Raw genomic sequence first — 57,069 nt, forward strand, 5'->3', positions numbered from 1 at the left:
GAAGGCGCCGGCAGCGCCTCATTATCAAATGGATCAGCTCAAACACAGCCTGGCTGCCCCAATACTTGCAAGCTGCTTAAGACAGTTGCTCCCACAGGTTCGCTGTAGGAGCGGGCTTGACCCGCGATCGAGCGCGCAGCGCTCGTAATCCCAGGTTAGTGCAGTATCTGCGCCAGAAAGCCCTTGGCCCGCGCACTCTGCGGGTTATTGAAGAACGCCTCGGGCGCTGCGTCTTCAATGATCTGCCCGCCATCGAGAAACAGCACCCGCTCGGCCACCTGGCGGGCGAAGCCCATTTCATGGGTAACGCAGAGCATGGTCATGCCGGTATCGGCCAGTTTCACCAGCACATCCAGCACTTCGGCGACCATCTCCGGGTCCAGCGCCGAGGTCGGTTCGTCGAACAGCATGATCTTCGGCTTCATGCACAGCGCCCGGGCGATCGCCACCCGTTGTTGCTGGCCGCCAGACAACTGGCTGGGGTATTTGCCGGCCTGGCTTTCGATCCCGACCTTGTTCAGGTAAAAGCGCGCGCGGTCTTCGGCCTCCTTGCGCGACAGGCCGCGCACGCTCATCGGCGCCAGGGTGCAGTTGTCGAGCACGCTCATGTGCGGGAACAGGTTGAAATGCTGGAACACCATGCCGATTTCGCTGCGAACCTCGGCGGCCTGGCGGGTGGTCAGGGCAAGATCGGTGTCGTTGACGCGGATGTTGCCCTGTTCGGCGATTTCCAGGCGGTTGATGCAGCGGATCAACGTCGATTTGCCCGAACCGGAAGGGCCGCACAAGACGATACGCTCGCCCTCGCGCACTTGCAGGTTGATGTCGCGCAGCACATGGAAGGCGCCGTAGTGCTTGTTCAGGCCCTCGATGGTCACCACGACCTTGCGCGGGTCGGCGGCAAGGGCAGGGGTTGGGGTAGCAAGGCTCAGTGAAGCGGTCATGTTGTTATTCTCCCGCGATCAGTTGAAGCGGTCCGCGCGGTACGGCGCAGGGTCGGTAAAGGGTGTTTCGCCGGTGATCATTTGCGCCAGCAGGCGGCCGGTCACCGGGCCCAGGGTCAGGCCGTGGTGGGCATGGCCGAAGTTGAACCACAGGCCCTTGTGGCGCGCGGCTGGGCCGATTACCGGGCGCATGTCCGGCAGGCACGGGCGGCGGCCCAGCCAGGGTTCGGCATCGATCCGCTCGCCCAGCGGGAAGACCTTGCGCGCCAACGCTTCGCAGCGCTGCAACTGGATCTGGTTGGCGGCATCGCTGCTGGCGGCGAACTCGATGCCGGTGGTCAGGCGGATGCCCATGGCCATCGGCGCCAGCACGTAACCGCCCTGGGCATCGCAGATCGAATGCTTGAGCTCGGCGCCGTCACGGGCACGATAGTGCATGTGGTAGCCGCGCTTGATTTCCATCGGAATGCGATAACCCAGCGGCTTGAACAGCTCGGCCGACTGCGGACCGAGGGCGATCACCACTTCCGGCGCGCTGATCGGCCCCTGGCGGCTGTCGACCTGCCAGTCGCTGCCGATCTGGCGCAGGGTGCGGGCATCGCCGTGGATGAACTGGCCGCCACGCTGGACGAACAGCGCCGCATAGCCGCGGGTCAGGCCGCCGGGGTTGCTGACGGTCTTGGGGTCGAGCCAGTGAATACCGCCGACCACCTTGTCGCTGAGGTCCACTTCGCGCGCGTGCAGTTGCTGGCGGTCGAGAATTTCGTACTTCAAGCCATAGGCTTTCAGGGCATGGGCGTCGGCCACGGCTTTGCGGTAGGCCTCTTCATTGCGGTACACCTCGATCCAGCCGCTGGCCTTGACCAGCTCGCCGAGGCCTGCGGCATCGATCAGCGCGTCGTGTTCTTCGACACAGCGCTGCACCAGCGGCAGCATGGCCTGGGTGGCCACGGCAAGGCCGGCGGGCGAGGAGTTCTGCCAGTACTTGAACAGCCATGGGGCGATCCTGGGCAGGTGGGTGAAGCTGTAGCGCACGTCGGGTTGGCGGTTCAGGCCGTAACGCAACAGGCTCGACAGCTCATGGGGGAAGGCATAGGGGATGACGCTGGAGCGCTCGATCAGCCCGGCGTTGCCATGGCTGGTGCCGCTGCCGGGCTCTTCACGGTCGATCAGGATCACCTTGCGCCCGCGTGCCTGCAGGTGCAGGGCCGTGGACACGCCGACGATGCCGGCGCCCAGAACGATGGTTTGACAATGCATTGGAGCGGTCCTCACAAACAGGCGATCAGCGCAGGTGGCGGCCCAGGCGGGCTTCGATGTGTTTCAGGCTGCGCCGCACGATCTCGACGATCAGCAGGTAGAGCACGGCAGCCCACAGGTAGATCTGGAAGTCGAAACTGCGCGAGAACGCAAGCTTGGTCACGCCCATCAGGTCGTAGATGGTCACCAGCGAGGCAATCGCGCTGGCCTTGATCATCAGGATCAGTTCGTTGCCCAGCGGGCCGATGGCAACGATCAATGACTGCGGCAGGATCACTTTGAAGAAGGTGGTCGAGCGCTTCAGGCTCAGGGCCTTGGCAGCCTCGTACTGGCCGGGGGCGACTGCCAGCAGGCTGCCCCGGAAAATCTCCGCCTGGTAGGCGGCGGTGTTGAGGGTGAAGGCCAGCACCGTGCAGTACCAGGCATCGCGGAAGAACCACCACAGGCCAACCTCTTGCCAGAAGCCCTTGAGCGACCCCAGGCCGTAGTACAGCAAGAACAGCTGGGCCAGCAGCGGCGAGCCACGGAAGAAGTAGATGTAGCCGGCGCTCAGGCGTTGCAGCACCAGCTTGTCCGACAGCCGGGCCAGGGCCAGGAGCATGCCGAGCAGGGCGCCGAGGGTAAACGACAGTGCCACCAGCTTGCCGGTGACCAGCAGGCCGTCGATAAAACGCGGGCCGTAGCGTTCCAGCAGGTCGGGGTCGAGTACCAGCGCCAGCAGTTGTTCGAAGCTCATGTCCGTGCCCCCCGCAAATGGCGGCTGAAATACTGTTCGATGAAGCTGAACACCCGTCCCGACAGCGCCGAGAACAACAGGTAGCCCAGGCAGGCGACGCCGTAGAAGAACATCGGCTCCTTGGTCACGCTGACCGCGAGGTTAGTCTGGCGCATCAGGTCGACCAGGGAGATGGTCGATACCAGCGAGGTGTCCTTGAGCAGCGACAGCCAGTTGTTCGACAGGCCCGGCAGGGCAATGCGCACCAGTTGCGGGAAGACCACCTTGCGAAAGGTCGTGGCCTTGCTCAGGCCCAGCGCCGCCGAGGCTTCGTACTGGCCCTTGGCGACGGTCTTGAACGCGGCCAGCCAGATCTCGCTGGAGAACGCGGCGAACACCAGGCTGAAGGCGATCATCGCCGCCAGGAAGGTGTTGATCAGCACTTCGCCTTCATAGCCCATGGCCAGGAGGATTTTCTGCGCGGCAATCTGGCAGCCGTAGTAGATGATCAGCAGCGTGAGCAGTTCCGGCAGGCCACGAAACACAGTAGAGAACACCGTCGCCGCAGCACGCGGGAAGCGCCTGGAGGAGCGGGCGGCGAGGGCCACGCCCAGGCCCAGCGGCAGGCCGATGGGCAGGCAGGCCAGGGCCAGGGAAATGGTCACCAGGGCGCCGGCCAGCAAAGCCTGGCCCCAGCCGCCGCTGGCGAAGGAAAGCAGTGACAGTTGTTCGAGCATGCTCAAACCCTCTCGCAAGACAGACACACAGCCCCGTGGGAGCCGGCCTTGCCGGCGATGGCATCGACACGCAGTCAGTCAGTGCGCGGCGTCTGCATCGCTGGCAAGGCCAGCTCCCACAGGTCCCTCACAGGACGTGAGATTTACTGATAGATATCGAAGTCGAAGTAGCGACTGGCGATCTTCTGGTAGGTGCCGTTGGCGACGATTTCGTCCAGGGCCTTGTTCAGGCGTTCGCGCAGCGCTTGGTCTTCCTTGCGCACGGCAATCGAGGCGTCGGCTTTGGTGCCGTTGACGTCGCCAAGGATCTTGCAGCAGTCCTTGCCGGCCTTGCCCAGCCATTCGGTCAGCGGGAACTTGTCGGCAATCACCCCGTCCAGGCGCCCGGCGGCGAGGTCGGCGTTGGCTTCATCAAGGGTCGGGTAGAGTTTGACGTCGGCACCGGCCTTGCCATAGACGTCTTCGGCGTAGATGGCCTGGGTCGAGGAGGATTGCGCGCCGACCGTGTAGCCTTTGAAGGTGGTCTGTGCGTCGGTGATGTCGCTGTCCTTGGCCACGGCCACCGACAACGGGGTCTTGTAGTAGTGGTTGGTGAAGGCGATCTTCTTGCGCCGCTCTTCGGTATCGATCATCGACGCCACCACGGCGTCGTACTTCTTGGCCATCAGGGCCGGGATGATGCCTTCCCAGTCCTGGGCCACCAGGGTGCATTCGACCTTCATCTGTTCGCACAGGGCGTGGCTGATGTCGACGTCGAAGCCATGAAGTTTGTTATCCGAATCAACGTAGTTGAACGGTGGGTAAGCGCCTTCGGTAGCGATCTTCAGGGTTTCGGCCTGGGCCAGGGTCGAGCCGGCGAGCAGCAGGGCGCAAGCCCCTGCGAAGCGGATAACAGGTTTCATGACACACCTCGATCTGTTGTTGTTTGCACTCTTGCTATTGTTTGCTCGTTGACGTGTAGCCAACGAATTCGTTGTGTAGAGCTGCAGTTGCTTCCAAGCGTTTTTCAACATCCGGTCCTAGCTTCTTGCAGACCTCGTTGACCATCAGGTGTACCCACGACAGCATCGTCGCGGTGGACTCCCAGAACAGATTGAATTCGGTGGGGATGCGAAACACCTCACTGGCGTTGGCATCGGCCCAGTCACAAAAAGTGTCGGTCACCAGGGTGACGGCAATGCCCGCGGCATGCGCCTTGCGGCACAGGTTCAGGGCATGGCGGGAATAGCGGCGGGCCTCGAACACCACGAGGGCGCAGTCGGCCGGGTCACTGAGCAGCACTTCGCCAAAATGCCCGGCACTGCCATCGACTACCTGCACGCCGTCGCGCAGGTATTGCAGCAGGTGCGCCATGCACTGGGCGATGCCGCGCTCGGTCTGAAAACCGGCGATAAACACCTTGCGCCGCTGCGCCAGCCGCTGGCTGACGGTATTCCAGGCCGGGGTGCGGCTGTATTCGTAAACCCGCACCAGGGCGCCGACCTCCTGCTCCAGGCTGCGTGCCAGGCCGGCGGCATCCTGGCCATGGCGTTGGCGAAATTCTTGCAGGCGATCACCGACCAGCCACGGGCCTTCGCCGAGGTCGTCCTTAAGATCGTGCTTGAGGGCCTTGAGGTGCTCGTAACCCAGCGAGCGGCAGAAGCGCCCGACACTCGACTCGCTGACGCCGATTTTCGCCGCCAGGCTTGCGGAGGTTTCGAACGGCAGGTCGGTGAGGTGGGCGAGCATGTAGCTGGCGATCTTGCGCCCCGACGCCGCTGCGTTGTGCAGGCTGTGTTCCAGGCGCTGTTTGATCGGTTGGCTCACAGGGCGATACTCGAAGGCGGTGGTCCGTGGAAACAGAAAATGAATGTTTTCTGTCATCAAGTCAACATTTGACAGTTTGCTGTCACTGGAGGAAAGTCTGGCCATTGCCCATCGCTGTCGCCCATTCCAAATCCAATAAGGGAGCTTCAGATGTCCGCACGTCCCGACACTGCTGTCGCGCAGATCGCCTTTGCCGACCTGCAGGCCTTGTTGCAGCGTATTTTCGTCCGTCATGGTTGCAGCGCAGCGGTCGCCCAGGCCCTGGCCTTCAACTGCGCCAGCGCCCAGCGCGATGGCGCCCACAGCCACGGTGTGTTCCGTATTCCCGGTTATGTCTCGACCCTGGAAAGTGGTTGGGTCGATGGCCAGGCCGTACCCGCTGTCGAAGACCTCGCCAGCGGTTATGTGCGCGTCGATGCCAAGGGCGGCTTTGCCCAGCCGGCGCTGGCCGCGGCTCGCGAGCTATTGGTGGCCAAGGCCCGCAGCGCCGGCATTGCCGTGCTGGCGATCCATAATTCGCACCATTTCGCCGCCCTCTGGCCGGATGTCGAACCTTTTGCCGATGAAGGCCTGGTGGCCCTGAGCGTGGTCAACAGCATGACCTGCGTGGTGCCCCATGGCGCCCGGCAACCGCTGTTTGGCACCAACCCGATTGCCTTTGCCGCGCCGTGCGCCGGCAGCGACCCGATCGTCTTCGACATGGCCACCAGCGCCATGGCCCATGGCGACGTGCAGATCGCCGCGCGCAAGGGCGAACGGCTGCCCGAAGGCATGGGCGTCGACAATAAAGGCGAACCGACCTGCGACCCGCAGGCGATTCTCGATGGCGGCGCGCTGCTGCCGTTTGGCGGGCACAAGGGCTCGGCGCTGTCGATGATGGTCGAACTGCTGGCGGCGGCGCTGACCGGCGGCAACTTCTCGTTCGAGTTCGACTGGTCGCAGCACCCGGGGGCGAAAACGCCCTGGACCGGGCAGTTGATCATCGTCATCGACCCGGCCCGCTCAGTGGGTAACCGCTTTGCTGAACGCAGCCGCGAGCTGGTGCGGCAGATGCAGGCGGTGGGCCTGCAGCGCCTGCCGGGTGAGCGGCGTTTTCGCGAGCGCGAGCAGTCGGCGAAGCAGGGCGTGACCCTGACAGTGGCGGAGCTTGAGCAGCTGCAGGGCTTGGCCCAATAGTGAACTTGAGCACGCTATCGCTGGCAAGCCAGCTCCTACAGGGTTTTAGCTGATCATTGGAGGAGCTGGCTTGCCAGCGATTACTGTGCACACATGCACTGATCAGTTGCACCAAGGGTAATGTTCCTCGGCCGCCAGTACAGGTATCCTCGACACAGCTTTTAGTCCGAACTGTCCTGACCCAAGGAGCTGTGCGCTGTGTTCAAACATGTCGATGCCTATGCCGGCGATCCGATTCTCTCCCTGATGGAGACCTTCAAGGCCGATCCGCGCGGCGCCAAGGTCAACCTGAGCATCGGCCTGTATTATGATGCCGCAGGCGTGGTGCCACAGCTGGCCGCGGTGCGCGAAGCCGAGCAGCGCTTTGCCGCCCAGCCTCACGAAGCCTCGATGTACCTGCCGATGGAAGGCCTGAACAGCTACCGCCAGGCGATCCAGGCGCTGTTGTTCGGTGCCGGCCACCCGGCGGTCGAGGCCGGTCGTGTGGCCACCGTACAGACCGTTGGCGGCTCCGGCGCGCTGAAAGTCGGTGCCGACTTCCTCAAGCGCTACTTCCCCGAGTCGCAGGTGTGGGTCAGTGATCCGACCTGGGACAACCACCGGGCGATCTTTGAAGGCGCAGGTTTCAAGGTCAACACCTACCCGTACTTCGACCCGGCCAGCCGCGGCGTCGACTTCGACGGCATGCTTGGCAGCCTCAGCGGCCTGCCGGCCAACAGCATCGTCCTGCTCCACCCGTGCTGCCACAACCCCACCGGCGTCGACCTGAGCCAGGCGCAGTGGCAGCAAGTGATCGAAGTGCTCAAGGCGCGCAACCTGATCCCGTTCCTCGACATCGCCTACCAGGGCTTTGGCGAAGGCCTGGACGCAGACGCCTACGCCATCCGTGAAGTGGCCCGCGCCGGCGTGCCGTGCCTGGTGAGCAACTCGTTCTCGAAAATCTTCTCGCTGTATGGCGAGCGGGTTGGCGGCCTGTCGGTGGTCTGTGACGACAGCGATACTGCACAAAGCGTGCTCGGCCAGCTCAAGGCCACCGTGCGCCGCAACTACTCCAGTCCGCCAAGCTTTGGTGCCCAGCTGGTGGCCGCGGTGCTCGGTGATGCCGAGCTCAATTCCCAGTGGGAGGCGGAAGTGGAGAAGATGCGCCTGCGTATCCTCGACATGCGCCAGGCCCTGGTCGATACCCTGGGTGACTTGCTGCCGGGCCAGGACTTCCAGTTCTTCCTGCGCCAGCGCGGCATGTTCAGCTACACCGGCTTTAGCGTCGAGCAGGTGCGTCGCCTGCGTGACGAGTTCGGTGTGTACCTGATCGACAGCGGCCGGGTGTGCATGGCCGGCTTGCGTCCGGACAACCTGCAACAGGTGGCCAAGGCGTTCGCTGCAGTTCAAAGGTAACTGGCACTTCCAGCTTCAAGCTGCGAGTGGGTACAACCTTTCTTGCAGCTTGAAGCTGATAGCTTGCAGCTTCGGTGCAACCACTCCTCGGCCAGGGCTTTGCAAGTGCAACCAATCGGCGCACAATCGCGCCCCTCTTTGTATGGTCAAGAGGGGCGAAGCGTCTGTTTAGCCACTCCTGGCCCTGTTGCAGTCTTGCGAGTGGAGTTGCACCCGGATGAATGAGCAGGCCCCAAGCGTTGAACAACGCTTCGAATCGACCCCCGCCGCCCTCGGCAGCTGGGCCCGTCAGGACACTACCTGGATGCTGGGCCTGTTTGGCACGGCGATCGGCGCCGGGACCCTGTTCCTGCCGATCAACGCCGGCCTCGGCGGCTTCTGGCCGCTGCTGATCCTGGCGCTGCTGGCGTTCCCGATGACCTTCTACGCCCACCGCGGGCTGACCCGCTTCGTGCTCTCCGGGCGCGACGGCGCCGACATCACCGACGTGGTCGAAGAGCATTTCGGCCTGAGTGCCGGTGCCCTGATCACCTTGCTGTACTTTTTCGCCATCTTCCCGATCCTGCTGATCTACAGCGTGGCCCTGACCAACACCGTCGGCAGCTTCATGGAGCACCAGCTGCACATCGAGCCGCCACCGCGCGCGCTGCTGTCGTTCGTGCTGATCCTCGGCCTGCTGGCCATCGTGCGCTGCGGCGAGCAGGCCACGGTCAAGGTCATGAGCTGGCTGGTCTATCCGTTCATCGTCGCCCTGGCGTTCCTCGCGGTGTTCCTGATTCCGCACTGGAGCGGCGGTATCCTCAGCACCGCCACTGAAATGCCTTCGGGCTCGGCGTTCCTGCATACCCTGTGGCTGGCGATTCCGGTGATGGTCTTCTCGTTCAACCATTCGCCGATCATCTCGGCCTTTGCCGTTGACCAGAAGCGCCGTTATGGCGCGCATGCCGATGAGCGCAGCGGGCAGATCCTGTGCCGCGCGCACCTGCTGATGGTGGCCATGGTGATGTTCTTCGTGTTCAGTTGCGTACTGACCCTGACCCCGGCGCAACTGGCCGAAGCCAAGGCGCAGAACCTGTCGATCCTGTCGTACCTGGCCAACCATTTCAGCAACCCGACCATCGCCTTCGCCGCGCCGCTGATTGCCTTCATCGCCATCGCCAAGTCGTTCCTGGGCCACTACATCGGTGCCAGCGAAGGCCTTAAAGGCCTGGTGCTGAAGACCGGCAAGCGCCCGGGCGCCAAGGCCCTGGACCGCATGACCGCAGCCTTCATGCTGATCATCTGCTGGATCGTCGCCACCCTCAACCCGAGCATCCTCGGCATGATCGAGACCCTCGGCGGCCCGGTGATCGCCGCGATCCTGTTCCTGATGCCGATGTACGCCATCCGCAAGGTGCCGGCGATGAGCAAGTACCGCGGGCAGATGTCCAACGTCTTCGTCGTCGCCGTGGGCCTGGTGGCCATCTCGGCACTGGTGTACTCGCTGCTGAGCTGAAATGCCTGATTCGGGAGCCGGCAATCGGCTCCCGGACAACTAAAGATTGTCCACAAAAGTTGTCTGGCAATTCAACAATTTAACATTCGCCCATAGGTAGACGGGCACTTTCATGGTTAACTCTGGTCCTTTAATCACCCCCGCATAAGGACTTCGTTCATGGCTCAAGTGACTCTTAAAGGCAACCCGGTTCAGGTCAAAGGCGAACTGCCGAAAGTCGGCGCCCAGGCACCTGCGTTTTCCCTGGTTGGTGCAGGCCTTGCCGACGTGACCCTGGCTTCCCTGGCCGGCAAGCGCAAAGTGCTGAACATCTTTCCAAGCGTCGACACCCCGACCTGCGCCACTTCGGTTCGCAAGTTCAACGCCCAGGCCAACGAGCTGAACAACACCGTCGTCCTGTGCATCTCCGCCGACCTGCCGTTCGCGCAAGCGCGCTTCTGCGGTGCTGAAGGCCTGGAGAACGTGCAGAACCTGTCGACCCTGCGTGGCGCTGAGTTCAAGGAAGCCTATGGTGTTGCCATCGCCGACGGCCCGCTGGCCGGCCTGACTGCCCGCGCCGTTGTTGTGCTGGACGAGAACGACAAGGTGCTGCACAGCGAGCTGGTTGGCGAAATCGCCGAAGAGCCGAATTATGAGGCTGCCCTGGCTGTTCTGAAGTAACAGTGACAGCCGATCGCGGGGCAAGCCCGCTCCTACACCATCCCTGTAGGAGCGGGCTTGCCCCGCGAAGAATTGCTAAGAGTTGTAACGGCCTGGCCCTCGTCCAGGCCGTTTTTATTTATAGTTCATTACGTTAGCTACGTAAGCTCAAGGTAAAGTGCCGGTAAAGGCGCTTTGCTTATCTGTCTGCAGTGCTTATCGTTCAGCCTCCTGAAAAGAATTCTTTCCCGCACAATGGTCGATCAACCGATGCTTTCTCGTTCCCGTTCCTCCCGTCGCTGGCTTGTCGGCCTGCTGATCCTGCTGCTGGTCGCCGGCCTGTGCTGGTGGCTGTGGCCGTCGCCGGCGGCGCACAAGGCCGGTGCCGCGCCGGGCGGCAAGGGCGGGCGGCCGGGTTTTGGCGCGTTCGGCGGGCCGGTACCGGTACGGGTCGAGCCGGCCACGGTTGGCGACTTCCCGGTATACCTCAAGGCCCTGGGCACGGTGACCGCGACCAACACGGTGAATGTGCGCAGCCGGGTCGGCGGCGAACTGGTCAAGGTCAACTTCCAGGAAGGCCAGAAGGTCAAGGCCGGCGACCTGCTGGCCGAGATCGACCCGCGCAGCTACCAGATCGCCCTGCAACAGGCCGAAGGCACCCTGGCGCAGAACCAGGCGCAACTGAAAAACGCCCAGATCGACCTGCAGCGTTATAAAGGCCTGTTCGCCGAAGACAGCATCGCCAAGCAGACCCTCGATACCCAGGAGGCACTGGTCGGCCAGTACCAGGGCACGATCAAGACCAACCAGGCGGCGGTAGGCGACGCCAAGCTCAACCTCGACTTCACCCGCATCCGCGCGCCGATCAGCGGCCGTCTGGGCCTGCGCCAGCTTGACGTCGGCAACCTGGTGGCGGCCAACGACACCACCGCGCTGGTGGTCATCACCCAGACCCAGCCAATCACCGTGGCCTTCACCTTGCCGGAAACAGAGCTGAACACGGTGCTGGCGCGCTATCGCAGCGGTGCGCAGTTGCCGGTCGAGGCCTGGGACCGCAGCGACAGCAAGCAACAGGCGGCCGGCGTGCTGCGCAGCCTCGACAACCAGATCGACACCACCACCGGCACCCTGAAGTTCAAGGCCTTCTTCGAAAACCAGGACGAAGCGCTGTTCCCCAACCAGTTCGTCAACGTGCGCCTGCTCGCCGATACCCTCAAGGATGTGGTGATGGCGCCGTCGGCGGCGATCCAGTTCGGCACCGACGGCTCGTTCGTCTATGTCATGGAAGGCGACAACAAGGTACGCATCCGCAAGCTCACGCTGGGCGCCAGCGATGGTGATCTCACCGTGGTCAACGAAGGCCTGGCCAAGGGCGAGCGGGTGGTGCTTGAAGGCACCGACCGCTTGCGTGATGGCAGCGAGGTCGAGGTGGTCAACGACAGCGCCGAAGTGCCGGTCACCCCTGGCCAGCACCTGCAGGGCCAGGACAAGAAAGAAGCCTCCGCCGCTGACGGCGCACAGGGCAAGGCCGGCGCATGAACCTCTCGCGGCTGTTCATCCTGCGCCCGGTGGCGACCACCCTGAGCATGCTGGCCATCGTCCTGGCCGGCCTGATCGCCTACAAGATGCTGCCGGTGGCGGCGCTGCCCCAGGTCGATTACCCGACCATCCGGGTGATGACCCTGTACCCCGGCGCCAGCCCCCAAGTGATGACCAGCGCGGTCACTGCGCCGCTTGAGCGCCAGTTCGGGCAGATGCCCGGGCTGACCCAGATGGCCTCGACCAGCTCCGGTGGCGCCTCGGTGCTGACCCTGCGCTTCAGCCTGGACATGAACATGGACGTTGCCGAGCAACAGGTGCAGGCGGCGATCAACGCAGCCAGCAACCTGCTGCCCAGCGACCTGCCGGCGCCACCGGTGTACAACAAGGTCAACCCGGCCGACACGCCGGTGCTGACTCTGGCGATTTCGTCGAAAACCATGCCGCTGCCCAAGCTCAACGACCTGGTCGACACCCGCGTGGCGCAAAAAATCGCCCAGATCGGCGGCGTCGGCATGGTCAGCATCGCCGGCGGCCAACGCCAGGCGGTGCGGATCAAGGTCAACCCCGACGCCCTGGCCTCGGCCGGGCTCAACCTGGCCGACGTGCGCACCCTGATCGGCGCCTCCAACGTCAACCAGCCCAAAGGCAACTTCGATGGCCCGACGCGCGTATCGATGCTCGACGCCAACGACCAGCTGCGTTCGCCCGAGGAATACGCCAACCTGATTCTCGCCTACAACAACGGCGCGCCGCTGCGCCTCAAGGATGTCGCCGAGATCGTCGACGGCGCCGAAAACGAGCGCCTGGCGGCCTGGGCCAACCAGAACCAGGCGGTGCTGCTAAACATCCAGCGCCAGCCCGGGGCCAACGTCATCGAGGTGGTCGACCGGATCAAGGCGATGCTGCCGTCGATCACCGACAACCTGCCGGCGGGCCTGGATGTCAGCGTGCTCACCGACCGCACCCAGACCATCCGCGCCTCGGTCAAGGACGTGCAGCACGAGCTGCTGATCGCCATCGCCCTGGTGGTCATGGTCACCTTCATCTTTTTGCGCCGCTTCAGCGCCACCATCATCCCCTCGGTGGCTGTGCCGCTGTCGCTGATCGGCACCTTTGCGGTCATGCACCTGGCCGGGTTCTCGATCAACAACCTGACCCTGATGGCCCTGACCATCGCCACCGGCTTTGTGGTCGACGATGCCATCGTCATGCTGGAGAACATCTCGCGGCATATCGAGGAGGGCGAAACGCCGATGCAGGCGGCGCTCAAAGGCGCGCGGCAGATCGGCTTCACCCTGGTTTCGCTGACCTTCTCGCTGATTGCGGTACTGATCCCGCTGCTGTTCATGGCCGATGTGGTCGGCCGGCTGTTTCGCGAATTCGCCATCACCCTGGCGGTGGCGATCCTGATTTCCCTGGTGGTGTCGCTGACCCTGACGCCGATGATGTGCGCGCGCTTGCTCAAGCGCGAACCGAAGGAGGAAGAGCAGGGGCGTTTCTACCGTGCCAGCGGCGCCTGGATCGACTGGATGATCGACTACTACGGCCGTGGCCTGCAGTGGGTGCTCCGCCACCAGCCGCTGACCCTGCTGGTGGCCGTGGCGACCCTGGGCCTGACCGTGCTGCTGTACCTGGTGGTGCCCAAGGGCTTCTTCCCGGTGCAGGACACCGGGGTGATCCAGGGTATTTCCGAGGCGCCGCAGTCGGTGTCGTTCAGCGCCATGAGCCAGCGCCAGCAGCAGCTCAGCGCGGTGATCCTCAAGGACCCGGCGGTGCAGAGCCTGTCGTCGTACATCGGCGTCGATGGCGACAACGCCACGCTGAACAGTGGTCGCTTGCTGATCAACCTCAAGCCCCATGGCGAGCGTGACCTCACCGCAGCCCAGGTGATTGCCCGCCTGCAACCGGAGGTCGACAAGCTGGTCGGCATCCGCCTGTTCATGCAGCCGGTGCAGGATTTGAGCATCGAAGACCGGGTCAGCCGCACTCAGTACCAGTTCAGCCTGTCCTCGCCGGATGCCGAGCTGCTGGCGCAGTGGAGCGCCAAGCTGGTCGATGCCCTGCAGCAACGCCCGGAACTCACCGATGTCGCCAGCGACCTGCAGGACAAGGGCCTGCAGGTATTCCTGGTGATCGACCGCGACGCCGCCAGCCGCCTGGGCATCAACGTCGCCGACATCACCAACGCCCTCTACGATGCCTTCGGCCAGCGGCAGATCTCGACCATCTACACCCAGGCCAGCCAGTACCGCGTGGTGCTGCAGGCCGAGGCGGCGTCGAGCATCGGCCCGCAGGTGCTCGAGCAGATTCACGTCAAGGCTGCCGACGGCGGCCAGGTGCGGCTGTCGAGCCTGGCGCGCATCGAGCAGCGCCAGGCGCAACTGGCGATTGCCCATATCGGCCAGTTCCCGGCGGTGATGATGTCGTTCAACCTTGGCGACGGCGTGGCCCTCGGCGAGGCGGTCAAGGTCATCGAGCAGGTGCAGCAGGACATCGGCATGCCGGTGGGCGTGCAAACCCGCTTCCAGGGCGCGGCCGAAGCCTTCCAGGCCTCGCTGTCGAGCACCTTGCTGCTGATCCTGGCGGCGGTGGTGACCATGTATATCGTGCTTGGCGTGCTCTACGAGAGCTACATCCACCCGGTGACCATCCTCTCGACCCTGCCGTCGGCGGCGGTGGGCGCCTTGCTGGCGTTGATCCTCTCCGGTAACGACCTGGGCATGATCGCCATCATCGGCATCATTTTGCTCATCGGTATCGTCAAGAAGAACGCGATCATGATGATCGACTTCGCCCTCGAGGCCGAGCGCAACCAGGGCATGGCCCCGGAAGCGGCCATCTACCAGGCCGCGCTGCTGCGCTTCCGGCCGATCCTGATGACCACGTTGGCGGCACTGTTCGGCGCCATCCCGCTGATGCTCGCCAGCGGCTCCGGCGCCGAGCTGCGCCAGCCCCTGGGCCTGGTGATGGTTGGCGGGCTGCTGGTCAGCCAGGTGCTGACGCTGTTCACTACGCCTGTCATCTATTTGTACTTTGATCGGTTGTCGAGGCGCCTTCGCTCCCGTGGCCTGACTGGAGACTTGGTGTGATCGGGGCCAGCTACAAGCTGCAAGCTACAAGCTGCAAGCGGTCCGGTGTTCGATCTGTGCATCGAAGGTCACCTCAAGTTGCTTGCAGCTTGCAGCTTGCAGCTTGGAGCTACCGCCCATGAACCTGTCTGCGCCTTTCATCGCCCGCCCAGTGGCGACCATGCTGCTGAGCCTGGCGATCATGCTGCTTGGCGGTGTCAGCTTCGGCCTGTTGCCGGTGGCGCCGCTGCCGCAGATCGAGTTCCCGGTGATCGTGGTCCAGGCCAACCTGCCGGGCGCCAGCCCCGAGGTCATGGCCTCGACCGTGGCCACGCCGCTGGAGCGCTCGATGGGCGCGATCTCCGGGGTGACCACCCTTACCAGCAGCTCGAGCCAGGGCTCGACGCGGGTGATCCTCGGTTTCGACCAGGGCCGCGACATCGACGCCGCCGCGCGCGAGGTGCAGGCGGCGATCAATGCCTCGCGCAACTTGCTGCCCAGCGGCATGCGCAGCATGCCCACCTACAAGAAATACAACCCGTCCCAGGCGCCGATCATGGTCCTGGCGCTGACCTCAAGCGTGCTGCAGAAGGGCCAGTTGTACGACCTGGCCTCGACCATCCTGTCCCAGAGCCTGTCGCAGGTGCCGGGGGTCGGCGAAGTGCAGATCGGCGGCAGTTCGCTGCCGGCGGTGCGGGTCGAGCTCGAGCCGCACTTGCTCAACCAGTACGGCGTGTCCCTGGACGACGTGCGCCAGACCATCGCCAACGCCAACCAGCGCCGGCCCAAGGGCTTTGTCGAAGACAGCCAGCGCAACTGGCAGGTGCAGGCCAACGACCAGCTGGAGAAAGCCAAGGACTACGAGCCGCTGGTGATTCGCTACCAGGATGGCGCGGTACTGCGCCTGAGCCATGTGGCCAGGGTCAGCGACGCGGTGGAGAACCGCTACAACAGTGGTTTCTTCAATGACCAGGACGCGGTGCTGCTGGTGATCAACCGCCAGACCGGCGCCAACATCATCGAGACCGTGAACAAGATCAAGGAGCAGTTGCCGGCCCTGGAGTCGCTGATGCCGGCCAGCGTCAAGCTGGACGTGGCCATGGACCGCTCGCCGGTGATCAAGGCGACCCTCAAGGAAGCCGAGCACACCCTGATCATCGCCGTGGTGCTGGTGGTACTGGTGGTGTTCCTGTTTCTCGGCAACCTGCGCGCCTCGCTGATCCCGACCCTGGCGGTGCCGGTGTCGCTGGTCGGCACCTTCGCGGCCATGTACCTGTGCGGCTTTTCGCTGAACAACCTGTCGCTGATGGCGCTGATTCTTGCCACCGGCCTGGTGGTGGATGACGCCATCGTGGTGCTGGAGAACATCTCCCGGCATATCGACGAAGGCGTACCGCCGATGCGTGCGGCGTACATGGGTTCCAAGGAGGTGGGCTTCACCTTGCTGTCGATGAACCTGTCGCTGGTGGTGGTGTTCGTCTCGATCCTGTTCATGGGCGGCATCGTCGGCTCGCTGTTTCGCGAGTTCTCGATCACCCTGGCAGTGGCGATCCTGGTCTCCCTGCTGGTGTCGCTGACGCTGACGCCGATGCTCTGCGCACGTTGGCTCAAGCCCCACGCCGAGGGGCAACAGACCCGCCTGCAACGCTGGAGTGAGCAGCTCAACCAGCGCATGATGGTCGGCTACGGGCGCAGCCTTGACTGGGTCATGCGCCACCGGCGCCTGACCCTGTTGAGCCTGCTGGTGACCATCGCGGTCAACATCGCCCTGTACGTGGTGGTGCCCAAGACCTTTTTGCCGCAGCAGGACACCGGCCAGCTGATGGGCTTTGTCCGCGGCGACGACGGTCTGTCGTTCCAGGTCATGCAGCCGAAGATGGAGATCTTCCGCCGCGCCTTGCTGGCCGACCCGGCAGTGGAAAGCGTTGCCGGTTTCATCGGTGGCAACAGCGGCACCAACAACGCCATGGTGCTGGTGCGCCTCAAACCGATCAGCGAGCGCAAGGTCTCGGCGCAGAAGATCATCGAGCGCCTGCGCAAAGAGATGCCCAAGGTGCCCGGCGGGCGGCTGTTCCTGATGGCCGACCAGGACTTGCAGTTCGGCGGCGGTCGCGACCAGAGCAGCTCGCAGTTCCTCTACACCCTGCAAAGCAGCGAGCTCTCGGCCCTGCGCGAGTGGTACCCGAAGGTGGTCGCGGCGCTCAAGAGCCTGCCGGAACTGACCGCCATCGACGCCCGCGAAGGCGGCGGTACCCAGCAGATCACCCTGGTGGTCGACCGCGAACAGGCCAAGCGCCTGGGCATCGACATGAGCATGGTCACCTCGGTGCTCAACAATGCCTACAGTCAGCGGCAGATCTCGACCATCTACGACAGCCTCAACCAGTACCAGGTGGTGATGGAGATCAACCCCAAATATGCCCAGGACCCGCGCACCCTCGAGCAGGTCCAGGTGATCACCGCCGACGGCGCGCGGGTCCCGCTGTCCACCTTCGCCCATTACCAGAACAGCCTGGCCGACGACCGCGTCAGCCACGAAGGCCAGTTTGCCTCCGAGAGCATCAACTTCGACATTGCCGAAGGCTACAGCCAGGACCAGGCCCTGGCCGCGGTGGAGCGGGCAGTGGCCAAGGTCGGCCTGCCCGAGGACGTGATCGCCAAGCTCGGCGGTACCGGCGATGCCTTCGCCGAAAGCCAGAAGGGCCAGCCGTTCATGATCCTCGGCGCCTTGCTGGCGGTGTACCTGGTGCTGGGCATTCTCTATGAAAGCTACATTCACCCGCTGACCATCCTCTCGACCCTGCCATCGGCCGGGGTAGGGGCCTTGCTGACCTTGTATGTGGTCGGCAGCGAGTTCAGCCTGATCTCCCTGCTGGGCCTGTTCCTGCTGATTGGCGTGGTGAAGAAGAACGCGATCATGATGATCGACCTGGCCCTGCAGCTGGAGCGCCACGAGCACCTGAGCCCGGAGGAGTCGATCCGCCGTGCCTGCCTGTTGCGCCTGCGGCCGATCCTGATGACCACCCTGGCGGCCATCCTCGGCGCCTTGCCGCTGCTGCTCAGCCACGCCGAAGGCGCCGAGATGCGCCAGCCCCTGGGCCTGACCATCATCGGCGGGCTGGTCTTCAGCCAGATCCTCACGCTTTACACCACCCCGGTGGTCTACCTCTATCTGGACCGCCTGCGCCATCGCTTCAACCGCTGGCGCGGCGTGCGTACCGACGCTGCTTTGGAAACCCCGCTATGACCCGACGTCCGCTTCTTTCCGACCGTTCGCTGCAGCCGTTGCTGGCTGCCCGCGGCTCGCGCCTGCTGGCCTCGGCCCTGTGCCTGGGGATGCTCAGCGCCTGTACCCTGAGCCCGGACTACCACCGGCCCGAAACCCCGGCGCCGGTGGCCTTCAAGCACGCCGAAGGCTGGACCCAGGCCAACCCCTCGGACGCCATCGCCCGCGGCGCCTGGTGGGAGCTGTACGGCGACGCCCAGCTCAACGGCCTGGTCGAGCAGCTCAACGCCGGCAACCAGACCGTCGCCCAGTACGAAGCCCAGTACCGCCAGGCCCAGGCCCTGGTGCGTAGCGCCCGCGGCGCCCTGTTCCCAAGCCTCGACCTGTCGGCCGGCAAGACCCGCTCAAGCCAGGGCACCGGCAGCTCGAGTTCGAGCCTGAGCAACAACAGCAGCGGCATCCGCAACACCTACAACACTCAGCTGGGGGTGAGCTGGGAGGCCGACCTGTGGGGCAAACTGCGTGACGGCCTGGCCGCCAACCAGGCCAGCGCCGAGGCCAGCCTCGCCGACATGGCGGCGATCCGCCTGAGCCTGCAGTCGGAGCTGGTGCAGAACTACCTGCAACTGCGGGTGATCGACGAGCAGAAGCGCTTGCTCGAGGCCACCGTCGAGGCCTATGAGCGTTCGCTGAAAATGACCGAGAACCAGTACCGTGCCGGGGTCTCGGGCAAGGACGCCGTGGCCCAGGCGCAGACCCAGCTGAAAAGCACCCAGGCCGACCTGATCGACCTGGTGTGGCAGCGCGCGCAGCTGGAAAACGCCATTGCCGTGCTGCTCGGCAAGGCCCCGGCCGAGTTCGCCCTGGCCGACAGCAAGGACATCCCGGCCCTGCCGCAAGTGCCGCTGGCCTTGCCTTCGCAACTGCTGGAGCGCCGCCCGGACATCGCCAAGGCCGAGCGTAACGTGATGTCGGCCAACGCCAGCATCGGCGTGGCCCGCGCCGCCTACTTCCCGGACCTGACCCTGAGCATGAGCGGCGGCTACAGCAGTAGCAGCTTCAGCGACTGGATCAGCCTGCCGAACCGCTTCTGGTCGGTCGGCCCGCAACTGGCCATGACCCTGTTCGACGCCGGCCAGCGCGCGGCAGAAGTCGACCGCAGCGAAGCGGTCTACGACCAGACCGTGGCCCAGTACCGGCAGACCGTGCTCGACGGCTTCAAGGAAGTGGAAAACTACCTGGTACAGCTCAAGGTCTATGAAGACGAAGCGCGGGTGCGCAGCGAAGCCCTGGCCTCGGCCCGCGAATCCCTGCGCCTGACCAACAACCAGTACAAGGCCGGGCTGATCGCCTACCTGGACGTGGTCAACGTGCAGACCACCGCCCTGAGCAACGAGCGCAGCGTGCTCAACCTGCTACAGGGGCGGCTGGTGGCCAGCGTGCAGTTGATCGCGGCGCTGGGCGGGGGCTGGGAGGCGCAGGCGGCGTTTGCCGAGCAGGATAGTATTAATTAATCAATATAAATCAAAGGTATAAGTTGACTTATTAATGTTGTTTATTCGGTGGGTTGGCTTGTGGTGCAAGCTGCACTGGGTTCTTGCTTTTCACATTAATAAAGTCATATATCTTATTGATTAATAAAGTATTTTTCTGCTAGAAATCACTTGAGATGGCAGTGATTCGTCATTGCCATCTTCCACCGAAAACTCCGTGCGTTTCGCCAAAGGTTGAGTACAATCATCGGCTTTTATCCGGGCCTCGCCAGTGCCCGGTCTACGGGTTGTGGAAGGCCTCATGCTGATCGGTAGTTACTCTTCGTCGCTGGTATTGATTTCGCTGTGTGTGGCCATCCTTGCTTCGTATACCGCCCTCGACCTGGCAGGCCGGATCAACACCGCCAAGGGCCGTGCGGTGTACCTGTGGATCGGTGGCGGGGCGCTGGCCATGGGCATCGGGATCTGGTCGATGCACTTTATCGGCATGCTCGCCCTGAACCTGCCGATCGAGCTCGGTTATGACATTACCCTGACCCTGCTGTCGCTGCTGATCGCCGGGCTGTCGTCGGGTTTCGCCCTGTGGCTGGTCAGCCAGCCGACCTTGCCGTGGCTGCAACTGGGCGCTGGCGCGTTGATCATGGGCACCGGCATCAGCAGCATGCACTACACCGGCATGGCCGCGCTGCGCATGACCCCGGGCATCGACTACGACCCCGCGCTGTTCAGCGCCTCGCTGCTGATCGCTGTCGGCGCTTCAGCAGCGGCGTTGTGGATCGCCTTCCGCCTGCGCCAGCAAACCCTGTACGTGCGCCACTTGCGTGGCGGCGCGGCGATCATCATGGGCGTGGCGATCGTCGGCATGCATTACACCGGCATGGCCGCGGCGAACTTCCCCGAAGGCAGTTACTGCGGCGCCCTGGGCGGCGGCCTGAGCGGCAACGGCCTGGATTACCTGGTGCTGATCACCACCCTGGCAGTGCTGGCCGCAGCTTTGCTGACCTCGGTGCTGGATGCGCGCCTGGAAGCGCGCACCGCCGAGCTTGCCCGCTCACTGACCCTGGCCAACCAGGAACTGACCCAACTGGCCCTGCACGACACCCTCACCAGCCTGCCCAACCGTACGCTGCTGGCCGACCGTATCGACCAGGCGATCAGCAAGGTGGCCGAGCAGGGCGGTTGTTTTGCGCTGATGTTCATCGACCTGGACGGCTTCAAGCCGGTCAACGATGCCTTCGGTCACCACATGGGCGACCAGTTGCTCAAGGAAGTCGCCCTGCGCCTGCGCGGCCACCTGCACAGCCAGGACACCCTGGCGCGGATCGGCGGCGATGAGTTCGTGCTGCTGGTCGAGCTGCAGGAAGCCGACGACGTCGTGGGCGTGGCGGCCAAGCAGGTCAACCTGATCTCGCGCAGCTTCCGCGTTGCTGAACAGAACCTGCAGATCTCGGCGAGTATCGGCATCGTCCTCTACCCGGGCAATGGTATCGACCAGCACGAACTGCTGCGCAACGCCGATGCGGCCATGTACCACGCCAAGAGCGCCGGCAAGAACGGCTACAGCTTCTTCGACGTGTCGATGAACAGCAACGCCCGCCTGCAACTGCAACTGCTGCAGGATTTGCGCGTGGCCCTGGAGCAGGGCCAGTTCCGCCTGTACTACCAACCCAAGTTCGACGCCCTCGAGTGCCAGCCGATCGGCGCCGAGGCCTTGCTGCGCTGGGAACACCCGCAACATGGCCTGTTGCTGCCTGACCGATTTATCATCCAGGCGGAGAAAACCGGCCTGATCATCCCCATCGGCGAGTGGGTGCTGGACGAGGCCTGCCGGCAGATGCGCATCTGGATCGACCGGGGCCACAGCAACTGGCGCATCGCCGTTAACCTGTCGGCCATCCAGTTCTGCCACACCGGGCTGGTCGAGAGCGTTGCCAGGGTGCTGGCGCGTCATCAGTTGCCGGCCAACAGCCTGACCCTGGAAATCACCGAAACCACCGCCATGCGCGATGCCGACGCCAGCATGCAGGTGCTGCAGCGGCTTTCGGACATGGGTGTGGACCTGTCTATCGATGACTTCGGTACCGGCTATTCGAGCCTGATGTACTTGAAGCGCCTGCCGGCCAACGAATTGAAGATTGACCGCGGCTTCGTGCGAGATCTGGAGCAGGACAGCGACGACGCTGCCATCGTTTCGGCCATCGTCGCCCTGGGCCAGGCCCTGGGCTTGCGGATTGTCGCCGAAGGGGTCGAGACCGACCGCCAGCAGAGCTTCCTGACCCGCCTGGGATGTGACTCGTTGCAAGGTTATCTGCTCGGCCAGCCGCAGCCGGCCGAGCGCTTCATTGCCGATATCGAGCGCGGGCGCGAACCCCGGGTTGTCAGCTGATCAGCCGACCGCACGCAGGTTGCAGGACGGTTCGAAGGCGTCGAGTTCGGCCTCAACCGCTTCGATGATGCGCTCGACGTCCGCCGCGTGCATCAGCGTGGCGCAGGGAATGCCGGCAATCGCCAGCAGGGTTTCGCCGGTGGCCCGGTCGAACAGGCGCGCCACCATGCTGCGCGGGGCGTCCATGCTGGCCTCGAAGCCCAGCGGATGGAAATGCCAGCGCATCATCTGGCAGGCGTTGGGGAACGTCAGCTTGTTCATGCCGGCCTCCTTGTACGGTGAACCTCACGCAAGAATGGGCGGGTCGGTGCGACCCGGCGGGAAACCTAAACATAGCATTGATGGCGCCAGTGTCGGCCCAGGATGATGACGGTTTGTCGAGAGTTTGACCCCGCTCACGTTCCCCGGCAGGCGCGGCGACCACTTTGGTGTTGGCGGCAAACGTTTGCTGGCAATATTTCCCCGCCTGCTATGGCGCCGCTCTGCTATTTTTACCGACAGTCGGCTGGGATGCTTGCCTGGGAGTTTCAGACCAATGGCGCGTCCAGGTTCAGTCAAGGAGACCGTCAATGCGTTATTCCGCGCTCACCCAACGTATCGCCGGTGACGGTGCTGCTGCCTGGAACATCCACTACCGCGCCGTCGAACTGCAAGGCCAGGGCCGGGATATCATCCTGTTGTCGATTGGCGACCCGGACTTCGACACCCCGCAACCAATAGTCGACGCCGCCATCGACAGCCTGCGCGGCGGCCACACCCACTATTCCGATGTGCGCGGCAGCGAGGCCCTGCGCCGCGCCATCGCCGCCCATCACACCCGCCACAGCGGCCAGCCGGTCGACCCGCTGGAAGTGGTGGTGCTGGCCGGGGCGCAATGCGCGTTGTATGGCGTGGCCCAGTGCCTGTTCGACCCGGGCGACGAGGTGATCGTCGCCGAGCCCATGTATGTCACCTACGAAGCGGTGTTCGGTGCCTGCGCCGCAAGGCTGGTGCCGGTGCCGGTACGCCCCGAGCAGGGCTTCAGGGTCGACCCTGACGACATCGCCCGGCGTATTACCCCGCGCACCCGCGCCTTGCTGCTCAACAGCCCGCACAACCCCTCTGGCGCCAGCCTGCCCAAGGCTACCTGGCAGCGCCTGGCGCAGCTGTGCATCGACCACGACCTGTGGCTGATTTCCGATGAGGTCTACAGCGAGTTGTTGTACGAGGGCGAGCATTTCAGCCCGGCCAGCCTGCCGGGCATGGCCGAACGCAGCGCGACCATCAATAGTCTGTCCAAGTCCCATGCCATGTCGGGCTGGCGGGTCGGCTGGGTGATCGGCCCGCAGCAGTTGACCGAGCACTTGAGCAACCTGGCGCTGTGCATGCTGTACGGCCTGCCGGATTTTATCCAGGACGCCGCCCAGGTGGCCCTGGAGCAAGACCTGCCCCAGGTGCGGCAGATGCGCGAGCGCTACCGCGAGCGGCGCGACCGGGTTTGCGCAAGCCTTGACGGCTGCCCGGGCATCCGCGTGCACAAGCCCGATGGCGGCATGTTCGTGATGATCGATATCCGCGAGACCGGCATTGGCGCCCAGGCCTTTGCCGAGCGTCTGCTGGAGGAGCATGGGGTGTCGGTGCTCGCTGGCGACGCCTTCGGCCCCAGCGCCGCCGGCCACCTGCGTTTTGGCCTGGTGCTCGACAGCGACCGTTTGCAGCAGGCCTGCCAGCGCATCGCCCGTTGCGCCATGCAGGTGCTTGAAGGCGTGCCGTCAGTTCAACAGGCCGGCGGCGATGTTGATGGTAAAGCCCAGAATCGCGGTGTTGAACACGAAACCCACCAATGAGTGGGCGAGGACGATACGGCGCATCTGCCGGTCGGCAACGCCCACGTCCGAGGTCTGCACGGCGACGTTGAGGGTGAACGAGAAGTAGTGGAAGTCCCAATAGTCGGGGTTCAGCTCGCCATCGGCAAAGCGCAGCAAAGGCTCCTTGCTGCCGGCGGTGTAGAACAGCCTGGCGTAGTGCAGGCTGAAGATGGTGCCGATCATCAGCCAGGAGCCGGCGATGGTAAAGCCGGTGTAGGCGTAATGCAGCAGTTGCGGGCCACCGGCAAGGCCGCGGCTGGCGGCCAGTTGCAGGGTCACTGCGGCAAGGCTGGCGATCGCTGCGATGCTGACGGTGAGCAGCACCAGGCCGGCGTTTTCATCTTCGACACAGGCCACTTCGCGTACCTTCTCGGGGCTGGCGCGCAGGGTCAGCCACAGTACCAGCAGCAGGTACAGCCAGACGCCGATGTTCCAGCCCGTGAGGATGTGCTGCACCAGATTCTCGGCGGGAATCAGCCAGCCGCCCAGGCAGCCGGCAACGGCAGAAAAACTCAGGCGCGGGTGGGTGCGGGTCAGTCGATGGAAAGCCATGGGGCCTCGGGGCAGGGGGTTCCTCGGCAACTGTAGCCCATCGTTGCCGCCTGCGGGCGCGGAAATGCTTGCTGGCGGGCGCGGCCTTGGGCATTCTTGCGCGCCTCGCTTGCTCATGGATGACGCCCCTTTGTTCGCCCCCTCTTTACGCCTCGCCGCGTGCGCCCTGGGCGCTGCGCTAGCGCTTGGCGGTTGCAGCCACGGTATCGAGTCGATGCCGCTGGAATTCACCTCGTTCACCTATCACGATGGTTCTTACTCCCTGCGCTTTCGCAGCGACGAAGAGATTATCAGCCTGTTCGAACGGCATACCGGCGACGGGCAGATCGGCGAGTGGTTTACCTGCGCCCTGGACGATGACCAGGATTTCACCGTTGGCCATGCGATGATCTACAGCCTGGTTGGCGGTGTCGATTTCGAGGGCATCTCCGAAATCAAGGGCTACAACTACGTGGTCAACGCGCATTTCTACAAGACCACCCCGGACCGCAGCACGCAGACCGAACTGCTCAAGCCGGCGATCCAGCGCCTGCTGGCGGACAAGGCGCATATCCCCTGCAAGCTGAGTATTACCGCGTTTCTTTACGATGCCTACTACTCGAAAACCCTGCAATTGCCGGTCGACCAGGTGCTCACCGAAGTGGCCCGGCACCGCGAGCGCCTGGTGCAGTGGCAGCCCGAGCCGATTGTCATCGGTCGTTCGCCGCTGGTGCCGCGGATCGAGCCGTTGCCGCTGTACAGTGACCGCTTGCAAATCATCGATAACGACACCGGCCGCCCACGCGGCCACGTGGCCTATGTGGTCAAGCGCAGTGACGGCTACCTGGAGCATGGCGAGACGGATTTCAACGGTTTGACCCATGAAGTCATGTCGCTGACCCGCGAAACCGTGAAGCTGTACCTGGATGACTCGGTGCCATGAAAATGCCCTCAATCGATTCCGGGGGCGTCGATGAGGTACTATCGGGATTCTTGCCGTGGCTAAAAAGACTTGCCAATCAATGACCTGATTGTGATGCAGGTCAGTGGCCACGGTGTTGTCACGAGTCAGACTGGCCCGTTGCAGGCCCCTGACCTCAGCTGCGCTCTACAGGATTCCCGGTTTGTCCGATTCACTGCAAAACCCCTTGCTGCAATACCTCGCCCGCCTGGCACCGTCCAGCCAGCTGACCATGAAGTACATCCTCCAGGATGCTGCCGACCGCCTGGGCTTCGAGGATTGCGACATCGCCGAGGTGCCCTGGCACCAGCTCGAGCCCGGGCATGTCACCGCGCTGGTGGCGGCCTTGCGCGCCGATGGCTATGCGCCGAACACCTCGTCGCTGTACGTCAACGCGGTGCGCGGGGTAATGAACGAGGCCTGGCGCCTGAGCCTGATCAGCCAGGAGCAGTTGCTCAAGATCCGCACGGTCAAGCCGACCCAGGGCACGCGCCTGCCGGCCGGGCGCAACCTCAAGCGCAGCCTGATTCGCGAGCTGATGGACGCCTGCGCTGCCGACTCGCGCCCGCAGGGGTTGCGCGATGCGGCGGTGATCGCCTTGCTGTACGGCACCGGCATGCGCAAGTCCGAGTCGGTCAACCTGACCCTCAGCCAGGTCGACTTCAGCGAGCGCAGCCTGCAGGTACTGGGCAAGGGCAACAAGCAACTGATCAAGTACGCGCCGCCCTGGGCGTTTGCAAAGCTCAACGCCTGGCTGGCGTTTCGCCGCGAGCAGTTGCCTGAAGGGCAGGCCGACGACGAGTTCCTGTTCAACCGTATCCGCCGTGGCAGCCACATCACCCGCGAGCGCATCACCAAGCACGCGATCTACTACATCGCCCGCCAGCGCGGCACTCAAGTAGGGGTAAAGATCATGCCCCACGATTTTCGCCGCTCGTTCATCACCCGGGTGATCGAAGAGCATGACCTGTCGATCGCGCAAAAGCTGGCCCACCACACCAACATCCAGACCACCGCCAACTACGACATGCGCGATGACAACGAGCGGCGGCGGGCGGTGGATCGCTACGATTACTGACCTGTGGGCCCTGCAGCCTACGCCCCCTGTGGGAGCTGGCTTGCCAGCGATTAGGCCGGTACAGTCAGTGCACCATGTACTGACTGGAATGCGAGCGCTTTGCACTCGATCGCTGGCAAGCCAGCTCCCACAGGAGCCGGTGCAGTATTACGGCCTCGCGGCCTCCAGCCCCATCTGCCAGAAGTCGGCTTCCAGCCGCGAGGCCTGGGCGAAGACCTTGACCAGTTCCTCGAAGCGGCGCTCGGTCATGGTTCGCGCGGCCAGGTCATCCAGGTGCGCGCGGGCAGCGGTGGCCACGCCCTGGTAGCCGGCGCCTGCATATTCGCCAATCCACTCGCGGTAAGGATGACCGCCCAGCGCCTGAACGCCGTCGGGGGTCAGGTTGCGGCCGATTTCAGCGTAGCCGATCACGCACGGCGCCAGGGCCACGTGCAGGTCCAACAGGTCGCCGGCGGCGCCGCAGTCCAGCACGAAGCGGGTGTAGGCGACAGTGGCCTGGTGCTCCGGTGTCGCCGCGAGGTCGTCGGCCGACAGCCCCCAACGCTCGCACAGGCGCACGTGCAGCTCGGTTTCGTCGAGAATCGCCGCCAGCCCCGCCTGGGCGGCGCGGATGTCGCTGAGGGTGCGGCTCTTGTAGGCGGCCAGGGCCCAGGAACGGGCGAACTGGATCAAGAACAGGTAGTCCTGCACCAGGTACTTGCGAAACGCCGGTTGCGCCAGGGTGCCGGCGCCCATCTGGCGAACGAAGTCGTGCTCGACGTAGCTGTGCCAGTCGGCGCTGGCGGCCTGTTTCAGGCGCTCGAAGATATCCATGGCTTAGCCCTCAATGTCGTAGGCGGCGTCGAAAAACGCCTGTTCCAGCGCCACGCTGCGCAGGAAGAAGTCGCGGCTGACCTGTGCCTGTGCAGGCCCGACGCGGTCCAGCTCGGCGCGCAGGAAGGCGACAAAATCCTGGAACGCCGGGTTGTCGTGCAGGGTGATCCACTCGGCGTGCTCGAAGCGCGGCGGCAGTTGCTTGTTGGCCCGCAGCGCCCAGTCCAGGTACAGGCCCTCGGCGACGTTGAGCACCGCCAGGGCGGCGGCGTAGGAGCGGGTGGCCGCGGCTTCGCGCATGATCGCCTTGAAGCCTGCGGTCGGCGCTGAGTCCGGTGCCTCAAGGCGCTGCGCCTCGCTGACGCCCAGGGCTTCGAAAGCGCGCAGGAAGTAGGTGTTCTCTTCACCGGCGATCACCCCGGTAAAGCGCCCCAGGCGAATCCGCGCCTCGAAGGTATCGGCGCTGGCGATGGCGGCGCCGAGCAGGGTCAGGAACGCATCGATGAAACGGTGATCCTGGATCAGGTAGTTGACCAGCACAGGGTCGGCCAGGCTGCCGTCGAGCAGTTCATTGACGAAGCGGTGTTCGATGCACTGGGTCCAGCTCGGCTCGCTTTGCTGGCGAAGGCTGTCGGTGAAGCGCGCGGTCATGCTGTTGTCCTTTTTATCGTGACGACAGCGGGGCCGGTGATGGCTGGCATGGTCGGCCCCGCAGTGAGGCCGGCAAAAAGGCAGGTGCACAATACCCATCCCTTCGCCGGCATGATCCGGATCAGGTTCGAAGGGTCACCGCGCTGCACATGCCAGCGGTTTCTCAGCCCGTTGCCGGGCTCCCCTTGGTGGCCGAATCTATACAGCAAGGGCCCTGGATTGTCACGCGTTGCGCTAGTGGATGCTCGAGGCCAGCTCGAAGATCGGCATGTACATGAGGATCACGATCAGGCCGATCAGCAGGCCGATGAAGGTCATCAGCAGCGGCTCGAACAGGCGCACGAACCACTCGATCCAGCGGCTGATCTCCTCGTCGTAGAAGTCGGCGCTGCGCTCCATCATCTGCCCGAGGTTGCCCGACTGCTCGCCAGCGCGCAGCAGGCGCAACGACACTGGCGTCACCAGGTGCCCGGCCTCCAGCGCCGCCGACAGCGACTGGCCTTCCTTGACCCGTTCACAGGCCTGCTCCAGCCGCAGGCCACTGGCCGCGCCGAGCAGGCCGCGGGCCATGGCCATGGCGGTGAGAATCGGGATGCCGCCCTGCAGGAGGATCCCCAGCGAGCGGTAGAACCGCGCCAGCTCATACATCACCAGGCGTTTGTGCAGGGCCGGCAGGCGTTCCAGCTGGCGGTTCAGCCAGCGCCGCACCCGCGGCTCGCGACGCAGCATGAACAGCAGCACCATGAGTAGCCCAAAGCTGCTGGCCATGGCCAGCTGATGCGCGTGCAGGAACATCCCGGCCTGCATCAGCCAGCGCGACATCCACGGCAGCTCGGTGCCCAGGCCTTCGAACACCAGACTGAAACGCGGTACCACATAGCCGAGCAGAAACAGCACCACGCCGCCGCCGACCAGCAACAGCAGCAGCGGGTAGATCGAGGCGCTGATGATCTTCTGGCGCACTTCGTCCATGCGCTGGCGGTAGGCAACATAGCGGCCGAGGGCATCGCCCAGGGCGCCGGTCTTCTCGCTCGATTGCACCAGCGCCACGTACAGCGGCGGGAACACGCTGGGCAACTGCGCCAGGGCCTGGGAGAACGACTTGCCTTCATACAGCAGGCGCACCAGTTCGCCGAGGGTCTTGCGTGCCTGGGGCGCGGTCTCTTTTTCGGCCAGGCTCTCGAGGGCGTCGATCAGCGGCAGGCCGGCATTGAGCAGGGTGGTCAGCTCCTGGCTGAACAGTACCAGGTTGAACACCTCGCCACGCCGCCAGCGCAGACCGGCCAGGCGCTGGCAACTGCGCACGCTGACCACCCGCAAGCCTTGTTGCTCGACCTGCTCGCGGGCCTGGCCCGGGTCCTGGGCGTCGACCTGGAGCAAGACCACCCCGGCCTTGCCCAGGGCCTTGAGTTCATAGCGCATGCGCAAGCCCTCCGGTTATTGCCAACTGGTGATCTCGGCATTCTCGCCATCGCCGCCGGGCTGGCCGTCCTTGCCCATCGACAGCAGGTCGTACTCACCGTTTTCACCGGGCTGGCGGTAGATGTAGTTACGCCCCCACGGGTCTTGCGGGACCTTTTTCTGCAGGTACGGGCCCGACCAGCGGGTTTCGTCGCTGGGTGCCGCCACCAGTGCCTGCAGGCCTTGCTCGGAATTGGGGTAATGCCCCACTTCCAGCCGGTACAGGTCCAGGGCCTTGCTCAGGCCTTCAATCTGCGCCCGGGCGACCTTGGCCTCCGAGCGCCCCAACTGGCTGAAGTACTTGGGGGCAACGATGCCGGCCAAGAGGCCCAGCACTACCAGGACTACCAGCAGTTCGAGCAGGGTGAAGCCGCGTTGCGCGCGATGGTTGTTGTTCATAGCCAGGCCCTCCACAGGTGCGCTGCAAGGCCTTATGCAATTGCCGTGCGCGTCTGCGCCGGGCCTTTGCCGCACGGGCCTGGCAAGGCGGCACAGTGCTTGCGTCAGAAGGGTAACGCCCTGGCAATCGGGGCATATGCCCCACTTTCTGGGGGACGCAACGGGGAGGGTGGCACGATGCGCTGGCTCACTGCGGCAATCCTGGCCTGGCTGGCCATAGTCAATCCGGCTCAGGCCGATGTGTACATCTCGATCAAGGCCGATGGTAGCTATGTATTGAGCAACGTCCACCGGCCGGGGCGAACCTACCAGCGGGTCATCAGCGAGGCCGTGAGCCTGGCCAGCAACGGCCCGCAACTGATCACCGGCATGCCCTACGCCGAAGTGGTGGCGGCAGCGGCGCAGGCCAACGACCTGCCGGCGGCCTTGCTGCACGCAGTGATCCAGGCCGAATCGCGCTACGACCCCAACGCCCGCTCGACCAGCGGCGCGGCCGGGCTGATGCAGCTGATGCCCGACACCGCCAAGGAAATGGGCGTGAAGAATGTCCTCGACCCGGCCGCGAACGTGCAGGGCGGGGCGCGCTACCTCAAGCGCATGCTGACCCTGTTCGACAACGACATCACCCTGGCCGTGGCCGCCTACAACGCCGGGCCAGATGCGGTGCTGCGTCGCGGTCGGGTAGTACCGCCGTTTGCCGAAACCCAGCGCTACGTGCCCAAGGTGCTGCGCCAGTACCGGCGGCTGCAGGGCCTGGCGGTGGATGATCCGTTGTAATCGGGGCTGACTGTCAGATGCGAAAACCTGCCCTGATTTGCTCGTGCAAGTGCAGCGCCAGGTAGTTGCTGCTGTCAGAAAGCAGGTAGAGGTAGTGGGCAGGAAGGGCGGGCATTGTCATTCCCGGAATACTCCGTGTGAGCCCGTCGGTCATTCTGCTTTCTTCGATAATGCCCACTGCCAATCCGCTTGACACGCACGCCTCCACTGCGGGTGAGCTAGCGCTTTCGAGTATGAGCCGGTAGTAGACTCCGTGCTCTTTCAATACGCGAATGGCGGACTCGCGAAATGGACAGCCGGCCAATTGTACGGCTAAGGGAAGTGGGGAATGGGCAGGGGGCTGGAACGGTTGCGCAACTACCCAGACCGGCTGGGTCTCGCATAGTCGTTCGCCTTGCTCCAAGGCGTGCGCACTTACCACGAGGGCTAGATCAACCTGCTTTCTGGTGAACATTGTGAAAAGTTCGCCACTGGACCTGGCGTCGACTTCCAGCTCCAGCAGTGGGTTGTCAGCGATCAGAAGCGGCAGAAGATCACGCATGAACGCCGCTGCGTAGGAGTCAGGCAAGCCAAGACGAATTTTTCCCTGCATGCGTTGCGGAGTCAGGGAAGCCATCAGGCGATCATGGCTCATCAAAAAAGCAGTCGTTTCTATAAGCAGTTTTTTGCCGTACATGGTCAACTCGACGCCTTGGTTGTTGCGGGCGAACAGTCGTTGCCCCACCAACTCCTCCAGCTTGTGAATCTGCGTCGTGACGGTTGATGCGCTGCGATGAACATGAGCGGCAGCCTCCTTGAAGCGTTTGAACCTGGCCACCGCATGGAAGGTGCGCAATAAATCAATGTTCAGTCGTGGGTTCATGGTTTTGTTTTACTGAATTATTTGTTCGCATTATTCAAATTTACAAAATCATGCGCTGCCGATAGCCTCAAGTCAATGAAGCGACCGTCTGTAAAAATAAGGGGCGATATGGAAATCAATGATCTGGTTGTTGAGTCCTTGAAGCGGGTGCATGGTTTATCCGAGCGCATTTGGACGATTGAGAATGCTGAAAAGTACTCGACTTTGCACTCGGGCGCGTCCGTCATAAACCACCGAATCAGCGAAGAAATATTTTCACTGATGACCTCGCTCAATAATGAGGGAATGACATGCGCGGATGTATGCGCTGCGCCCGATGGGCAGGGATCGTTGAGCCAAACGCTCCGAGCGGTAGCACGCGAGCTGGCGGTACTCGTGGGGCAAGACCGGCTGCACTATGTGGAACTGGGCCCTGAGCCAGTAAAAACGTCGGCCCTGTTAAGGTCTCTGCGCGACGGTGGGGCGCAACCCAGTGAGTACACAGCCATCGATATCAACGAGTCATCACACGCGATCATGCGCGACGCGGTCGTGCCGCTGCTCCCTGGGACACATGGTTTTAACTATCTGGCACAAGATTTCCGAGACGTACAGCGCCAGCACATTGAATGTGGGCAGGACGTGACGCTGATTACGATGCTCGGGTTTCAGGAAGGGAATGAATTGCCTGGCACCATCGGCGACCTCATTCAACGGGTCGGCGGGAAACGGACCTATGTGTTATCCGAAATGCAACTTACCACGCAACTGAGTGATGATCACATTCACCGCTTTTACGAGCATGAATGCATGAGGCGCTTTTCCGATCTGATCGGGTTGAAGCTGGGTTTTGAAAAAAGAGCCCCTCATCGAGTTATCGTTTCGGAAATTGAGTACAACGAAGTCCGGTATCGCGTTGCAGTAACACTTCTGCCGGTTTGTGATGGTCATGAGGAAGGTTATTTATTGACCAACGTGTGCCTCAAATACACGCAGGAACAGTTTCTGCGCGTCCGGCAGCAATACGCGGGCTATCAGGTGATTGGCGAATACTGCAGTGGTGATAAAAGTGTGATCTATCAATTGTCGGAATGCTGTGAGGCTTGACAGTGTTCGCATGAGAAGAGGTGTAAGCGCATGGACAGAGAAAATGATATTCCCGTGTTCGCGCAAGGTCTGGCGCGTATTAAACTCGCGCTTCGAACTTCCTGTTTTTCAGCATCAAAGCGTCAGCATTCGGGGGCACTTTCAGACACGCTTCAACATTGGGATGATCAGTATCTACGCAGTGACTCGCCGATGGCTGGCCATACCAGGAGTCTTGCCGAGTTCGGCTATACGACTTCGCCTGTTGAGGTTGCCGGCGCTGACCAGTTGACGGCAATCGCGCAGATCAAAGGGCTATTTTCCGAACAAGGCTTGATAGCGCTAAGGCGTGCCTGCTGTCAGCTGGAGGGCGCTTCAGCTACCAGTCACTGGATCATCTCCAAGCGCACACGGGCCGCGACGGAGTTATCGACGTTTATTCGGGAAATGATGAACAGCCGGGCGTTCTTGCTGGCGGTCTCGAAGATTGCTGGCGTGCCCTTGCTGCCGCACCCGCTCATCAATGCCCGCTCGCAGGTCAATTACTTCTACCCGCCAGAAACGCCTGACGAAAAGGCCCAGATCGGAATGTGGCACACCGACGGTACGAGTTTTGTGCTGAACATTCTATTGTCTGATCCGAGCGAGTATGAAGGTGGAGAATTCGTCTACTTTGAAGGGCCTATCGAACAGTTCGACACCCAGAATTTTGCTGGTCGGTTGCGCAAGAGTGCGGTCAAGGCGAGCGGCGACGCGGTGTACATCTATGGTAGCAGGGTGTACCACGGCGTTCGGGCGGTGACCGCGGGGCGGCGCATGTCGCTGGTGTTATCGTTCCATTGCCCTTACACCCAAGAGGATGTAAACAAGTTCTGGCATTTGGCTTCGGATGATGGCGTTCTTGCCACTCTCAGGCCCTGGTTGAGGTTGAAGCGCAACCTGCGTATGTCGCCAGGGGAACAGTACCGTGCGCTTGGAATCGAGACGATTACCTTTGCCGAGGCAACCGGCGGCCGAAATCGCCTTACCGGCATGGGACGTGAATGAACGCGCCTTCACGAGGTTGGGCCTCAAAGCCGATAAAGCTCTTATTGCTGCAGGGGGTGTTCGTCCTGTCTTGGAGTTCGGGCTTTATTGGTGCCAAATTGGGCGCAGAAACTGCCGGCGCGTTCAACCTGTTGTTCTGGCGCTTCCTGCTGGTGACGGTGTGCCTTGGGCTGTTCTTGAATGTCAGGCTGATGAAAATTACCTGGCCGCAGGTCAAACATCACATGGTGATTGGCTTTCTTTCGCAGTTTCTGTATCTGAGTTGCGTGTATGTCGCCATTCAAAACGGTTTGCCGCCAGGCATCGCCGCAATCATTGCGGCCTTGCAACCGTTGATGACAGCTGCTTTATCTTCTGCCAGCCTCTCGGAGAAAAGCAGTGGTTGGCAGTGGCTGGGATTGATGATCGGTTTTATTGGAGTGTCAATCGTCATTTCTGGACAGTATACAAATAGCCAGGTCGACGTCGGCTTGGTCATGTACCTGCTGCCCTTGGTGTCAGCGTTTGGGCTGACGATGGCCACGCTGTATGAACGCCGGTCCTTGCTGGCGAAGACCGAAAACAACGATCTGAGCGTGTCGTTGTTTATACAGTCTGCGTTCACGCTGCTGGGCTTCGGGGTGGCGGTGTTTTATACCGATTCGCTGCGGATACCAAGCGAGCAGAACGTCCTGCTTTCCGTATTGTGGTTGACGGTGTTCTCCACGTTCGCCGCCTACCTGAGTCTCTGGATGTTGTTACGTGAGATGACCGCTACCCAGGTTGCTGTGCTGGTCTACCTGGAACCCCCGGTGACCTTGATTTGGGCGGCGTTGGTATTTGGGGATGTTATTTACCTGTCCACTTATCTAGGCGTTGCCGTCGTGGTGGCCGGATTGATTTTGGTGCGGTTCAAGCTATCGACTGCACTTGCTCCTGTAAAACCGGACTCCAATGCCCCGCTAGACTGACGCTCCCCTCCTGCGCCATAAATCTTCCAGCTAGAAACCTTCCAGCCTTCACAGAGGCTTGCCCCGAATTGTGGGGAATAGCGGGGAATCCCCCCCAATCAAGATTCATTCAGCTTTATAAGCTACTGAAAAACAACAATAAAAAATTTGGCATGGGCCTTGCTCCAGCCCCTCCAGAGTCCCCTTGCACCACCGAGGCACGCCATGATGACTCCAATCAAAGGCTCAGTCCTGACTTCCCTGCTGCTTGCGGCCGCCAGCCTTGCCTGGCAACCGCTCAGCGAAGCTGCCGTGCGCTGCGAGCGCAACCTGGTGGCCAATGTGGTGGCGCTCGATCAGCCACTGATGTTCAACCGCCTCGGTGCGCAGAACGCCAACGGCATGATGTTCGCCCTGCGCCGCGACGTGGTCGACGAGCACCAGGTGTCGCTGGCCACTGGCGGCGCCGCGGTACCGGGTAAAGTCAGCCTGCGCCCGGACAAACGCCCGCGGCCGATCGTGCTGCGGGTGTCGGCGGGCGACTGCCTGACCATCAACCTGCAAAACCTGCTGGCCTACCAGGCCAACCCGAACAAGCACGGCATCGACCACGAGCAAGAGAACGAGGTCGAAGGCGAGGAAAACGAAGGCGCTGAGAACGAAGCCGGCGAGGGCAACGAGCAGGGCGGCGAGCATTTTGTCGCCGACGAGCAGGTCAGCGACCGTCATGTCGGTTTTCAGGTCAACGGCATGCAGGCGGTCAACAGTATCGGTGACATCGCCGCCAATACCGGGCGCAACGGCAACTTCCTGATCGCCCCCGGCGCCAGCCGTTCCTACACCCTTTACGCCGAGCGTGAAGGCGCGTTTGCCGCCACCAGCCAGGGCGCGACCTTTGGCGGCGAGGGCGGTGCCGGCAACGTCGCCAATGGCCTGTTCGGCCAGGTGGTGGTGGTGCCCAAAGGTGGGCGCACCTTCCGTAATACCCTGACCGAAGAAGAGATGCGCCTGAGCAGCAGCGGCCGCACCCCCACCGGCCAGCCGATCGTTGACTACCAGGCGCGCTACCCGCAGCAGGAGCCGTGGATCCGTGAAGGCAAGGCCGGTTCGCCGATCATTGCCATGACCGATGGCAACGAGATCATCTCCAGCGAATCCGACGCAATTGTCATGGGCCCCAACGCCGATGGCAGTTTCCCGGCCTCGACCTACCCGCTGGAAAGCATCGGCAAACGCAACCCGGCGATCCCCAACCGTCTGGAGCCGTTCCGTGATTTCGCCGCGCAGTTCACCGACGAAGCCGCCTCGACCCAGGCCTTCCCCGGTTACTGGGCAGACCCGGTAATGGGCCATGTGCTGGAGCCGACCCGCGACTCGTTCATGATCAACTATGGCTCCGGCGGCATGGGCGCCGAGGTTGTGGCCAACCGCCTGGGCGTGGGGCCGATGCATGACTGCCTGTCATGCGCCTATGAAGAGTTCTTCTTGAGTTCGCACACCGTCGGCGACGTCGCGATGCTGGTGGACGTACCGGCCAACGTCGGCCTGGAGAACATCCGCCCGGGCCAGACCCCGAGCGCCGAGCAGGTCGGGGTCAAAGCGACCATGGCCCTGTACCCGGCGGAACCGGCCAACGTCAACCACAGCTACATCGGTGACATGGTCAAGTTCCGCAACACCCACAACGGCCACGAGCAGCACATCTTTCACCTGCACGGCCACCAGTGGCTGTTCAACCCCAATGACGACAACTCCGACTATGTCGACGCCCAGGGCATCGGCCCGGGTGTCGGCTACACCTACGAAATCGCCAACGGCGGCTCGGGCAACCGTAACCGCGTGGCCGGCGATGCGATCTATCACTGCCACTTCTACCCGCACTTTGCCCAGGGTATGTGGAGCATGTGGCGGGTCCACGATGTGTTCGAAGAAGGCACCCGCCTGGAAGTCTCCGGGCAGAGCGAAAACGGCTATCACAGCGTGCCGTTCGCCTTGCGCAGCGGCAAGCCGGCCGCGGGCGCCCGGGCCTTGCCGGACGGCGAGATCGTCGCCGGTACGCCAATCCCGGCCATCGTGCCGTTGCCCGGCAAGGCCATGGCGCCGATGCCCGGCAAGGTCGCGGTGATTCCCAAGCTGGCGCAAACCCTGGTTGCCGCAAACCATGACGACGATGAGCAAGAAGAGGGCGATGATGACGCTGGCCATGACGACGCCGCGCCGCGCGCAGTCGGCTCGCTGGCCCTGGTCGATCGCAGCGAGGCCAACCGCAACGCCGACGGCAGCCTGAAGAACCCGGGCTTCCCGTTCTGGATCGGCGGCATGGAAAACACCGTCGGCCAGCGCCCGCCAACCCCGCCGCTGGACATGCTCGACCCGGCCAAGGCGCAACAGTTGAAAAACTCCGGCAACGCCCTGTGGGCCAACCTCGACCCGGCCCAGGTCGGTGGCTGGGACGGCGGCCTGCCACGCCATGCCCTGGACGGCCTGTCGGCCGGCGGCGAGGCGCTGGTGACCACCACTGCGCTGGACTTCACCAAGGCGATCACCAAGGCCAAGGCGGTGTTTTTGCCCGAGGAGGGTACCGACGTCGAACAGGCGGCGATGAGCTTCCATTCCAAATTGGAGCACCCAAGCTATGCCGTGCTGCCTGGCAAGCAGACCGTGGCGCGCAACTTTCGCACCAACGGCGCCGCACCCACCGCCGGTGCGCCGTACTACGAGCCGTGCATGGACGATCGCGCCAAGCGCCTGACCCAACTGTCCGGCGCCGGTGAGTTCAACAGCGGCGAGCGCCTGGACGGCATGAGCTTTACCGGCAGCTCGACTTTCACCGCCGACCGCCCGCGCATCTACAAGGGCGCCAACATCCAGTTCGACGCGGTGTACAACAAGGTCGGCTACCACTTTCCGCAGGCGCGGATCATCAGCCTCTGGGAAGACGCCTGGGCGGTGATCAACAAGCAGCGCCCACCGGAGCCGCTGGTGATGCGCATGAACACCTTCGACTGCGTGATGTACCAGCACACCAACCTGATCCCCTCGTACTATGAAATGGACGACTACCAGGTGCGTACGCCAACCGACGTTATCGGCCAGCACATCCACCTGCCAAAATGGGACCTGACCGCCGCCGATGGCTCGGCCAACGGCTGGAACTACGAGGACGGTATCCTTTCCCCTGGCACCGTGGTCGAGCGTATCCACGCGATTCGCGAGTTCAACGAGTGCCGCGCCGGCGACCCGCGCGAAGGCACGGCCGAGTGCCCGGTGGCCAAGGCGCACCCGTTCTTCGGCCGCTACGGGCGCGCCGACTGGCTGGGCGCGCGCACGGCCATGCAGCGCTGGTTCGTCGACCCGGTGGTCAACGTGCATAACGTCGACCGTGGCCTGGGCACCATCTTTACCCACGACCACCTCGGCCCATCGACCCACCAGCAATTGGGCCTGTACGCCACCGTGCTGGCCGAGCCTGCCGGCTCTACCTGGTACCACGCCGAAACCGGAGAGCTGCTGTACAACAGTGCCCTGCGCGAAGACGGCGGGCCGACCTCGTGGCAGGCGGTGGTGAAAACCGGCGACCTTGACGGTGACGGGCGCAACGACAGCTACCGCGAGTTTTTCCTCGAGTACAGCGACTTCCAGCACGCCTATGAGGCCGGTGTTTACGTGGGTGCCGGCCCGGACGGCATCCCCAATGCCCAGGCTTACCCGGCCAGTGCCGACAGCTTTCGCTACGCGATCAACCCGCCGGTGCGGCAGAAGGCTTCGAACCTGCTGGAATCGGTGGTCGAGTCGCGCGGCGGGCTCAATCCGGGCTGCCCGAGCCGGCCGTGCCCGCAGGCGATCTCGGTGGATGACCCGGGGATGTTCGTCGTCAACTACCGCAACGAGCCGCTGGCCCTGCGTGTCTACGACCCCAACAAGGTCGCCCCCGACGGCAAGCGCGGCATGCAGGCCGACGGCCTGGCCGGCGATCTCGCCTATGCCATGCAGAGCCGCACCGACCGCGCCATCCCGGCGATGAACCTGTCGCCGGCGGCTGTTACCTCAGCCGTGGGGCCAACCGGTGGCACCACCTTGTTCCCGCCGCACATCAACGCCGCCGGGGCCGAGCCGGGCGACCCGTTCACGCCGATGCTACGCACCTACTCCGGCGACAACGTGCGCCTGCGCATGCATGCCGGTGGCCATGAAGAGGAGCACAACGTGACCCTGCATGGCGTCAAATGGCTGCAGAACGGCTCGGGCTTCGGCAACAGCTCGAACTCCGGCTGGAAGGCCTCGCAGATGGTCGGGATCTCCGAGCAACTGGGCTTCATGGCACCGGTGTCGATGATCTCCAGCGCGTCGGCGCCCAACGGTGACTACCTGTATTCGCTGGACGCCGCCCACGAAGGCTACTGGAATGGCATCTGGGGCGTTATGCGCAACTACAGCAACAGCCGCAACGACCTGTTTGCCCTGCCCAACAACCCGTTGCCGATGGCGGCGCGCAATACCGTGGCATTCGACGGCATCTGCCCGCGCTTTACCGCCAACACCAATGGCATCGGCACCCGGCCAACGGTGCAGCGCAGCTATGAAGTCGTCGCCGCCCTGGCCAACGATATCCTCGGCAACTCGCTGGGTGTGAGCATCACCGACCCGGCCGGCGCCGGCCAGCACGTCGGCGGCCCGCTCAAGGCCAACGGCGGCACTCTGGTGTACAACAGCCGGCGCACCAGCATCCCGCAGGTGACGGTGACCGACCCCGAAGATGGCGAGACCTTCACCATCGGCGGCCACAGCGGCCCGCTGCACGACCCGACGGCAATCCTCTATGTGCGCAAGGCCGACCTCGATCCGGGCACCGGCAAGCTCAAGCCCGGTGTGCCGATCGAGCCGCTGGTGCTGCGCGCCGCTGCCGGTGAGTGCCTGAAGGTCACCCTGGAGAACCGCCTGCCGCAGGTAATGCCCGACCTGCCGAGTACCGCCGTGATGCAGAACGTGGTCAAGCGCGACCGCAATGGCAGTGAAGGCTCCACCGCCTTCAACAACAACCTCATGCGGCCCTCCAGCCATGTCGGCCTGCATGCCCAGTTGCTGGCCTACGACATCACCAAGTCGGACGGCGCCAACGTCGGCCAGAACCCGGTGCAGACCGTGCCGCCACGGGCCGGCAACAGCGGCGCCTACCCGAGCAAGGTCTACCAGTACTACGCCGGGCACCTGGAGCGCGAAGGCAAGCCGGTGCTGCAGATGGGCCGTGCGGTGGACAACATCAACACCACCGCCATCGAGTTCGGCGGCCTGAACATCACCCCGGCCGATGTCATCAAGCAGGGGCAAAAGGGCCTGATCGGCGCCATGAGCATCCTGCCGCTGGGTGCCACCTGGAGCGAAGACACGGCCAGCCGCGCCTCGGCCACTGTGCAGGTGCCGGGGCAAACCGCCTACCGCGACTTCGCCACCCTCTGGCAGCGCTCGCTGAACATGCGCTGGGCCGATGGCCGGCCGGTGGAGGGCATTGCCACTGAAGGCAACGGCGTGCCGGGCGATCCGAAGGACAACTCGAACATGGCCATCAACTACAAGACCGAGCCGTTGTGGTTCCGCTTCGGCCTGGCCCCGGATGCGCCGTTCGGCCATGCCGATGGCAATGGCTGGGCCGATGTAGCCAATGCCCACATGGCCTACAGCAACGCCCTGGTCGGCGGCGATCCGCAAACCCCGGTGCTCTGGGCCAAGCCTGGCCAGCCACTGCGCAACCACGTGCTGATGCCCACCGGCGGCAGCCGCGGCATTACCTACCAGCTCGACGGGCACCTGTGGCCGTTGCACGCCTACCAGCCGGAGAAGGCCGACCCCGGTGGCTACCCGATGTACCAGCCCGGTATCGGTTCGGTGCGCTTTGGCTACAACCCGCAGGCCATGTACATCGGCGCCCAGGAGAGCGTGCTGCCGGCCGCGCACTTCAGTTTCATGCTGCCTAGCGCCGGCGGCAGCAACGCGGTACCGGGTGACTACCTGTTCCGCGACTACGCCGCCTACGGCAACGCCTCCGGGTTGTGGGGGATCCTGCGGGTGACCAACGAAACACCACCGGCCACGCCGCCAGCACAGTGAGTGAGGGGAAGGTCATGAACAACAAGAATCGACCGCTGTACCTGGGTCTGCTGGTGGGCCTGACCCTGATCGGCCTGGGGGTGAGTTACGAAAGCCTGTGGTGCGACCCGCGCAGCGAGCAGGCCGAAGGTGACCCCCAGGGCCTGCATAGCTTCAGCCGCGACGGCGTCAGCGTCGAGTTCGAGGCGCGGCCGCTGGGCAGCGGCGGGACCTTGACCGAAGGCAGCTTCGCCAATGTGCGCTTCAAGATCACTGACCAGAACAGCGGCCAGCCATTGTCGGGGGTATCCCCCGGCGCCTGGCTGGACCCGGCGCTGACCGGCGAAGCGGCCAAGGACCGCAGCACCAGTTGCAAGGCACGGGTGGCGCTGTTTCTCAAAAGCAGCATCGGCGCACGGCCCTTGCTCGATTTGAACAGCTACTTCCTGCTGGTGCTGAACAAGGACGCCAGCCTCACGGTGATTGATCCGTCGGTGTCGGTGGGCGGGGTCACCAGCACCCTGGCGCGCATCGAACTGCCGGGCACACCGATGGACTGGGTGGCGAGCAAGGATGACAAGCAGGTCTACGTGTCGATGCCGGAGCGCGGCGAAGTGGCGCTTATCGACACCGAGACCTTCCAGCGCGTCGCCAACCTGCCGGCCGGCAAGCAGCCGCTGCGCCTGGCGATGCAGCCCGACCAGCGCCTGCTGTGGGTCGGCAACAATGCCCGCGACGCCCAGAGCAGCGGGGTGACAGTGATCGACGTGCCCAGCCGCAAGACTCTGAAGTTTTTCGCCACCGGCGCCGGTCACCACGAAATCGCCTTTAGCAGCGATTCGCGCTACGCCTTTGTCAGCAACCGCGACAGCGGCACCCTGAGCGTGATCGACGCCAGTGAGATGCGCCTGGTGAAAACCCTCAAGGTCGGCTCGCACCCTTTGTCGGTGGCTTATTCGCCGCTGTCCCAGGCGGTGTACGTGGCCGATGGCCGCGACGGCAGCATCAGCGTCATCGATGCCCGCAGCCACACTCAGCGCCACCTGATCGAAGGCAAGCAGGGCCTGGGGCCGATGCGCTTCAGCAATGACGGGCGCTTCGGCATCGTCCTCAACACCCTGCAAAGCCAGGCCATGGTCATCGATGCCAGCAGCGACCGGCTGATCCACAGCCTGCCGGTGGCCGCCGAACCCTACCAGCTGACCTTCACCCAGGCCTATGCCTATGTCCGCGGCCTGGCCTCGCCCAAGGTCAGCATGATCAACCTCAGCAGCCTCGGCGAAGGCCGCCAGCCGATCGTCCAGGGCTTCGAAGCCGGGCCCGCGGCGCCGCGCCAGGCCGGTGACCTGCCGCTGGCCCAGGGCCTGACTGTGGCCCGCGACGAGAACTCGGTGTTTGTGGTCAACCCGGTGGACAACACCACCTACTTCTACGCCGAAGGCATGAACGCGCCGATGTCCGGCTACGCCAACCGTGGCCACAGCGCCCGCGCCGCGCTGGTCATCGACCGCAGCCTGCGCGAGGTGGCGCCGGGGGTGTACAGCTCGACCATCAAGCTGCCGGCCGCCGGTACCTTCGATGTCGCCTTTTTGCTCAACCAGCCGCAGATCATTCACTGCTTCAGTACCGAAGTGGCGGCTTCCAGCAGCGCTCCGCACCGGCAGACGCCACGGGTGGAGTTCCTTATCGGCCCCTCGGTGGTCGACCAGGGCCGGCCGCTGATCGCGCGCTTTCGCATCAGCGAGGGCAACGGCACGCCGCGCACCGGCATCAAGGACCTGAGCCTGCGCTACTTTCTCGCGCCCACCTCGCGAGCCCGGACCAGCGTGGTCCGCGAAGTGGGCGAGGGCATCTACGAGGCGCCGCTGGAACAACTTGAAGCCGGTGCCTGGTACCTGCACGTGCAGGCGCCGTCACTGGGCAAGCGCTTTGCCGAGAACAACTACACCAGCCTGCGGGTAATGCCCGCCGGCGCACAGCAAGCATCCGACGCCGGACCAAGGAGTGTGCAATGAAACTGCTCGATCGCTGCAGACTGTTCAGCCTCTGCCTGCTCGCCGCCAGTTGCGGTATCGCCCAGGCCCACAACGGTGTCGACCACAGCGGCCATGGCGCGCCCGCCGCCCAACAGGAAAAGACCTCGGTGCGCTTTGCCGATGTCTCGTTGCTCGACCAGAACGGCATGCCGGTGCGCCTGGAAAAGGACCTGGTGGCCGATCACCTGGTGGTCATGGGCTTTATCTACACCAGTTGCACCACGGTGTGCCCGGTGGTTTCCTCGATCATGGCCAAGGTGCAGAAGCAGCTGGGCGGCCGGGTCGGCACCGAGGTGCAACTGGTGTCGATCAGCGTCGATCCGCAGCGCGATGATCCCAAGCGCCTGCTCGGCTACGCCCAGGCGTTCCAGAACGGCCCGGGCTGGAGCTGGCTGACCGGCACCCCGTATGCCATCAACGAAACCCTCAAGGGCTTGGGCAGCTTCAGCGCCGACCTTGGCCAGCATCCGCCGCTGATCCTTGTCGGTGACGGCCACAGCGGCCACTGGACGCGCTATTACGGCTTTACCGACCCACAGCTGCTGATCAGCGAGATCGACCGCCTCAGCGCCCGCCGGGTGCACGCCAAGCACACCGCCATTGCCCAGGAGGTGCAACCATGAGCGCCGTCAGCCGTGGCATGCGCAGCACCGACTGGCTGGCCCTGGCGCTGTGCCTGTGGATCCTCAGCGCAGTGGCCCTGGCCCATGAAGGCCATGGCGCACCACCGCCCAACGCCACCCCGGCGACGGCCGAGGGCGGGACCCGCGACGCCCGCACGTACTTCACCGACACCGTGCTGCAGGACCAGAATGGTCGCAACCTGCGCTTTTACCAAGACGTCCTGAAAGACCGCGTGGTGCTGCTCAATGTGATCTTCACCCACTGCAATGACGCCTGCCCGCTGATTACCCGCAAGCTGCGCGAGGTGCGCGAAGCCCTGGGCGAAGACGCAGCCAGCAAGGTCACCTTCATTTCCCTGAGCAGCGACCCGCAGAACGACACCCCGGCGGTGCTCAAGGCCTTTGCTGAAAAACAGGGGGTGGACAGCGCCAACTGGCTGTTCCTCACCGGTGACAAGGCGCAGATGGACCTAGTCTTGGCGCGCCTGGGCCACCTGATTCCAAGCCCCGAGCAGCATTCGACCCAGTTGATTGCCGGTGACGTGGCCAACAAGCGTTGGAGCAAGATCCGCCCGGACGCGCCGGCGCAAGCCATCGCCCAGCGTCTGCAATTGCTGTCGCAACCCTTGGCGGGGCGCTGAGCCATGGCCGCGCGCCTGGCTATCGGCCTGCTGCTGAGCGTGCTGCTGGTCAGCCCGCTGGCCAGCGCCATCGAGCTCAGCCCGCAGGAGCAGGCCGGCAAGCGCCTGTACCGCGAAGGCCTGTCGAGCAGCGATGCCCAGGTGTCGGCGCGGGTTGGCGCCGCCGACATGCTGGTGCCGGCCAGCGTCGTACCCTGTGCCAGTTGCCACGGCAACGATGGCCTGGGCCGGGCCGAGGGCGGAGTGCGTCCGCCGTCGTTGAACTGGCAGCGCCTGGCCGGCGGGCAGGGCATGCGCGAGGTCAATGGCCGCCGCTATCCGGTCTACACCGAGGCGAGCCTGGCCCGCGCCATCCAGGAGGGTCGTGACCCGGCCGGCAACCGCCTGGACCCGGCGATGCCGCGCTTTGTCCTGAGCATGGCCGACCAGCGCAACCTCAGTGCCTACCTCAAGCGCCTGGCCGATGACCGCGACCCGGGGCTGGAGGAACAGACCCTGCGCCTGGGCACCTTGCTGCCAACCCAGGGCACCCTGGCCGAGCCTGCGCGGGTGGTGGCGGCGGTGTTGGCTGACCGTATCGAGCAGATCAACCGCCAGGGCGGCATTCATGGCCGCAGCTTACAGCTGGTCAACCTCGACCCCGGCCCCGACCAGGCCAGTGCCGAGCAGGCGCTGGGGCAACTGATCGACCAGCAGCGGGTATTCGCCCTGGTCGCGCCGATGGCGCCAGCCCTTGATGCCACGCTGGGCGAGCGCCTGGAGCAGGCGCGCCTGCCGTTGATCGGCGCCGCCCCGCAGCTGGCCGGCAGTCGCCAGGTGTTCGACCCCTTGCCCGGGCTGCGTGAGCAGCTGCTGAGCCTGGCCGACTACGCCCAGGGCAGCCTGTCGCTGCAGCAGGCCCAGGTGACTATCGTCTATGCCGAGGCCAACCAGGCCGCGCTGGCGGCCAGTTTGCGCGAGGCCTTGCTGGCGCGCGGCTGGAGCCAGGTCAAGGTCGAGGCCTTCGAGCAGCAGGCGCCGACCGGGCAGGCGCTGTTCTATCTCGGCAAGGCCTCGGCTTTCAGCCGCCTGACCGACGCCTTGCAGCAGGCCGGGCGCACGCCTTACCTGTTCGCCGCCTCAAGCCAGGTCGCCAGCGAGCTGCTGCTGGTGCCGCAGGCGTGGTCGCGGCGGGTGTTCCTGGCCTATCCGTTCATCCCCAGCGACTGGACCGCCCAGGGCCGCGAGGCGCTCACCGCCCTGCGCCAGCGCCAGGGCCTGGATGGCCGCCAAGGCTTGTTGCAGGTCAGTACCTGGTGCGCCATGCAATTGCTTGAAGAAGCGCTCAAGCGCGCCGGGCGTGATGCCAGCCGCGAGAAACTCACCCAGGCCCTCGAAGGCCTGCACGACGTGCACACCGGCCTGACCCCGGCCCTGGGTTTTGGCCCGGGCCGGCGCCAGGGCCTGAACGGTGCGCATGTGGTCACCGTTGAAATGCCCGGCCCGGTGTTCTATCCGGTTGCCGCCTATCAGAGTGTCCTTGAGACGAGGTCGCCATGAACCGCCTGATGCCGTTGCTGCTGTGCCTGTTGGCTGTATCGCTGCACGCCGCGGACGGGCCGCCGGCGGCGCGGGTCAACGGCGTGGAGATCAGCCAGATGCGCCTGGAGCGCTATTTTGCCGAGTATCTTGAGGACCAGGGCAGGGCGCTGACCAGTATCCGCAACCCCAGCGTGTACAAGCGCCTGCGCGAACAGGCGCTGAACGACCTGATCGACCGCGAGCTGCTGTGGCAGGAGTCCCAGCGCCAGGGCGTGGCGGTCAGTGATGCCGAGGTCGAGGCGCGCATCGGCCACCTGCGCCAGGCATTCGGCAGCAATGAAGTGTTCGAGCGGCGCCTGGCCGATGCCGGTTTCGACCCCCAGAGCTTTGCCGCTTACACCCGTCAGGAGATGGCCGCGCAGCAGGTGTTCGTGGCTGCCAGCCGCGTGCCGGAGCCAAGCGCGGCGCAGGTGTCGGCGTTCTATCAAGCCAACGCGAAAACCTTTGCCGGTGGGCAGAACCAAAGCCAGGGCGACCCTGTCCAACGGGAGCAAGGACTTGCAATGGCTAAAACCCTTCTTATCGATCAACTGCAGACGCAGGCGCGTCAGGCGTTGTTGCAACGCTTGCGCGACAGCGGTCAACTGCAGCGTATCGACTGAGCGCAGCGCCGCCCCCACTATTGGGGGCAGCACTAGGGGCAAAACGCCATCTGTCCCCCGGGATTGGGGAAGGGGCTAGCACCCGTTTGCGTCTATGCTTACAGAATCAACGACATAGCACATTGATTTGCGCCGTATCACGTCTGGCACGAAGCATGCGTAAGCCTCTACAAGGCCGCACTCGTGCCGGGCCGGGAAACCGGGCCAGCGATGCTTCAGGGAGTGGACCTTGGTGAACAGAGTATTGGTAGTCGATGACGAACAGACCCTTGCCGGCAATATCCAGGATTACCTGGTTCTGCAAGGCCTCGACGTCCATGTTGCCCACGACGGAGCCAGTGCCATCGGCGCTGCCGAACGCACCCGGCCCGAAGTGGTAGTGCTGGATTATCGCTTGCCCGATATGGAGGGGTTTCAGGTTCTTGAGGCTGTGCGCCAACAAGGTACGCGCTGTCATTTCGTGCTGATCACCGCCCACCCGACCGCCGAGGTCCGTGAGCGGGCCAGCCAACTGGGTGTCAGCCATATCCTGTTCAAGCCTTTTCCGCTGGCGGAACTGGCCCGCGCAGTCCTCGACCTGATGGGCATCAAGCGAGAAAGCCGGCGCGCAGCCGACAAGGACACAGGGTTCGTCGAACGACGCCAGAGCAGGAGTGAGAGTTTCCCCCTGCAGTTGTTCGACGGTAGCTGGGTCCTGGCCGATCGCCGACGTAATGGCGCACGGCCGCCGGGGCCCGACGACGACCAACTGCTCACCGGGGAATAACGCGCGAGCAGGGCTGAACCAGGCTCTCCGCGCCCCGCGTCGGAGAGCATGCCATGGAACCGTTGTCGCTCGTTCCTCCCGTTCTAGCCAGCACCCCGGCGCCCCTTGGCCGCGCGCTGCTGGCCCAGGCCAGGGCCAGTGCCGAACTCAGCGGCGAGCGTCTGCTCGATACCCTGCAATCGCTCAGCGGCCTTGAGCCGGCAGCGTTTGTCCAGTGCCTGGGCGCCACCCTGCATTACCCGCTGCTCGACGGCGCGGCGCTGTTCGCCGCCACGCCGCTGTTCGAGCGGGTCAGCCTGGCCCAGTGCCTGAAACGCGAATTCATCCTCCTCCAGCATGACGGCCAGACCCTCGGGGTGTTCGCCGACCCCTTCGACGACGCCCGCCTGGCCTGGATCGACGACTGCCTGCAGGGCGCACCGCTGTACCTGGTGCAAGCCGCTGAGCTCACGGGCTTTCTTGCCCGCCACGAAGAGAGCTTCCACGCGGTCGATTCGCTGGACACCGAGAACGAAACCGCCAACGAGCTCGACAGCCTGCAGAGCCTGTCGCTGGCGAGCATCAGCGAAGACCAGAGCCGGGTGGTCAAGCTGGTCAACTCGACCCTCTACGATGCCCTGAAGATGCACGCCAGCGACATTCACCTGGGCGTGACCGGCAGCGGCCTGGTGATCAAGTACCGCATCGACGGCGTACTCAACAGCATCAGCAAGGTCAGTGGCAGCGAGTTCGCCGACCAGGTGATCTCGCGGATCAAGGTCATGGCTGAGCTTGACATCGGCGAGAAACGCGTGCCCCAGGACGGCCGCTTCAAGATCGGCATCAGCGCCCGGCAGATCGATTTCCGAGTCTCGATCATGCCGAGCATTTTCGGCGAAGACGCGGTGTTGCGGGTGCTCGACAAACAGGACCTGGCCGATCGCGTCAGCGGCGTGCAGTTGCAGGCCCTGGGCTTTGAACAGCAGACCTTGCGCAGCCTGCGCCGGCTGGCCAGCGAACCCTACGGGATGATTCTGGTCACCGGCCCCACCGGCAGCGGCAAGACCACCACCCTTTACGCCATGATCAGCGAGATCAACCACGGCGTAGACAAGATCATCACCATCGAAGACCCGGTGGAGTACCAGTTGCCGGGGGTGCTGCAGATCCCGGTCAATGAAAAGAAAGGCCTGACCTTCGCCCGCGGCCTGCGCTCGATCCTGCGCCACGACCCGGACAAGATCATGGTCGGCGAAATCCGCGACCCGGACACCGCGCAAATCGCCGTGCAGTCGGCACTCACCGGGCACCTGGTGTTCACCACCATCCACGCCAACAACGTCTTCGATGTGATCGGCCGCTTCAGCCAGATGCAGGTCGACCCCTACAGCTTTGTCTCGGCGCTCAACGCCGTGCTGGCCCAGCGCCTGATTCGCCTGGTTTGCCCGCACTGCGCCGCTGCCCAGCAACCCAGTGATGAAGAACTCGTCGCCTCGGGCCTGGAGCCCGGCCAGGTCGGCCATTACCGCTTCGTTCACGGCAGTGGCTGCGGCCAGTGCCGGGGCAGCGGTTATCGCGGGCGCACGGCGATTGCCGAGCTGCTGCACCTGGATGACGACCTGCGCCAGATGATCGTCGAGCGCAAGCCCCTGGCGCAAATCAAGACCCTGGCCTGCCAACGCGGCTTGCGCCTGCTGCGCAGCTCGGCGCTGGAGCTGGTGCGTGATGGCCGGACCACCCTGGAGGAGATCAATCGTGTCACTTTTATCGCCTGATCGCTTTATCGCCGTGCTCGGCGCCCAGGGTGTGGGCCTGTGCCAACGCCAGGGTCAACAGCAACGCTGGCTCGCCAGCCTGGACTTTATCGCCGAGCGCAGCCTGGCCTGGGCAGTGGCCCTGGAGTCGCTGCAGCACCTGCTGGTTGAACATGCCGGCAAGGGTGCGCAGTTGCAGGTGTTGCTCTCGGCCCAGTACAGCCGCTTCTGCCTGGTGCCCTGGAGCGCCGCCATCAGTCGCCCGGACGAGTTGCAGCAGTACGCCCGCGCCTGTTTCGAGGCGCATTACGGGCAGAGCCTGGAAGGCTGGCGCATTGTCGTATCCCCCGAAGCCGGCGGTTGCCCGCGCATCGCCAGCGCCACGCCGCAGGTCTTGCTCGATCAGCTTGAGGCCCTGTGCCGCAACCTCGGGCTACGCCTGCGCTCGACGCGGCCTTACCTGATGGCGGCCTACAACCACTTTGCCGAGCAACTGGGGCAGGGCGACTTTCTCTTCGTCCTGGCCGAGCCGCAACGCAGCGTCTGCCTGCTGGCGCAAAACGGCGCCTGGCAGCACGTCAGTGCCCAGGGCTGCAGCGACAGTGACCAGGCCCTGCAAGCCTTGATCGCCCGCCACAGCGAGTTGCACCAGGGCGAGGGGCAACTGCCGGTGTACCTGCATGCGCCCGGGCGCCTTGAGCCAGCACCGGCGCTGGCGGGCGTGCAACTGTGCGAGCTGGCGCCAGCGCCGCTGGCGGTACGCGACGTGCTGTGCAGCATGTCACGGGCGGTGGCCTGAAATGCGCCGCCTGATGCTGGACCTGCAACCCGCCCGCACCGGTTGGCCCGCCTGGGCGCTGCTGGCATGCGCACTGAGCCTGCTGCTCGGCACTGCGCTGCTGCAGCAGGGCTTCGATCAACAACAGGCCGGGCTTGAACAGCAACTTGAACAGCTCGACCGGCAACTGGGCAAACGGCCCCAGGCCGAGCCAGCGCTCAATGCCGCGCAAAGCCGCGAGCAGGCCGAGAAACTGGCACAGATGCGCAGCGTCTCGCAGCAACTGCAACGGCCGTGGGAGCGCCTGTTCAACATGCTTGAAGGGCTGCCGCAAGACGACGTTGCCTTGCTCACCCTGACCCCCGACGCGCGCAAGGGCCAACTGCGCATCAGCGCCGAGGCCCGCGACCTGGAGGCCATGCTGGCCTTCCACAAGCGTCTGGAAGCCAGCGACGAGCTGCGCGATGTGTCGCTGCTCAACCACGAAATCATCGCCAAGCAGGCCGAGCATCCGGTGCAGTTCAACCTGTCGGCCACCTGGGAGAACGGCAATGCGCATCCCTAGCCTGATCCTCCATGAACGCGCCCGCCAGCTCGGCGTAGTGGGCCTGGCCGGTGCCGGGTTGCTGGCCCTGGCCCTGCTGTATGGCGTTACTGCCTTGCTCGGCCAATGGCAGCAGTTGCAACAGCTGGAGCAGCAGCGTGATCAGGCCCTGGCCCAGGTCGCGCAGTTCAAGCAGGGCACGCTGAAGCTGGCGCAGGTGCCCAGGCACGAGCTGGAAGACTTTCACAAACAGCTGCCGGCCCAGCCTCAGGCCACTGTGGCCATCGACCGCATCTATGCCCTGGCCAAGGCCGAGCAGATCACCCTGGCCCGCGGCGAGTACGCCCTGGGGGTCGATCCCAAGACCCGGCTGGCGCGTTACCAGATCCTCCTGCCGGTGCGCGGCAGCTACCCGCAAATCCGCCGCTATGTGCATGCCTTGCTCGGCCAGTTGCCGGCACTGGTGCTCGAAGACATTGACCTGCAGCGCAAGAAGATCGGCGACCGCGAGCTGACCGGGCGCATCCGTATGACCCTTTACCTGTCGAGGTCATGATGAACACTCAACGCAGCCTGGCCTGGCTGGCTTTTCTCGGCACCGCCGCAGTGCTGGCCTGGGCACCGGGGTATTTCTTCGACGACGTCGCTGAAGACGCCGAGGCGGCTGTTGAGGTCGCCGGCAAGGCATCTGCACCGCTGACGCCGACTGCGCAGATGGCGGCAAGGCCGGCAGCCCTGCAGCCGCGCGACCTGTTCCCGAGCAAGAGCTGGAAGCCTGCGGTGCAGGTCACCACCGTCACCGAACAACCGGTGGTCATCGCTCCGGTGGCCGTGGCGCCTGTCGCCCCGGCACTGCCATTCCAGTTCGTTGGCCGCCTGGATGATCGCGACGACCAGCAGGTGTTCCTGCAAAGCGGCGAAAAACTCTACGTCGTGCGCCGCGGCGACGTGATTGATGACACCTACCGGATCGAGCAGATCTCCGCTACGGAGCTGAGCCTGGTCTACCTGCCATTGCACCTGTCCCAGACCTTGTCTGTAGGGAGCGCACCATGAATTCGCCAAGGCTCAGCCACAAAGCGCCGTACCTGATGCTTGCCCTGTGTGTCGCCCTGGCCGGATGCGGCACTTCGGGTGTGCGCAAGGACGCCCAGGCCCTGATCGGTGAGGGCCAGTACGAAGCCGGAATCGCCCAGCTTGAAGACGCGCTCAAGGAACACCCGCGCGACACCGAACTGAACATCGCCTTGATCCAGGGCCGGCGCCAGGCGGTGGAGGCGCTGCTGACCCAGGCCGACAGCGACCGCAGCCGCCATGACTTCGGCGGTGCGCGCACAGGTTACGGGCGGGTGCTGACCCTGGAGCCGAACAACCGCCGGGCCCTGGATGCGGTGCGCCAGATCGAGCAGATGCGCAACCTTGGCGAGCGCATTGCCCTGGGCCAGGCGGCGTTGCGCAGCGGCGACCTGTTCGGCGCCGAGCGGCACATGCGCGAAGTGCTGCTGCTCGACCCGCAGAACGAAGGTGGCCTGGCCCTGCGCAAGGACATCGAGCTGGTGCAAAGCCGCACCGCCCAGCCCAACCCGCAACTGCGCAGCAAGCTCGAACGGCCGGTGACCCTGGAGTTTCGCGACGCCAACCTGAAGACCATCTTCGAGGTGCTGTCGCAGGTGGCGGGGCTGAACTTCATCTTCGACAAGGACCTGCGCCCGGACATGAAGGCGACCATCTTCGTGCGTGACGTGCGCATCGAAGACGCCGTGGCCCTGCTGCTGGAACAGAACCAGCTGCACCAGAAGGTGGTGAACGACAACACCCTGCTGATCTACCCGGACTCGCCGCAGAAGATCAAGGATTACCAGGAGCTGGTGATGCGCACCTTCTACCTGACCAGCATCGACGCCAACACTGCGCTGAACATGGTCAAGACCATGCTCAAGACCCGCGACGTGTTCGTCGACGAGCGCCTCAACACCCTGACCATGCGCGACACCCCCGACGCCGTGCGCATGGCCGAGAAACTGCTGCAATCCCAGGACCAGTCCAACCCGGAAGTGGTGCTGGAGGTGGAAGTGATGGAGGTTGCCCGTTCGCGGATCCTCGAACTCGGCCTGCAGTGGCCCAACACCTTTGGCATCCTCAACGCCGATGGCAACCCGGTGGGCACCCTCGACCAACTGCGCGGCATCAACTCCTCGCGCATCAGCATCGCCCCGGCACCGCAAGCCAAGATCAACGCCCAGGACAACGACATCAACACCCTGGCAAGCCCGGTGATCCGCGTCAGCAACCGTGAACAGGCGCGCATCCACATTGGCCAGCGGGTGCCGATCATCAGCGCCACCTCGGTGCCCTCGACCCAGGGCCCGGTGATCACCGAAAGCGTCACCTACCTGGACGTCGGCCTCAAGCTCGAAGTGACCCCGGTGGTGCACCTGAACAACGAAGTGGCGATCAAGGTGGCCCTGGAAGTCAGCAACGCCAAGCCGCTGGAGCCGACCCGCCAGGGCACCATCCCGGTTCAGGTCGACACCCGCAACGCCCAGACCAGCCTGCGCCTGCACGACGGCGAAACCCAGGTGCTGGCCGGGCTGATGCGCAACGACCAGGGTGGCAGCGGCAACAAGATCCCGGGGCTTGGCGACATTCCCGGCCTGGGCCGGCTGTTCGGCAGCAACCGCAGCGACAACAGCCAGTCGGAGCTGGTGCTGTCGATCACCCCGCGGATTATCCGCAACCTGCCGTACCAAAGCCCGTCAGACATGGAGTTTGCCACCGGCACTGAAACCAGCATGCAGATCCGCAACCTCAACCGCAGCATCGAGGTTGACGACGAGCAACCCATTGCGGCGGTACCGACCGCGGTGAGGCCGTAAATCATGAAACGCCCGATGGCAGGTTTCAGCCTGATCGAAGTGATGCTGACCCTGGCGCTGCTCGGGTTGCTGGCCTCGATTGCCGCGCCGCTGACCGAAACCCTGGTGCGGCGCAACAAGGAGCAGGAGCTGCGCACCGCGCTGTACCAACTGCGCGATGCCATCGACGCCTACAAGCGCGCCTTCGACGCCGGCTATATCGAGAAGTCCCTCGACGCCAGCGGCTACCCGCCGAACCTGCAGGTGCTGGTCGATGGCGTGCGCGATGTGCGCAGTGCCAAGGGCGCCAAGTTCTACTTTCTGCGGCGCATTCCCCAGGACCCGCTGCTGGCCGCGCGCAAGGACGACGAGCAGGGCGGCTGGGGCCTGCGCGCCTACGACAGCCCGGCGCAGAGCCCGCGTGATGGTGAAGACGTTTTTGATGTGTACTCCCGGGCCCGCGGCAAGGGCCTCAACGGCATCGCCTACGGGCAGTGGTGAGCAGCATGAAACGCAACCAGGGCTTTACCTTGATCGAATTGCTGGTGGTGATGGCGATCATCGCCACGCTGATGACCATCGCCATGCCGCGCTACTTCAACAGCCTCGAGACCTCGCGCGAGGCCACCCTGCGCCAGAGCCTGGCGGTGATGCGCGAGGCGCTGGACCACTACTACGGCGACACCGGCCGCTACCCCGAGTCGCTGGAACAGTTGGTCGAGCAGCGCTACCTGCGCAGCGCGCCGCTGGACCCGATCACCGAACGCCGCGACGGCTGGTTGCTGGTGGCGCCACCCGAAGGCGTCGCCGGCGCCGTCGCCGACATCAAGAGCGGTTCAACCGGGAGGGCCCGTGATGGCAGCCTTTATGCCGAGTGGTAATGCCGGGCAGGCAGGCTTCACCTACCTGGGCGTGCTGTTGCTGATTGCCGTCACCGGCATGGCCCTGGCGGCCACCGGCACGCTGTGGTCGACCGTCGCCCAGCGCGAGCGCGAACGCGAGCTGCTGTGGGTCGGCGGCCAGTATGCCCAGGCCCTGCGCAGCTACTTTCGCGCCTCACCTGGCCTGGCCCAATACCCGCAGAGCCTTGAGGAGCTGCTGGAGGATAGCCGTTACCCCAACCCCAAGCGGCACCTGCGCAAGTTGTACCCGGACCCGATCACCGCCAGCGATGACTGGGGCCTGCTGCGCTCGATCGACGGGCGCATCACCGGCGTCTACAGCCGCTCCCAGGCCCTGCCGCTCAAGCGCACTGGCTTTGCCGGGCAATGGTCGGAGTTCGACGGCCTTGAGCACTACAGCGACTGGCAGTTCGTCGCCGAAAAGGCCTTCAACGAAAGCGCCGCCGGCGCCCGCAAGGGCCTGGCCCAGGGAGCCGGGCAATGAACCGCCGCCTCAGTGCCCTGGCCCTGGCCCTGGTGCTGCTGGCCGGCACCGCCCGGGGCGGCGCCGAGGACGAGATGATGGGCTTTATCGTCGACAACACCATCTCGCACATCGGCCACGACTTCTATTACAGCTTTGCCGAGCGGCTGCGTGCCACCAGCCGCCTGGATTTCAACCTGGTGGTACGTGAACGACCCGACCCGCGCTGGGGCAGCCTGGTGACGGTCGAGTACGAGCAACGCGTGCTGTACCGGCGTTTTCTGCCACCCAACACCACTGAGCTTAAGGACGCCGCCTACGAGGCTGCGGACCTGGTCAAGGCGCAGATCATCCAGCGCAAGCTGCAGATGCTGCTGCAGGACACCACTGATCTGGAGAGGGACGAGCTATGAACAACAACAAAACCTGCAGCCTGGCCTCGCTGGTATTGCTGGCGAGCCTCGCCAGTGCAGCCAGCGCCACGGAACTGGTCTACACCCCGGTCAACCCGGCGTTTGGCGGCAACCCGCTGAACGGCACCTGGCTGCTCAACAACGCCCAGGCGCAGAACGATCACGAAGACCCGGCCATCAAGGACCGCACCTCGGCCTTTGCCAGCACCTCGGCACTGGAGCGCTTCACCAGCCAGCTGGAGTCGCGCCTGCTCTCGCAACTGCTGACCAACATCAACAACGGCAACACCGGCAGCCTGCAGACCGACGCCTTCATCATCAACGTCATCGACGACTCGGGGGCCCTGAGCATTCAGGTGACCGACCGGGTAACCGGGGAAATCTCGGAAATTCAGGTCAACGGCCTGAACCCTTGAAGGGCCAGGACAACGGGGAGAAACAGCGATGAAACGATTTCTGAGCACACTGCTGATCCTGGCCGCCTTGCAAGGCTGCAGCCTGCGCGAACCGATGCCGGCCGAACAGGACAGCGAAAGCCCGACCCTGACGCCACGGGCCTCGACCTACTACGACCTGCTCAACATGCCGCGGCCCAAGGGCCGGCTGATGGCGGTGGTGTATGGTTTTCGCGACCAGACCGGGCAATACAAGCCGACCCCGGCCAGCTCGTTTTCCACCAGCGTCACCCAGGGCGCGGCGAGCATGCTGATGGACGCCCTGCAGGCCAGCGGCTGGTTCGTGGTGCTCGAGCGCGAAGGGCTGCAGAACCTGCTGACCGAACGCAAGATCATTCGCGCCTCGCAGAAAAAGCCCGACACCCCGGTGAATATCCAGGGCGAGCTGCCGCCGCTGCAGGCGGCCAACCTGATGCTCGAAGGCGGCATCATCGCCTACGACACCAACGTGCGCAGCGGCGGCGAGGGCGCGCGCTACCTGGGTATCGACCTGTCGCGCGAGTACCGGGTCGACCAGGTCTCGGTCAACCTGCGGGCGGTGGACGTGCGCAGCGGCCAGGTGCTGGCCAACGTCATGACCAGCAAGACCATCTACTCGGTCGGGCGCAGCGCCGGGGTGTTCAAGTTCATCGAATTCAAGAAGCTCCTGGAAGCCGAGGTCGGCTACACCACCAACGAGCCGGCGCAGCTGTGCGTGCTGTCGGCGATCGAGGCGGCGGTGGGGCACTTGCTGGCCCAGGGCATTGAACGGCGCCTGTGGCAGGTGGCGGGGGATGGCAGCGCAGACAGCGCGACCCTGGACAAGTACCTCAGCCAGTATCAAACCCCGTGAAACCCATCGCTGGCAAGCCAGCTCCCAAAATTGTGGGAGCCGGCCTTGCCGGCGATGAGGCCGGTACAGCCAGCACATCAGGTGGCATCTGGATTACGAGCGCTGGCAAAACCAGCTCAGGTGCATGCAGATCCATTGTGGGAGCCGGCCTTGCCGGCGATGAGGCCGGTACAGCCAGCACATCAGGTGGCGTCTGGATTACGAGCGCTGCGCACTCGATCGCTGGCAAAGCCAGCTCCCACAGGTCCGGCGCATGCAGATCCATTGTGTGGAGCCTTGCCGGCGATGCAAGGCAACGCCTTGCCAATCAGGTTTACCTCAATGGCTCGGGCAGCCCTGTTCCTTGACGATCCGCTGGGTCGAGGCCGGGTTGTTGACCAGCTTGGCCGCCGAGCGTGCCGGGCGTTTGACCAGCTCACCGCCGCAATTGGGGCACTGGCCCTTGAGCTGACGTTCGTTGCAGTCACGGCAAAAGGTGCATTCGAACGAGCAGATCAACGCATCCGCGCTATCTCCGGGCAGGTCGCTGCCACAGCATTCACAGTTGGGGCGCAATTCGAGCATGGTCAGGTCCTCACAGGCGGAACGGAATCGTCAGTGTATACGCTCAGGGCCGATACAGGTGGGCGTGGCCGGCGCGGTACAGCGCCGACTCGCTGAAGCTGTCATTGCCCAGTACCCGGCCCACCAGAATCAGCGCGGTACGGCGAAAGTCCTTGGCTGCCGCCAGCTCGACAATCGTCTCCAGGGTGCCCAGCACCCAGTCCTGGTCCGGCCAGGTTGCGCGGTGCACCACGGCAATCGGGCAGTCGCCGCCATAGTGCGGGCGCAGCTCTTCGACGATTTTAGCCAGGTGCTTGACCCCCAGGTGCACTGCCAGGGTGGTCTGGTGGCGGGCCAGGTCGGCCAGTTGCTCGCCAGCCGGCATCGGTGATTTGTCGGCGTAGCGGGTGAGGATCACGCTCTGGGCGATGTCCGGCAGGGTCAGCTCGCAGCCGAGCAGGGCGGCGCTGGCGGCCACGGCGGTGACGCCCGGGACGATCTCGTAGGGAATGCCCAGCTCGCGCAGGTAGCGGATCTGCTCGCCGATGGCGCCATACAGGCTGGGGTCGCCACTGTGCACCCGGGCGACGTCCTGGCCATTGTCGTGGGCGCTCTTGATGGCTTCGATAATCTGCGCCAGGTGCAGTTCGGCGCTGTTGATCAGGGTTTCGGCGCGGTGACCCTCCAGCACTGCGGCCGGCACCAGGGAGCCGGCGTAGATGATCACCGGGCAGCGCTGGATCAGGCGCTGGCCCTTGACGGTGATCAGCTGCGGATCGCCGGGGCCGGCGCCGATGAAATAGACGGTCATGGGGTGTCCTTGCGGGTAAAGGGCTGATTATCAGCGAAAACCGCTGGTGCAGGCCAATGCCAGGCTGGCGTCGGCCTGCAAGGTGCGAGTGACCAGCAGCCGGG

General features: G+C 64.3%; 51 protein-coding genes and 1 riboswitch (1 of these 52 cut by a window edge). Of the genes, 35 read left to right on the forward strand and 16 right to left on the reverse strand.

Annotation, left to right across the window (positions count from 1 at the left end; all coding sequences use genetic code 11):
• Positions 1–155: 155 nt before the first annotated feature.
• From UB48_RS14635 to UB48_RS14660, 6 genes are all read right to left on the reverse strand, one after another.
• The gene (locus tag UB48_RS14635) at positions 156–944 is read right to left on the reverse strand and encodes an amino acid ABC transporter ATP-binding protein (RefSeq protein WP_045198234.1); all 789 of its coding nucleotides are present in this window, start codon (positions 942–944) and stop codon (positions 156–158) included.
• An 18-nt stretch (positions 945–962) separates the two neighbouring features.
• Positions 963–2,204 carry an FAD-binding oxidoreductase gene (locus UB48_RS14640; RefSeq protein WP_045198236.1) on the reverse strand — a complete coding sequence of 414 codons (1,242 nt, stop codon included), beginning with the start codon at positions 2,202–2,204 and terminating at the stop codon, positions 963–965.
• 25 nt (positions 2,205–2,229) lie between these two features.
• On the reverse strand, positions 2,230–2,940 hold the full coding sequence (locus tag UB48_RS14645; RefSeq protein ID WP_045198238.1) for an ABC transporter permease: 711 nt from the start codon (positions 2,938–2,940) through the stop codon (positions 2,230–2,232).
• The gene (locus UB48_RS14650) at positions 2,937–3,656 is read right to left on the reverse strand and encodes an ABC transporter permease (RefSeq protein WP_045198240.1); all 720 of its coding nucleotides are present in this window, start codon (positions 3,654–3,656) and stop codon (positions 2,937–2,939) included. Before UB48_RS14650 ends, UB48_RS14645 begins: the two co-directional genes overlap by 4 nt.
• Positions 3,657–3,799: 143 nt before the next feature.
• Entirely contained in the window at positions 3,800–4,558 is a 759-nt protein-coding gene (locus UB48_RS14655) for a transporter substrate-binding domain-containing protein (protein WP_045198241.1), read from the reverse strand.
• Between the two features lie 34 nt (positions 4,559–4,592).
• Positions 4,593–5,462, reverse strand: a complete 870-nt coding sequence (locus UB48_RS14660; RefSeq protein WP_045198460.1) for a MurR/RpiR family transcriptional regulator — start codon at positions 5,460–5,462, stop codon at positions 4,593–4,595.
• Positions 5,463–5,612: 150 nt separating this feature from the next.
• On the opposite strand from UB48_RS14660, the gene UB48_RS14665 reads away from it, so the two are divergent.
• The 9 genes from UB48_RS14665 to UB48_RS14705 all read left to right on the forward strand — a co-directional run bounded on the left by UB48_RS14665 (position 5,613) and on the right by UB48_RS14705 (position 21,882).
• A complete protein-coding gene (locus tag UB48_RS14665) occupies positions 5,613–6,638 on the forward strand; it encodes an Ldh family oxidoreductase (RefSeq protein WP_045198243.1) in 1,026 nt (341 codons plus the stop codon).
• Positions 6,639–6,836: 198 nt separating this feature from the next.
• Positions 6,837–8,033, forward strand: coding sequence for an amino acid aminotransferase (locus tag UB48_RS14670; protein ID WP_045198245.1), 1,197 nt, complete (start codon positions 6,837–6,839; stop codon positions 8,031–8,033).
• Positions 8,034–8,250: 217 nt separating this feature from the next.
• On the forward strand, positions 8,251–9,528 hold the full coding sequence (locus UB48_RS14675) for a serine/threonine transporter (protein ID WP_045198247.1): 1,278 nt from the start codon (positions 8,251–8,253) through the stop codon (positions 9,526–9,528).
• 159 nt (positions 9,529–9,687) lie between these two features.
• Entirely contained in the window at positions 9,688–10,188 is a 501-nt protein-coding gene (gene tpx, locus UB48_RS14680; RefSeq protein WP_045198249.1) for a thiol peroxidase, read from the forward strand.
• A 234-nt stretch (positions 10,189–10,422) separates the two neighbouring features.
• Positions 10,423–11,706 carry an MdtA/MuxA family multidrug efflux RND transporter periplasmic adaptor subunit gene (locus UB48_RS14685; RefSeq protein WP_045198251.1) on the forward strand — a complete coding sequence of 428 codons (1,284 nt, stop codon included), beginning with the start codon at positions 10,423–10,425 and terminating at the stop codon, positions 11,704–11,706.
• On the forward strand, positions 11,703–14,798 hold the full coding sequence (locus UB48_RS14690) for an MdtB/MuxB family multidrug efflux RND transporter permease subunit (RefSeq protein WP_045198253.1): 3,096 nt from the start codon (positions 11,703–11,705) through the stop codon (positions 14,796–14,798). The genes UB48_RS14685 and UB48_RS14690 overlap by 4 nt, the downstream gene beginning before the upstream one ends.
• A 118-nt stretch (positions 14,799–14,916) precedes the next feature.
• Positions 14,917–18,024 (forward strand): efflux RND transporter permease subunit, encoded by a 3,108-nt coding sequence (locus UB48_RS14695; protein WP_045198255.1) that lies wholly within the window; start codon positions 14,917–14,919, stop codon positions 18,022–18,024.
• Positions 18,021–19,517 carry an efflux transporter outer membrane subunit gene (locus UB48_RS14700; protein ID WP_045198257.1) on the forward strand — a complete coding sequence of 499 codons (1,497 nt, stop codon included), beginning with the start codon at positions 18,021–18,023 and terminating at the stop codon, positions 19,515–19,517. The genes UB48_RS14695 and UB48_RS14700 overlap by 4 nt, the downstream gene beginning before the upstream one ends.
• Positions 19,518–19,797: 280 nt before the next feature.
• Complete coding sequence (locus UB48_RS14705) at positions 19,798–21,882, forward strand: bifunctional diguanylate cyclase/phosphodiesterase (RefSeq protein WP_045198259.1); 2,085 nt, start codon at positions 19,798–19,800, stop codon at positions 21,880–21,882.
• Here the strand turns inward: UB48_RS14705 and UB48_RS14710 are convergent, their stop codons facing one another.
• On the reverse strand, positions 21,883–22,143 hold the full coding sequence (locus UB48_RS14710; protein WP_045198261.1) for a DUF1652 domain-containing protein: 261 nt from the start codon (positions 22,141–22,143) through the stop codon (positions 21,883–21,885).
• A 308-nt stretch (positions 22,144–22,451) separates the two neighbouring features.
• Between UB48_RS14710 and UB48_RS14715 the strand changes: the two genes are divergently transcribed.
• A complete protein-coding gene (locus UB48_RS14715; protein ID WP_045198263.1) occupies positions 22,452–23,708 on the forward strand; it encodes a pyridoxal phosphate-dependent aminotransferase in 1,257 nt (418 codons plus the stop codon).
• Here the strand turns inward: UB48_RS14715 and UB48_RS14720 are convergent.
• Positions 23,634–24,281 carry a DUF1345 domain-containing protein gene (locus UB48_RS14720; protein ID WP_045198265.1) on the reverse strand — a complete coding sequence of 216 codons (648 nt, stop codon included), beginning with the start codon at positions 24,279–24,281 and terminating at the stop codon, positions 23,634–23,636. The genes UB48_RS14715 and UB48_RS14720 overlap by 75 nt on opposite strands.
• Positions 24,282–24,396: 115 nt before the next feature.
• Between UB48_RS14720 and UB48_RS14725 the strand changes: the two genes are divergently transcribed.
• Together UB48_RS14725 and xerC are read left to right on the forward strand one after the other, a co-directional pair.
• Positions 24,397–25,203, forward strand: a complete 807-nt coding sequence (locus UB48_RS14725; protein ID WP_156160208.1) for a hypothetical protein — start codon at positions 24,397–24,399, stop codon at positions 25,201–25,203.
• Positions 25,204–25,384: 181 nt separating this feature from the next.
• Positions 25,385–26,299, forward strand: coding sequence for a tyrosine recombinase XerC (xerC, locus tag UB48_RS14730; RefSeq protein ID WP_045198270.1), 915 nt, complete (start codon positions 25,385–25,387; stop codon positions 26,297–26,299).
• A 147-nt stretch (positions 26,300–26,446) separates the two neighbouring features.
• On the opposite strand, the gene tenA is transcribed toward xerC, so the two are convergent.
• The 4 genes from tenA to gspG all read right to left on the reverse strand — a co-directional run bounded on the left by tenA (position 26,447) and on the right by gspG (position 29,623).
• Positions 26,447–27,112 (reverse strand): thiaminase II, encoded by a 666-nt coding sequence (gene tenA / locus UB48_RS14735; protein WP_045198272.1) that lies wholly within the window; start codon positions 27,110–27,112, stop codon positions 26,447–26,449.
• A gap of 3 nt (positions 27,113–27,115) precedes the next feature.
• The gene (locus tag UB48_RS14740; protein ID WP_045198274.1) at positions 27,116–27,763 is read right to left on the reverse strand and encodes a TenA family protein; all 648 of its coding nucleotides are present in this window, start codon (positions 27,761–27,763) and stop codon (positions 27,116–27,118) included.
• Positions 27,764–27,844: 81 nt separating this feature from the next.
• Positions 27,845–27,959: riboswitch (TPP riboswitch) on the reverse strand.
• A 38-nt stretch (positions 27,960–27,997) separates the two neighbouring features.
• Positions 27,998–29,185 carry a type II secretion system F family protein gene (locus tag UB48_RS14745; RefSeq protein ID WP_045198276.1) on the reverse strand — a complete coding sequence of 396 codons (1,188 nt, stop codon included), beginning with the start codon at positions 29,183–29,185 and terminating at the stop codon, positions 27,998–28,000.
• 15 nt (positions 29,186–29,200) lie between these two features.
• Entirely contained in the window at positions 29,201–29,623 is a 423-nt protein-coding gene (gspG, locus tag UB48_RS14750; RefSeq protein WP_045198278.1) for a type II secretion system major pseudopilin GspG, read from the reverse strand.
• A 177-nt stretch (positions 29,624–29,800) separates the two neighbouring features.
• On the opposite strand from gspG, the gene UB48_RS14755 reads away from it, so the two are divergent.
• Positions 29,801–30,400 (forward strand): lytic transglycosylase domain-containing protein, encoded by a 600-nt coding sequence (locus UB48_RS14755; RefSeq protein WP_045198280.1) that lies wholly within the window; start codon positions 29,801–29,803, stop codon positions 30,398–30,400.
• Between the two features lie 13 nt (positions 30,401–30,413).
• On the opposite strand, the gene UB48_RS14760 is transcribed toward UB48_RS14755, so the two are convergent.
• Positions 30,414–31,262 carry a LysR substrate-binding domain-containing protein gene (locus UB48_RS14760; protein ID WP_045198282.1) on the reverse strand — a complete coding sequence of 283 codons (849 nt, stop codon included), beginning with the start codon at positions 31,260–31,262 and terminating at the stop codon, positions 30,414–30,416.
• A gap of 108 nt (positions 31,263–31,370) precedes the next feature.
• Between UB48_RS14760 and UB48_RS14765 the strand changes: the two genes are divergently transcribed.
• The 22 genes from UB48_RS14765 (at position 31,371) to UB48_RS14870 (ending at position 55,611) form a co-directional block, all read left to right on the forward strand.
• Positions 31,371–32,348, forward strand: coding sequence for a hypothetical protein (locus UB48_RS14765; RefSeq protein WP_045198284.1), 978 nt, complete (start codon positions 31,371–31,373; stop codon positions 32,346–32,348).
• Between the two features lie 30 nt (positions 32,349–32,378).
• The gene (locus tag UB48_RS14770; RefSeq protein WP_045198286.1) at positions 32,379–33,374 is read left to right on the forward strand and encodes a 2OG-Fe(II) oxygenase family protein; all 996 of its coding nucleotides are present in this window, start codon (positions 32,379–32,381) and stop codon (positions 33,372–33,374) included.
• Positions 33,371–34,324 carry a DMT family transporter gene (locus UB48_RS14775; protein ID WP_045198288.1) on the forward strand — a complete coding sequence of 318 codons (954 nt, stop codon included), beginning with the start codon at positions 33,371–33,373 and terminating at the stop codon, positions 34,322–34,324. The genes UB48_RS14770 and UB48_RS14775 overlap by 4 nt, the downstream gene beginning before the upstream one ends.
• Positions 34,325–34,528: 204 nt before the next feature.
• Positions 34,529–40,408, forward strand: coding sequence for a manganese-oxidizing multicopper oxidase MnxG (gene mnxG / locus UB48_RS14780; RefSeq protein WP_045198290.1), 5,880 nt, complete (start codon positions 34,529–34,531; stop codon positions 40,406–40,408).
• 14 nt (positions 40,409–40,422) lie between these two features.
• A complete protein-coding gene (locus tag UB48_RS14785; protein WP_045198292.1) occupies positions 40,423–42,402 on the forward strand; it encodes a YncE family protein in 1,980 nt (659 codons plus the stop codon).
• Positions 42,399–43,046, forward strand: coding sequence for an SCO family protein (locus tag UB48_RS14790; protein WP_045198294.1), 648 nt, complete (start codon positions 42,399–42,401; stop codon positions 43,044–43,046). The genes UB48_RS14785 and UB48_RS14790 overlap by 4 nt, the downstream gene beginning before the upstream one ends.
• Positions 43,043–43,687 (forward strand): SCO family protein, encoded by a 645-nt coding sequence (locus UB48_RS14795; RefSeq protein ID WP_230090865.1) that lies wholly within the window; start codon positions 43,043–43,045, stop codon positions 43,685–43,687. The genes UB48_RS14790 and UB48_RS14795 overlap by 4 nt, the downstream gene beginning before the upstream one ends.
• A gap of 3 nt (positions 43,688–43,690) precedes the next feature.
• On the forward strand, positions 43,691–45,226 hold the full coding sequence (locus UB48_RS14800; protein WP_045198296.1) for an ABC transporter substrate-binding protein: 1,536 nt from the start codon (positions 43,691–43,693) through the stop codon (positions 45,224–45,226).
• Entirely contained in the window at positions 45,223–45,870 is a 648-nt protein-coding gene (locus tag UB48_RS14805) for a SurA N-terminal domain-containing protein (RefSeq protein ID WP_045198298.1), read from the forward strand. The genes UB48_RS14800 and UB48_RS14805 overlap by 4 nt, the downstream gene beginning before the upstream one ends.
• A 229-nt stretch (positions 45,871–46,099) precedes the next feature.
• Positions 46,100–46,636, forward strand: coding sequence for a response regulator (locus UB48_RS14810; RefSeq protein WP_045198300.1), 537 nt, complete (start codon positions 46,100–46,102; stop codon positions 46,634–46,636).
• A 53-nt stretch (positions 46,637–46,689) separates the two neighbouring features.
• A complete protein-coding gene (locus tag UB48_RS14815) occupies positions 46,690–48,390 on the forward strand; it encodes a GspE/PulE family protein (protein WP_045198302.1) in 1,701 nt (566 codons plus the stop codon).
• Complete coding sequence (locus UB48_RS14820) at positions 48,341–49,168, forward strand: hypothetical protein (protein ID WP_045198303.1); 828 nt, start codon at positions 48,341–48,343, stop codon at positions 49,166–49,168. The genes UB48_RS14815 and UB48_RS14820 overlap by 50 nt, the downstream gene beginning before the upstream one ends.
• Before the next feature lies 1 nt (position 49,169).
• Complete coding sequence (locus tag UB48_RS14825; protein ID WP_045198305.1) at positions 49,170–49,712, forward strand: pilus assembly protein; 543 nt, start codon at positions 49,170–49,172, stop codon at positions 49,710–49,712.
• Positions 49,699–50,247, forward strand: coding sequence for a type 4a pilus biogenesis protein PilO (gene pilO, locus UB48_RS14830; protein WP_045198307.1), 549 nt, complete (start codon positions 49,699–49,701; stop codon positions 50,245–50,247). The genes UB48_RS14825 and pilO overlap by 14 nt, the downstream gene beginning before the upstream one ends.
• Entirely contained in the window at positions 50,247–50,747 is a 501-nt protein-coding gene (locus tag UB48_RS14835) for a hypothetical protein (protein WP_045198308.1), read from the forward strand. Before pilO ends, UB48_RS14835 begins: the two co-directional genes overlap by 1 nt.
• On the forward strand, positions 50,744–52,567 hold the full coding sequence (locus UB48_RS14840) for a secretin N-terminal domain-containing protein (RefSeq protein ID WP_045198310.1): 1,824 nt from the start codon (positions 50,744–50,746) through the stop codon (positions 52,565–52,567). Before UB48_RS14835 ends, UB48_RS14840 begins: the two co-directional genes overlap by 4 nt.
• A gap of 3 nt (positions 52,568–52,570) precedes the next feature.
• Positions 52,571–53,047, forward strand: a complete 477-nt coding sequence (locus UB48_RS14845; RefSeq protein ID WP_045198311.1) for a prepilin-type N-terminal cleavage/methylation domain-containing protein — start codon at positions 52,571–52,573, stop codon at positions 53,045–53,047.
• Positions 53,048–53,052: 5 nt separating this feature from the next.
• The gene (locus UB48_RS14850; RefSeq protein WP_045198313.1) at positions 53,053–53,427 is read left to right on the forward strand and encodes a type II secretion system protein; all 375 of its coding nucleotides are present in this window, start codon (positions 53,053–53,055) and stop codon (positions 53,425–53,427) included.
• The gene (locus UB48_RS14855) at positions 53,402–53,932 is read left to right on the forward strand and encodes a type II secretion system protein (RefSeq protein WP_045198314.1); all 531 of its coding nucleotides are present in this window, start codon (positions 53,402–53,404) and stop codon (positions 53,930–53,932) included. The genes UB48_RS14850 and UB48_RS14855 overlap by 26 nt, the downstream gene beginning before the upstream one ends.
• Complete coding sequence (csgE, locus tag UB48_RS14860) at positions 53,929–54,324, forward strand: curli production assembly/transport protein CsgE (protein WP_045198315.1); 396 nt, start codon at positions 53,929–53,931, stop codon at positions 54,322–54,324. The genes UB48_RS14855 and csgE overlap by 4 nt, the downstream gene beginning before the upstream one ends.
• A complete protein-coding gene (locus UB48_RS14865) occupies positions 54,321–54,740 on the forward strand; it encodes a curli assembly protein CsgF (protein ID WP_045198317.1) in 420 nt (139 codons plus the stop codon). Before csgE ends, UB48_RS14865 begins: the two co-directional genes overlap by 4 nt.
• Positions 54,741–54,768: 28 nt before the next feature.
• Entirely contained in the window at positions 54,769–55,611 is an 843-nt protein-coding gene (locus tag UB48_RS14870) for a CsgG/HfaB family protein (RefSeq protein WP_045198319.1), read from the forward strand.
• A gap of 318 nt (positions 55,612–55,929) precedes the next feature.
• Here the strand turns inward: UB48_RS14870 and UB48_RS14875 are convergent, their stop codons facing one another.
• The 3 genes in view from UB48_RS14875 to UB48_RS14885 are tightly spaced (at most 43 nt apart) and all read right to left on the reverse strand, a layout consistent with a single transcriptional unit that may run on beyond the window.
• Complete coding sequence (locus UB48_RS14875; protein ID WP_045198320.1) at positions 55,930–56,175, reverse strand: DUF1272 domain-containing protein; 246 nt, start codon at positions 56,173–56,175, stop codon at positions 55,930–55,932.
• Positions 56,176–56,218: 43 nt separating this feature from the next.
• Positions 56,219–56,965: a precorrin-4 C(11)-methyltransferase gene (gene cobM, locus UB48_RS14880; RefSeq protein ID WP_045198321.1), complete on the reverse strand. Its 747-nt coding sequence runs from the start codon at positions 56,963–56,965 to the stop codon at positions 56,219–56,221.
• Between the two features lie 30 nt (positions 56,966–56,995).
• Positions 56,996–57,069, reverse strand: partial view of a cobalamin biosynthesis protein gene (locus UB48_RS14885; RefSeq protein WP_045198322.1) — the 3' end only. It continues 325 nt past the right edge of the window; only the last 74 of its 399 coding nucleotides appear in the window; its start codon lies beyond the right edge, outside the window — the gene reads right to left on this strand; the stop codon is at positions 56,996–56,998.

Origin of the sequence: Pseudomonas sp. 2(2015) (genome assembly GCF_000955865.1) — a bacterium.
Classification (GTDB): domain Bacteria; phylum Pseudomonadota; class Gammaproteobacteria; order Pseudomonadales; family Pseudomonadaceae; genus Aquipseudomonas.

Excerpts from the sequence above, each read along its gene's own strand:
- UB48_RS14640 (WP_045198236.1), bottom strand. The coding sequence starts at position 2,204 with ATGCATTGTCAAACCATCGTTCTGGGCGCCGGCATCGTCGGCGTGTCC.
- UB48_RS14840 (WP_045198310.1), top strand. The coding sequence starts at position 50,744 with ATGAATTCGCCAAGGCTCAGCCACAAAGCGCCGTACCTGATGCTTGCC.
- UB48_RS14685 (WP_045198251.1), top strand. The coding sequence starts at position 10,423 with ATGGTCGATCAACCGATGCTTTCTCGTTCCCGTTCCTCCCGTCGCTGG.
- UB48_RS14820 (WP_045198303.1), top strand. The coding sequence starts at position 48,341 with ATGGCCGGACCACCCTGGAGGAGATCAATCGTGTCACTTTTATCGCCT.
- UB48_RS14835 (WP_045198308.1), top strand. The coding sequence starts at position 50,247 with ATGAACACTCAACGCAGCCTGGCCTGGCTGGCTTTTCTCGGCACCGCC.
- UB48_RS14865 (WP_045198317.1), top strand. The coding sequence starts at position 54,321 with ATGAACAACAACAAAACCTGCAGCCTGGCCTCGCTGGTATTGCTGGCG.
- mnxG (WP_045198290.1), top strand. The coding sequence starts at position 34,529 with ATGATGACTCCAATCAAAGGCTCAGTCCTGACTTCCCTGCTGCTTGCG.
- UB48_RS14850 (WP_045198313.1), top strand. The coding sequence starts at position 53,053 with ATGAAACGCAACCAGGGCTTTACCTTGATCGAATTGCTGGTGGTGATG.
- tpx (WP_045198249.1), top strand. The coding sequence starts at position 9,688 with ATGGCTCAAGTGACTCTTAAAGGCAACCCGGTTCAGGTCAAAGGCGAA.
- UB48_RS14765 (WP_045198284.1), top strand. The coding sequence starts at position 31,371 with ATGGAAATCAATGATCTGGTTGTTGAGTCCTTGAAGCGGGTGCATGGT.
- UB48_RS14775 (WP_045198288.1), top strand. The coding sequence starts at position 33,371 with ATGAACGCGCCTTCACGAGGTTGGGCCTCAAAGCCGATAAAGCTCTTA.
- UB48_RS14705 (WP_045198259.1), top strand. The coding sequence starts at position 19,798 with ATGCTGATCGGTAGTTACTCTTCGTCGCTGGTATTGATTTCGCTGTGT.
- UB48_RS14745 (WP_045198276.1), bottom strand. The coding sequence starts at position 29,185 with ATGCGCTATGAACTCAAGGCCCTGGGCAAGGCCGGGGTGGTCTTGCTC.
- UB48_RS14770 (WP_045198286.1), top strand. The coding sequence starts at position 32,379 with ATGGACAGAGAAAATGATATTCCCGTGTTCGCGCAAGGTCTGGCGCGT.
- gspG (WP_045198278.1), bottom strand. The coding sequence starts at position 29,623 with ATGAACAACAACCATCGCGCGCAACGCGGCTTCACCCTGCTCGAACTG.
- UB48_RS14655 (WP_045198241.1), bottom strand. The coding sequence starts at position 4,558 with ATGAAACCTGTTATCCGCTTCGCAGGGGCTTGCGCCCTGCTGCTCGCC.
- UB48_RS14870 (WP_045198319.1), top strand. The coding sequence starts at position 54,769 with ATGAAACGATTTCTGAGCACACTGCTGATCCTGGCCGCCTTGCAAGGC.
- UB48_RS14665 (WP_045198243.1), top strand. The coding sequence starts at position 5,613 with ATGTCCGCACGTCCCGACACTGCTGTCGCGCAGATCGCCTTTGCCGAC.
- UB48_RS14645 (WP_045198238.1), bottom strand. The coding sequence starts at position 2,940 with ATGAGCTTCGAACAACTGCTGGCGCTGGTACTCGACCCCGACCTGCTG.
- UB48_RS14795 (WP_230090865.1), top strand. The coding sequence starts at position 43,043 with ATGAGCGCCGTCAGCCGTGGCATGCGCAGCACCGACTGGCTGGCCCTG.
- UB48_RS14690 (WP_045198253.1), top strand. The coding sequence starts at position 11,703 with ATGAACCTCTCGCGGCTGTTCATCCTGCGCCCGGTGGCGACCACCCTG.
- UB48_RS14825 (WP_045198305.1), top strand. The coding sequence starts at position 49,170 with ATGCGCCGCCTGATGCTGGACCTGCAACCCGCCCGCACCGGTTGGCCC.
- UB48_RS14740 (WP_045198274.1), bottom strand. The coding sequence starts at position 27,763 with ATGACCGCGCGCTTCACCGACAGCCTTCGCCAGCAAAGCGAGCCGAGC.
- tenA (WP_045198272.1), bottom strand. The coding sequence starts at position 27,112 with ATGGATATCTTCGAGCGCCTGAAACAGGCCGCCAGCGCCGACTGGCAC.
- csgE (WP_045198315.1), top strand. The coding sequence starts at position 53,929 with ATGAACCGCCGCCTCAGTGCCCTGGCCCTGGCCCTGGTGCTGCTGGCC.
- UB48_RS14800 (WP_045198296.1), top strand. The coding sequence starts at position 43,691 with ATGGCCGCGCGCCTGGCTATCGGCCTGCTGCTGAGCGTGCTGCTGGTC.
- UB48_RS14805 (WP_045198298.1), top strand. The coding sequence starts at position 45,223 with ATGAACCGCCTGATGCCGTTGCTGCTGTGCCTGTTGGCTGTATCGCTG.
- UB48_RS14650 (WP_045198240.1), bottom strand. The coding sequence starts at position 3,656 with ATGCTCGAACAACTGTCACTGCTTTCCTTCGCCAGCGGCGGCTGGGGC.
- UB48_RS14790 (WP_045198294.1), top strand. The coding sequence starts at position 42,399 with ATGAAACTGCTCGATCGCTGCAGACTGTTCAGCCTCTGCCTGCTCGCC.
- UB48_RS14675 (WP_045198247.1), top strand. The coding sequence starts at position 8,251 with ATGAATGAGCAGGCCCCAAGCGTTGAACAACGCTTCGAATCGACCCCC.
- UB48_RS14695 (WP_045198255.1), top strand. The coding sequence starts at position 14,917 with ATGAACCTGTCTGCGCCTTTCATCGCCCGCCCAGTGGCGACCATGCTG.
- UB48_RS14875 (WP_045198320.1), bottom strand. The coding sequence starts at position 56,175 with ATGCTCGAATTGCGCCCCAACTGTGAATGCTGTGGCAGCGACCTGCCC.
- UB48_RS14720 (WP_045198265.1), bottom strand. The coding sequence starts at position 24,281 with ATGGCTTTCCATCGACTGACCCGCACCCACCCGCGCCTGAGTTTTTCT.
- UB48_RS14785 (WP_045198292.1), top strand. The coding sequence starts at position 40,423 with ATGAACAACAAGAATCGACCGCTGTACCTGGGTCTGCTGGTGGGCCTG.
- cobM (WP_045198321.1), bottom strand. The coding sequence starts at position 56,965 with ATGACCGTCTATTTCATCGGCGCCGGCCCCGGCGATCCGCAGCTGATC.
- pilO (WP_045198307.1), top strand. The coding sequence starts at position 49,699 with ATGCGCATCCCTAGCCTGATCCTCCATGAACGCGCCCGCCAGCTCGGC.
- UB48_RS14725 (WP_156160208.1), top strand. The coding sequence starts at position 24,397 with ATGGATGACGCCCCTTTGTTCGCCCCCTCTTTACGCCTCGCCGCGTGC.
- UB48_RS14815 (WP_045198302.1), top strand. The coding sequence starts at position 46,690 with ATGGAACCGTTGTCGCTCGTTCCTCCCGTTCTAGCCAGCACCCCGGCG.
- UB48_RS14715 (WP_045198263.1), top strand. The coding sequence starts at position 22,452 with ATGCGTTATTCCGCGCTCACCCAACGTATCGCCGGTGACGGTGCTGCT.
- UB48_RS14710 (WP_045198261.1), bottom strand. The coding sequence starts at position 22,143 with ATGAACAAGCTGACGTTCCCCAACGCCTGCCAGATGATGCGCTGGCAT.
- UB48_RS14700 (WP_045198257.1), top strand. The coding sequence starts at position 18,021 with ATGACCCGACGTCCGCTTCTTTCCGACCGTTCGCTGCAGCCGTTGCTG.
- UB48_RS14755 (WP_045198280.1), top strand. The coding sequence starts at position 29,801 with ATGCGCTGGCTCACTGCGGCAATCCTGGCCTGGCTGGCCATAGTCAAT.
- UB48_RS14760 (WP_045198282.1), bottom strand. The coding sequence starts at position 31,262 with ATGAACCCACGACTGAACATTGATTTATTGCGCACCTTCCATGCGGTG.
- UB48_RS14845 (WP_045198311.1), top strand. The coding sequence starts at position 52,571 with ATGAAACGCCCGATGGCAGGTTTCAGCCTGATCGAAGTGATGCTGACC.
- UB48_RS14855 (WP_045198314.1), top strand. The coding sequence starts at position 53,402 with ATGGCAGCCTTTATGCCGAGTGGTAATGCCGGGCAGGCAGGCTTCACC.
- UB48_RS14635 (WP_045198234.1), bottom strand. The coding sequence starts at position 944 with ATGACCGCTTCACTGAGCCTTGCTACCCCAACCCCTGCCCTTGCCGCC.